Source organism: Gimesia sp., assembly GCF_048260065.1.
Lineage (GTDB): Bacteria > Planctomycetota > Planctomycetia > Planctomycetales > Planctomycetaceae > Gimesia.
This window is the reverse complement of sequence record NZ_JBLXHC010000018.1, coordinates 1-57671: the sequence shown is the minus strand read 5'-3', so window position 1 is coordinate 57671 and position 57671 is coordinate 1. Positions and strand designations below refer to the sequence as shown.

Sequence of the window (57671 nt, the reverse complement as noted above, 5' to 3'; positions counted from 1 at the left end):
ATTCCCGTGACAGTGACCGCCGCCGACATCAAAGCGAAAAACAAAGACCTGGGTTCGATCGAAGTGGCCTGTCGCGTCGGGCCGCGCGTGGGTGAGAGTATGTATGCGTATAAATTCACAGACACCACCGGCGTAGAGCATTCGATCTACGAGATGAAAGGCCGCTATATTCTGATGCATGTCTGGGCCAGCTGGTGTGCTCCCTGCCTGAAGAATATGCCCGACATCCAGGCAACCGCCGATCAACTTTCAGAGAAGCCGCTTACGTTCGTCGGATTGAATGTGGATCAATACCCGGAAGATGCAGAAAGACTTGTCGAGAAAAACAAATGGAACTGGGCTCAGAATTATCTCGGCGATCAATCCGACATGGCGCGTCAACTGGCAATCAGCTCGGTTCCCGTTTATTACCTGATTGGCCCGGACGGGAAACTGACTGCGACTGCCACCGAATGGACTGATATGAAAGCAACTCTCAAAGAGACGTTCCAACAGAATCAGTAGCATTCTCTACCGGGAGAAATTGAACCCGTTCTGAAATCGTTGTGTCAGCTCTTAAACGCCGTCCCTGTCTCAATCAGGACATAATCAAATTCATTGTAGAAAATGACTGGACGCAAGATTACAATCGGGTGATCTGTTTTCGTGCTTCCCATCAGACCACCTGGCGGGGAATATCCCGCACTTTGTATAAGATTTCATTCGTATGACTCCCATTATTGGCATCGATCTGGGTACCTCGAATTCGTTGTGCGCGGTATTCGAAGACGGGCAACCCAAACTCATTCCGAACGCGCATGGCTCTGTGATCACACCTTCCATCATCAGTATTTCCGCCGATGATCGCGTGCTGGTCGGTTCTGCCGCCAAAGAAACCCGCGTGACTCAGCCCGAACGCTGTGCCTGGGTATTCAAGCGTCTGATGGGCACGGATCGCAAAGTCGAAATCGGCGGGCATGTCTTCTCCGCAACGGAAATGTCCAGCCTGGTTCTCCAGTCTTTGAAACAGGATGCGGAAGCGTACCTGGGCGTAGAAGTTCACGATGCCATCATCACAGTCCCCGCGTACTTTAATGATCACCAGCGAAACGCGACCAAGCAGGCAGGCGAACTGGCGGGACTGAATGTCCGCCGCATTATCAACGAACCGACGGCGGCTGCGTTGACATACGGATTTCATGATCGTCAGGCCGAAAAAAAACTGATCGTGATCGACCTCGGAGGGGGCACCTTCGATGTGACGGCGATGGAAGTGTTCGAAGGGACGCTGGAAATCATTTCGACTGCTGGCGAAAGCATGCTGGGGGGCGAAGATTTCACCGACCGTATTCTGTCAAAAGTTCTCACCGCCCAGAATCTGCAGGTCGAGATCGCAGAAGTCAAACATCCCCTGCTCGTTTCCCGGCTCAAGCAGGAATGTGAGGCGGCCAAGTGCACCCTCGCGCGGGAAACGGAGGCCAGAATCCGCATTCCCAATCTGCAGGGAGAGATGGAAGTGAACGCCGCCACTCATACGATCACACGCGAAGAGTTCCTGGAAATTGCCGACCCGCTGGTCAAACGGCTGGCGCGTCCGATTGCCAAAGCGGTACGCGACTCGCGGATCGCACCGCAGGACTTCGACAGTGTGATTCTCGTCGGGGGAGCCACTCGCATGGAAGCCGTCCGCGGATTCATTCGCGAGTTTTTCGGCGTGGAACCATTGTGCACACATAACCCTGACGAAGTGGTCGCGCTGGGCGCTGCGGTGCAGGCCGCCCTGATTCAGGACGACCGGGCTGTCGAAGACATGGTGATGACGGATGTCTGCCCGTTTACGCTGGGCACGGAAGTGATTAAAGAATTCGGGCGACGCCAGGTCAACGGGTATTACCTGCCGATCATCCATCGCAATACGACGATTCCAGTCTCCCGCGAAGAAGTGGTCGGAACGGTCGAACCCAATCAGCGCGAGATGACAATTAACGTCTACCAGGGCGAAGGCCGCAAAGTCGAAGACAATCTGTTCCTCGGGACGATGAAAGTCACAGGCATCCCACCCGGGCCATCGGGTAAACCGGTCCATCTTCGCTTCACGTATGACCTGAACGGTATTCTGGAAGTCGAAGCCTTCGTTCCCGAGACCGGTAAGAAATTTAAAACCGTACTGACGCAGCACGCCAAGCTGACATCGAAAGCGGATATCGACGCGGCCGTCCAGAAACTGCAGAAACTGAAGTTTTATCCGCGGGATGACGTCAAGAACCAGCATCTGGTCCGTTATGCCGAGCGGGTGATTGGCGAAGTCAGTCCGTTTCAGCGCGATGATCTGGAATCTTCGATTGACTACTTTGAGCAGGCAATGGCATCCGGTGATCGCGAATATTTCGAGCAGGCAAAGCAGAACCTGCTGACGGCGCTGGCCGCACTGGGTTTCTGTTATGATGAGGATGACCAGGAATTTCAGGTATGACAGATTCACGTGAAACCGAATATGTCAAACAGCTGCTGCAGATGAATCCGCTGGATCAGCCACTCGAAATTCTCAAGCGTCGACGTGAATTCCTGAAACCGCAGTCGGGCAACGGCCCGGTTGTTGATACATCGCTTTCACTTTATGAACGTAAAGAACAGACGCTGAAGAATATGGAAGCCCTGCGGAAATGCCTCTGGAATCTGGATGACGAAAGCCTGCGCGAGCAGGTGGAAGCCATCGACATTTCCGAGTTTCCGGACCTGGCAATCTCCTATTCCCGGCTCAAAGCGGTCGCCGATCAGCGGGATTCCTTTCGACGACTCAGAAAGCATCGCCACTGTTTCCCGGAGTTTTTCAATCAGTTCTGCGGCCTGGTCTCGGCGTCTCCTCAAAAAACAACCGAGCGTCGTGCCGAATGCATGGAGGCTTCGCGGAAGGGATCGTTTGATACGCGAAATCGCAGCCCGAAAGATTACTATCGCATCGCGCTGGCCATCCGACAGGAAATGCCGGAACTGTATCAGCTGGAAAAGCCGTGGTTGAGCCATATTCTTTCGAAGCGGGATGCGAACAATGTATTCGGTTTCAGTGAAGCGGTGCTGGCAATTATTGCGCTACTGGTGATGATCTGCGCTTATTATGTTTCGAAGATGGTCTTTCAATAAATTCGCATGCGACTGTGGGAGTAGTTCATGAGTGGCCCCATCGAGCCGCAATGGAATCTGTTACCTGACGACCCGGAAGCATTTTTCGGGCTGACAGGCGAGTATGATCTGCGCGACCTGAAACGAAAATATAACTCCTACATCCGCCAGTTCAAACCGGAACGGTTCCCCGAAGAGTTTCAAAGAATTCGAGCGGCGTTTGAACGACTGAATGATGCACTGCGTTATCAGGAACGCCCCCGTCCTTCCACCTCCCTGCCTGATCTGCAGTTTGACTGGAACTTCAGCGAACCGTTGAAGCAGGATTCACAGCCCGAGAGCCTCCCCCCCGAACCGGTAGAACCGCGCGAACTCCCCTGGCCCGATCACTCGCGTCCCGTGGAACGCAGCGACGGGTTGTCGGCACAGTCCGAACCGCAGCGATTGTATGAACGCATCAGCGTCGAATCGCTGCCCGGTATATTCGAGGACCTCAAACAGAAAGAAGAGAAAACTCCTTACGACTTTTATACACTGGCCGTCCTCTCCGATGTCAGGCAGGATGAGACACACGCATTCGCCTACTGGTTGCTGAAAGGACTGCAGGCGCATCCCGACGAACCGGCGCTGTTTGAACTGCTGCGGCAGTACTTCGCCAGTCAGCCCTCGTCTGACGGACTTCCGGAACTGCTGGAAGCAACATCGCGGGCGATTCGCACGGACCGGTTCTATTACCTGACCGAGCGGGCCTGGGACGAACTGCTGCGACACGATTCCTTCAGTGATTTCCGCGAGCATCTTGAAAGTTGTGAAGCAAATCTGCTGGATCACCGCGTTGATCACATGCTGGTGTTTTATCTGCATATATTGAAAACCGCTGTCTGGAAAGCGAGCGACCACTGGTTGCGGGAAAAGTTTGGAGAGATCGAAGCTCACTACGATCGCCTGCCTTACTGGGCGGAAGAGGAAATCGATTTCCTGGAACAGATCAATCAATACCGCAGTCAGCGCAGCCAGTTTTTAGAGGGGGGTCCGGTGCGGGCCATGATCGATCAGGCGATTTTCGACTATTGCACCCAAAGGGAATCCGACGCCGACCGGAGTTTCCTGGAATGCCAGAATCAACTGGTATCCCTGGAAGATGAGGTACTGCGCGAATTTGATGTCCCCGAAAAAGACTTTGGAATCACGCTCTATCTCTGGGAACGGATTTCGTCTGATGTGCTGGAACGCATCGCAGATGACCCGTATTCGGAACACACCGATTCAATCGAAGTCCAGTCGAAAAAGCTGGGGAACAGACTGCTGACCGAGGGAGTGGGTATCCGTTATCAGTTTTTACACTCTCTCGCCTTGATCCTGGGGCTGGGAGTCCTTGGTTCGTTTGGTCTGATCATCTACTTCCTGATCCATATTCTGGATTCATTCTGGATGAACTCCCTGAAAATATTTGGCGTCGTGATTGCGGATTTTGCATCCCTGGTGATTTATTCCATGCTGCAGGACCGGATCCTTCTGGGACATTATCGCAGCTGGTGGCGTTTTGAACTCATGCGGTTTTATCAGACGAAATGGTTTCCCCTGGAGGCACTGGCTGACGAACTGGAGCAGATCAAATCCATCAAAGTGGGAGATGAAGAGCGCGAAGGACTCGATAAAATTGCGGAAGCCATGCGAAAAGATGTCGGCCTGTTCCTGTATGTCAACGCGCAACGCCTGTTGACGGCCTGCCAGTAATTTTGATCGGAAGGATCTCCCATGTCTGATTCACCTAAGCAGGAATATCTCAGCCAGGTGCTGCAGATGAACCCACTGGAACAGCCGGCAGAAATTCTAAACCGCCGCAAACAGTTTCTGCAGCCACAGTCGGTCAGTCGTTCGAGTCTCTCATCGAATGCCAGCGATCGTCACAACCGGGCAGACGCGTCGGGACAGATCAATTCCCTGCGAAAGCATTTCTGGTCGATCAAGACTGAAATGATTGAGCAACAGTTAAACGAAATTAGCATTTCGGATTATCCCGAGCTGACATTTGCCATCGGACGTCTGAGAAAAATTGCCGCCTTACGCGAATCCTTTACCAGGCTGCAGCATCGCTGTGAGGGTCATGAAAGATTCTATGAGCAGTTCTGCAAGCTGGTGATCTCCTCTCCGGCTGAAGCCGAACGACTGCGTTCAACCTCGTATGCCCAACCCGAAGCGACCCTGTTCGATGTGGAACTGGTCAGCCCGGAAGAGGAGCGAAAGCTGGCCCGCATCGTGCAACAGGAGTTTCCGGAACTGTATGCGCTGGAAAAGGACTGGCTCAATCAACTCGCGGCGACCTCAAAAAAATCAAATGCCATCGCTTTGATGGTGAAGACTTTATACGTGTTGATTGCAGTCACTATTGCAATTTCCGTGATATTGACCCTGTATTTATACCTGTGAAACATGAGAACGATGTGGCCGACCAATTTGACGGGAGACATTCATGAGTGATCCCAGCGATCCACAATGGGATTTGTTGCCGGATCACCCGGAACCGTTTTTCGGTCTGTCGGGCGAATACGACGTGCGCGATCTGAAGCGCAGCTATAACGCGTTCATTCGCAAGTTCAAGCCTGAAAAGTTTCCTGCTGAATTTCAAAAGATCCGCGCCGCTTACGAACGCCTGGACGATGCACTCCGGTATGGAGAAACATCTTCACCGAATACGAATACGGCTGACTGGCATTTCAACTGGTCGGAAGTCTTACAGGGGCAACCGGAACCGGACTCCCTCACGGCTCCACATCAGCCACCAGTGAATGATCACTTGAGCCAAGCAGATGCAGAACCTGTTTTCTCCCCGGAGGGCCAGCCTTTACATGAGCGTGTCAGAAATGAACCGCTGGCCGAACTTTATCAGGAACTGAAAACACAGGACGATAAATCACCCTATGACTTCTACGCGCTGGCGTTTCTGTCTGACCTGCTCGAGCGTCATTCACAGTCGTTTCCGATGTGGCTGCTGCAGGGACTGCAGGCACATCCGGGTGACCCGGCGCTGTTTGAACTGCTGCATCAGTATTTTGTTACCTGTGAATCGCTGGAAGGGCTCGAAGAACTGCTGGTGAATACTTCGCGTGTGGTGCGTTCAGACCGGTTTTATTACCTGACGGAAAATGCCTGGGACCGACTGTTGAGGCACACCCCGTTTCAATCGTTCCAGCATACTCTGGAATCCTGCGAATCGAACCTGCTGGATTACCAGGTCGCTCACCTGCTCGTGTTTTATATCCACATTCTGAAGGCAGCGATCTGGAAAGCCGACAAAGCCTGGATGAATTCGAAGTTCTCACTGATCGAAACCAACCTGGTCAGACTGCCTCCCTGGCTGGAATATGAATTTCACTTCCTGGACCTGATGCGCGTGTATCAACGCGAACGAAGCAGTTTTCTGACGGGAGGCCCACTACGAAGCACTATCGACCAGACGATTCAGGATTATTGCATTCAAAGTGAGCAGCAGGCCGATCAGAGTTTTCTGGAATGCCAGCAGTTACTGGTCTCACAACGGAATGAACTGCTGGATGAGTTCGGCGTCAATGACCGGGAATGCGAAACCGTCCAGATACTCTGGGAGAAAATCGCAGACGATGTCTTCGAGCGCATCAGCACCCGTCCGCCTATCCCAGCCACGGAGTCACTGCAGCAGAGAACGCGCCGGCTCGTCGCACAATTATCGGAAAAAGAAAGTGGAGCCGACTATCGACGGTCCCTGCTGATCCCCCGGCTGGGCTTTGTGTTGTTTCTGACAAGCTCCATTATGATATTTCTGCTCGGAATGTTATTCGAAGGGGAATCCATCAATGCCCCCTATTTGATCATTGGCTGTCTGCTCATGTTTAATGGGGTGGCCTTTGTCCTTTCCAGTGTGATCTCCGAACACATCATGCGCGCTTTTTACATCAGCTGGTGGCGAAAGAACCTGATGCAGTTCTATCAGTCAGACTGGGTACCTTTGATGGCGCTTGCAGTTCAATTGAATCAGTTAAAAGAAAAACATTTCAAGAAGAACAAGGCTTACAATCTGGACCAGGTCGCCCGCTACATGGTGCACGACGTCAGCCTCTATTTTTACACCACCGCCCAGCGCCTGCTGACGGCCTGTGAGTGAACTTCACTGCCTCGGTCCTGGCGGCTTGATCTTTTAATTAATTAAAAGATTTCTTGACGGATTGATTCTCCCTCTGTAACATCATCTAAATAATTAGATGATTATTCTTCAAATCTGCATGAACTGCATTTTGTTACAGGAATTGTTCAATGGCGCGACCCGGATCAGAACACCCGACGGAGCTGGAACTGGAAATTCTGAAGATCCTCTGGGATGAGTCCCCCCTGCCTGTGCGCGACGTGCGGGCGCGACTCGAAGCGCAGGCCGCACGACCGCTGGCACACAGTTCTGTGATCACGACTCTTAACATCATGTTTAACAAGGGGTTTGTGAAACGAAAGAAGGACGGTAAGTCGTTCCTGTTCTCGCCGAAGCTGCAGAAAAAAGCGGTGACCGGCGGCATTGTCGGCGATCTGTTATCGCGGGTGTTTGACGGCTCTTCGTCGGCTCTGGTCATGAATCTGATTGAGACCGCCGACCTGGATTCTGAAGAACTCGCGGCACTTCGCAAGCTCATTGCCCGCAAAGCAAAGGAGCAGCAGCAATGATCTGGAATACTCTACTCGATCCCGCTTTGAGCGGCCGCCTCTGTCTGACGCTCCTGCATTCCATCTGGCAGGTCTCCCTGCTGATCGGCGTGCTCTGGCTCGTAGAACGCTGCTGGCAGAAAAATAACGTAGAACGACATTATGTGCTCTACGTTACAGCTCTGCTGTCAGCCGTGCTGGCGCTCCCCGTAACATTTGCTCTCGTTGATCAGACTCCAACCGAACCTGTGGCAGCCCGCCCGAGTCCTGTGAGAACAGAGGCGCTGCCTTCTCTCGCAGACATGCGCCCTGCCGCGCCGGTTCAAAGCAGTCCCGTTAATTCAGAACCACTGCCTGTAAAGGACTCTCTGGTATCTGAGAAGCAGACCACACGTTCCACCGTGGATCTTTCCCCAGTGGTATCCAAGGCGTCTCCCGCAAGACGATCACAGGTTTGGCTTTGGCTGGCTCCCTGGATCGTCGCCTGCTACGTCGCGGGAGTCGCCTTTATGTTATTCCGTCTGATTATCTCCAGTATCCGCGTGCAGAGACTCGGCGCGACAGCCGAACGGATCTCCGCGGGTCCGCTCGTCAATTCATTAAGACATCTTGCAGAGACATGGTCGTTGAAAGTGGTTCCCGTGCTGGCCCGCAGCGAACAGATTCTAGTGCCTCGCGTGACAGGTATTCTGCGACCGATGATCCTGCTGCCCGCTTCTGCCATCAGTGGACTCACTACTGACGAACTGGAACTGATCCTCGCGCACGAACTGGCTCACATCCGCCGCTTCGATTTATGGATCAACCTGCTGCAGCGGTTTACGGAAGCGATTCTGTTCTTCAATCCCGCGCTCTGGTATCTGAGCCACCGCGTCAACATGCTGCGGGAATACTGTTGTGACGAAATGACATGCCAGCTGAAACTCGATTCCACTTCCACCTTCGAATCGCGCGTGAATTATGCCACAGCGCTGCTGCATGTCGCAGAACTGGTCAGGCACGGCAAAACCAGCGGTGATCTGACCACGCTGGCAGCCAGTGGCAAATCCCCTTCAGAAATCCGTCGTCGCGTGGCCCGGCTGTTTGGTGAATCCCTGCAGGAGCCCCTGCCGGTCTCGCGCGGCGGCTTATGCGGTCTGTTGATTCTGGGAGCAACGCTGGTCATCGTTGGACTGATTTCACCCTCGTCCGCACAGACAAATCAACCAGAAAAAGAACCGAAACAACAGGCAGAATCGAAGCAGGAAAAGAAACCGGTTCCTGAGAAAAATACGGTCTTATCTGGTCGCATCACCGATACCGAAGGAAAGCCGATCCCTGATGTAGAGATCCAACTCTACAGTGGTGTGGCGACACGTTTTCGAGGTCAGAAATCAACTACGGATGCCGAAGGTAAATACCGGTTCGATCCGCTTGAGACAGGTTCGGGAATCTTTTCCCTGGAGTCGCTAAATGACAAAACCCGCAATTACTATTTTGGAGTGCAATTTGGTCATCCCGAGTTCGTACCCGCCGATGGCCAATCGTGGCGAGATCTTTCTCTCCAACTGAAAGAACCGTACCAGGAAGAGCTCAATCTGAAAATGACGCGGGGCGGTTTCATCCAGGGAACCGTTGTCGATCCCCAGACCGGCAAACCGATGCCTGACCTGGATCTGAGAATTGGCAATTCATTCTTTCTGAAGGACAAAAGCAATACGTTCCTGGTTTATGCCACAACTGACAAGTCTGGTCAGTTTACGACAGCGCCCCTGTTCCCGGGGAAATACCTGATCGAAATTAATGACTCTAATTTTTCAAGCGAATATCGCTACCCGAAAATCGGCAGTGCTCAGGTGGAAGCCGGGAAAACGACAACACTTCAGCTGACCACGAATGCAGAAAAGATATATCAGGACCCGTTTCAAATCACAGGCACCGCAAAAGGCGATGACGGCAAATCGATGGTCTATGGTGGCGTCGGCATTCGTCTTTCGAACAACGACAAGCACCTCCGCACCCGCGGGGGTGGCATCGACGGAACAAACGGCTTCGGTATTCGCTTTGGTCCCATCGACCGCGACGCGGCATCCGAGACTGCTCCCTATGGTGTGGGGACACACGATGTCGAACTGTTCGGCGAAAATCGACGCTTTGGTTACAAGCTCATCAGCCGCACACCCTCCGAACCGTTGCGGATTACCGATGATCCGAACCAGCCGGAACTGAAAGATGGCATTCGCTACATTCACCCCGACAAACCGGTCCATTTTGAGCTGGTCTTCGCCCGAGATCGGGAAATGACACGACAGTTTCAACTCAACATCGTCGATCCGGAAGGCAAACCGATTCCCGATACGACCATCGAAATCCGCAGCGATCCGGCTCCCACTGCCGATCAGATTATTAGCGGTGAGTACCTGCGCAATGCGACATATGGACCGTTTGTGAAAACCGATGACAAAGGCGTACTTCGCTTCCGCATGACGCACCACCTGAAACGCTTCAACCTCAGTATCAAAAAGCCCGGCTATGCACCTTACTGGGCCACCTGGAGTTCCAGCAAAATTCCGGAAAAATTCACCGCGATTCTGGATGCCGGCTGGAAGGTGGGAGGCGTAATTGTAGACAAAGCGGGAAAACCGATCACAGGTGCCAAAGTTTCTCCCAGCGTCGAATACAAAAAACGGCCCGGCGATAACAGTCAGTTAGGTGTCGGCACAAATATCGTCACCGATGACAACGGTCGATGGCACTTCGACTATGTCCCCGCTTCCAAAGCGGAAGTGCATATCGATATCAATCACCCCGACTATCGTCCCTGGCGAAAGCGTGTGGCCCGCAGTGAATTTGAAGTGATAGACAATGCCAGCCCTTCTGCCAGAATCGCATTGGAAGAGGGCCTGAACATCACTGGCAGCGTCACCGATGAAAACGGAAAACCGATCGCCGGTGCGCTGGTTCGCACCAGGTTTCTGAATGACATTCGTAAAGCGACCACAGACGAGTTTGGCGTCTATCTGCTTACCGGCTGCGAACCTAAGCTGACGCGCGTCGTCGTGACAGCGAAAGGCCGGGCTCCTGAAGTTCAGGAAGTAGAAGTGGCACCGCAGATGGAACCGGTCGATTTCTCTTTGAAGCCTGGTGGAAAAATCCGGGTGCGCGTTGTCGATGAAAACGGAAAGGGAATTCCCAGGGCACGTATCTTTTTCCAGCGCTGGCGCAGTGCGTGGTACAACCTCTTCGAATTTGACAATGTCAACCAGTACGCCGACAAAAACGGAGTCTGGGAATGGGATGAAGCGCCGCTGGACGAATTCCAGGCTGACATCTGCCGCCCGGGAGGCATGCAGCTCTCGAATCAAAAGCTGCTGGCCCGCGACGAAGAATATGTCTTCAAGCCACCCAAAGCGTTAATCATTTCGGGTAGTGTGATCGATGCGAAGACGAAGCAGCCCATCAAAAAATTCCGCGTCACTCCCGGCGTTCAAAGAGACGCTTCCCGGTCACGCTTGTTCTGGGACTCGAATGACAGTTTTACCGTCTCAGACGGCAAGTATCAGCTTCGTATCACGGATGACGACCCGGCCCACTTTGTGCGAATTGAAGCAGACGGTTATGAAGTCGCTACGTCCCGCGGTTTTAAACCCGATGAAGAGGATGTGTCTTACGATTTTGCCTTAAAACCTGCCAGAGATGTTGCTGCCACGATTCTGACTGCGGAGGGCAAACCGGCAACTGCGGCAGAGATCGCTGTCGGGATTGCAGGTTCGCAGATCAGTATCCGACAGGGGCGACTGGGGACCCGGCAGACATATGCCACCGTATTGAAAAGCGATGAGGCAGGCCACTTCGGTATACCCCCTCGCAATGAAGCATTTCAACTGATCATTCTTCATCCTGCCGGCTTCGCACATCTCAAGTCGGAAACAGGCCCCATTCCCGATCCGATTCAACTCACACCCTGGGCGCGGATTGAAGGTACGTTCTCGATTGGAAAGCAACCGGCGGCAGACGTGGAACTCGCATTAGGGTTGAATAACGGTATCAATGCCTCTCGTGACGAGGGTCCCAGTATTTTTACACAGAATGAAATCAAAACCGATCAGAATGGTCGTTACGTGTTTGACCGGGTCTTTCCCGGACAGACCCGCGTTGGTCGCAACATCACTTATATGGTCAGACAGGGCGCGACCGAAGCAACTTCGTCAATTCAGATCCCCATAGAATTAAAAGCCGGCGAAACAAAGTTACTCAATCTGGGAGGTACGGGACGTCCCGTCATCGGAAAACTCAAACCGGCTGAGACACACACGGGCAATGTGGTCTGGCCATTGGCGCATCTTTCTGCCCACGAATATTTCAGGCCTCCGGCCGGCATGTTACCGCTGGAAGCCATCAGCAATGATCCCCGTGGCTTCCAGGCCTGGTACACCGCCTGGCAAAAGTCCGCAGATTATCCGGCTGAAAAAGTGATTTATGAACGATATGAAGCAGCCCGCAGCAAACGGCTTGATGAAACGCCACGCATCAATGCCAGTATTGCCCGCGACGGTACCTTCCGGATCGACGATGTTCCGCCGGGAGAGTATGTCCTCAGCGTCAACTTCTACGAACGGGAAAATAACCCCGGCCATGTGGGCGATCTGCAATTCACCGTACCCCCTGTGGAAAACGGATTTAGTTCTGAAGCCGTTGATCTGGGCACACTGACGCTCAAGAAATAACACCGCCTGCCGGTTCTCCGTTTTCTTTTTGTCTGTCGAATGATAACATTTTCTTGACCTTGTCTACGTGATCGAATACGGTGCAGTAATGTATGTTTCCGATCGCGCTTAGCGAAATCAGGGCGACCGTCTTTTCGAACGTCTGATTTCATCCCGCCTGCTGAAAGCGCCTGAATCATTTTGAAACCAGGCTTGCTTCACGTTGAACGCTTCCAACGAGGTGAATTCATGACTTTTTTTGACTCCCATCCCTCCTGTCAAACAGCGCAACAAGTTTCAAATGTGTCTCAAAATGGAATTCCTCATCGAGCCTTTCGAATTCAGACAGTGCTGATCATCCTCTTGAGTCTGTTGTCGGGAATTACACCCTTCCATCTGGCGAGCGCGCAAGACAAGAAGAACACGAAAGACGCTGCAGACAAGTACTGGACTGTGGGAGGGGTCGTCGTTGACGAAGCGGGGCAACCCGTCGCCGATGCGAAAATCTCGGTAGATGTGCGCATTTATCGACGAAACGAAGATGTCAAACGACCGGCCGTCAGTACGAGAATCAAGACGAATGCGAAGGGGGAATGGCAGTTCGATTCTGTTCCCGCTTCTGAATCGGAAGTATTTATCGCCATCAATCACCCCGAGTATGGTCCCTGGCGAAAACGGATCAACCGCAGTGTCTTCGAAGTGAAAGCCAATGCGCGTCCTTCCGCAAAGATCACACTGGGGCAGGGTTTGAATATCACGGGCAGTGTGACGGATGAAAACGGCAAACCTGTCGCCGGCGCGCTGATTCGCACCAAGTTCCTGAATGAAATTCGCGAAGCAGAAACGGACGAGTTTGGCGTCTACCTGCTCAGTGGATGCGAACCTCGCGTGACGCGTGTTGTCGCATCCGCAAAAGGTCGCGCACTGGAAGTAAAAGAAGTCCGCGTGGCCCCGGAGATGGAACCGGTCGACTTTATTCTCAAGCCCGGCGGTAAGATCCGGGTGCGCGTCGTCGATGAAGACGGGAAAGGGATTCCCAAGGCACGCATTTTTTTCCAGCGCTGGCGTGGCAGAATCGATTACTTCGAGTTCGACAATGTCAGCCAGTACGCCGACGAACATGGCGTCTGGGAATGGAATGAAGCCCCCCTGGATGAATTTCAGGCCGACATCTGTCGTCCCGGCGGGATGCAGCTCTCCAAGGAACCGCTTATTGCCAGAGAGAAGGAATATGTCTTCACTCCGCCTCCAGCCCTGGTGGTCTCGGGTCGTGTGATTGATGCGAAGACAAAACAACCGATCAAAAAGTTTCATGTCACGCCCGGACTGCGCAACAGTGATCCACGCCTCGGCATGAACTGGATTCCCCGCGACAGTTTCGATGCCACCGATGGAACGTATCGCGTTCGCCTGAAACACGACTATCCGGCACATCTGGTGCGCATCGAAGCCGCCGGTTATCTGTTAGCCATCTCGCGTGATATCAAAACGGATGAAGGAGAAATCGAAATTGATTTTGCGCTGAAACCGGCACAAGACATCGCTGCGACTCTGATGACAGCAGCGGGGAAACCGGCGTCAGGCGCGAAGATTGCCCTTGGTGTCGCCGACTCGCAGATCAGCGTTGAGAATGGTGAAATTGATGACGGTTCGACCATCGCCACACAGCTCAAGTCGGATGCAAAAGGGCATTTCAGCATCCCGGCACGGACAGAACCATTCCAGCTGATGATCACGCATCCGGCCGGTTTTGCCTACCTCAAATCGGAAAAAGGGGCGATCCCGGAAACCGTCACTCTCACTCCCTGGGCGCGTATTGAAGGAACGTTCCGTGTCGGTACGAAGCCGGTTGCGCGGGTTCCGCTCACCATCTTCAGTAATGTGATCCCGTCTTACGGCGAAGGCGTTCCGAATATCTTCACCCACCACGACACGACCACGGGGAAAGACGGTTCTTATGTGTTTGAACGTGTCTTTCCGGGACACGGACGCATTAACCGCCGCATCATGTTGACCGTCAATGCAGGCTCCGCTGAACCCACTTCGTCGGTCCGAGTACCCGTCGATTTTGTCGCAGGAGAAACGATCTCGCTGGACCTGGGAGGCACCGGTCGCCCGGTGACAGGTCAACTCGCAGCACCCGTCGATCATGAGGCCGAAGTCCTCTGGGCTTTCGCCCTGCTTGACGCCCATCGCTATTTAAAACCACCGGCGGGAATGTTATCGGTTGAGGCAATGCGGAAAGACTTCCAGCACTATCGCAACTGGCTGAATGACTGGAAAAAATCGCCCACTTATGAAGTGGAAAAAGCAGCCTATCAGAAATATCGACAGGCCCGCAATAAACTGCTATCAGAATCTGCCAGCCTGACCGCCAGCATTGCCCGCGATGGCACCTTTCGAATCGACGATGTGCCGCCGGGAGAGTATGCCCTCAAAGTTACCTTCAGTCGGCGAAAGCACGCTGCGGGCAGTCTATACGACGTCCACTTTACCGTGCCCCCCGTGGAACACGGTTACAACCCTGACCCTGTCGATCTGGGTACTTTGACACTGGAGAAATAGAACTGCCAGAGAGCTTTTCTAATTTCAACTGCTGCAAAACATGATTTTCTTGATTCTGACTACACGATTGCATACAGTGGCCAGAACAACAGCACCTGCTACCATCCCATACTATAGTGAAACCATGGCGGCTCTCTCTGCATCATCTGATGTAAATCATCTGTTTGAGTTGCTTTCATCAACTTGATCACTTGATATGTTTGCACAGAGTACAGCTAGAGAGGTGAATTCATGGCCATTTTTATCTGCAAGCAATGTTCCCACACTGAAACCACTCCAGATGAATATATCGGCAGGAAAGCCCGATGTCTGAATTGTCAGTCACTCGGGACGATCGAAGCGGAACCTGCTCCTACAGAGCCTGATACGAAATCCAAACCTGTGCCGACAATGCCACTCCCTCCTGCTGCTCCTGCTCCACCAGTGGCAGTCAGCACACCCGACGCAGCAGAGAAATCGATGCCGGCAGAAAGTTCCACCAAAGACTCGCAGCGTCTGATGATACTGGTCATCCTGGTCTGTCTGCTGTTAGGCGTTCAGATAATCAACCTGTTCTTAGGCAGCCCCACATTACAGCGATGGGAATATGATATTATTTCTCCCAGTGATTCTGTTGTCGTTGAAAAATTGAATCTGCTGGGAGCTGAAGGCTGGGAAGTCGTGAGTGCCAGACGTGCCACCGGCTATGATAATGAAGCGTCCTATGAGATGCTGATCCGCCGCGCCAAATAATTTATGATTAATCATTCGTACTCTTTCTGGCAGCATCAGGAAAACAGCAAACATGTTCTCGCGTCTGAGTCCATTTTTGTATTTTATCTCGCATCGGGGCACTGCCTTTTGTTACAGTATCCCGGTCGAATGAACTCGAACGGGGCTCCATTCAGTAAGGGACGACAGGGTGCGAATTTTAATTGTCGGCGCTGGCATTGGTGGGATGACGCTGGCCGCGTTACTCAAACAGCGGGGTCTGCAGCCGACGTTGATTGAACGGGCTGCCAACTTCGATCACGCGGGTTACATGCTCGGTCTCTGGCCGCTCGGTTATCGCGTGCTGCATGGACTGGGGCTCTACGACCGCTTCGCCGCCGACTGTATCGAATGCAATGACTACGAAGTTCGCGACAATCACGGCGAACTCGTCAAGCACTGGTCGATGGCACCCATCGCCGATCGATTCGGCCCCAATTTAAGCTGCACACGTCCGCAACTGGTGAAGCTGCTGCATTCTGCACTCGACGGAACGGACCTGCGGTTCAACACTTCATTTAATACACTCAGTCAGTCTGGAAACGAAGTCGCCGTCCAGTTCAGTGATGGTAAAATTGAAACCTTTGATCTGGTCGTCGGTGCGGACGGCCTGCATTCGAAAGTCCGCCAGCAGGTGTTTGGCGAACAGCCTTATTATCACACGCACTGGGGAGGCTGGGTCTGGTGGGTCGACCCCGCGAAATTGCCGGAGGAAACATTTATCGAACACTGGGGCGCGGGCCGCTTCTTCGGTATCTACCCGACCAGAGACGGCGCCGGCGTGTATGCCGGCGCACCGGTGGCTGGTGAGTTCGGCGAACAGGGACCTGGGCGCAGCGACCGCATCCGTACTCAGTTTGCCGGCATGGGTGAACTGGTTGACGTCTGCCTGGAGGCCCTGCCCGACGACAGCGAAGACCTGTTCTTCTGGAAGCTTTCCGACGTCCGCGCACACGAATGGGCGCGCGGCCGCGTGGTGCTGCTGGGCGATGCCGCCGCCGGTTTCCTGCCGACCGCGGGCATCGGCGCGTCGATGGCAATGGAGTCCGCCGCCGTGCTCGCTGATGAACTCTCCCGGACGAACAACGAGTTTGTAGAACACGCACTGTCGCTTTATGTCAAACGCCGTAAACACCGTGTAGAGAGCACGCAGAACGACTCGCGTCATCTGGCCAAAATGATGTTCATCAAATCCGCCACCGTCGCTCACATTCGCGATGTCGCCACGAAATTCTATTCCCTCGAACAGCTGGCCAGTTCCATTGCAAAGGCCTTCGATGAACCGATTTGACAGAGCGCCACAGCATGCACCACCGCGGCCAGTTGCTCTACATACTGCGCTTTTCGGGTGTAGAAGAACTACCGGAAGGGGATGTTTTCAGCTGGGAAAACTGGACTGTGTAAGAAGAAGAAGTTTGACCATTTCTACCACGAATTTCTCAATTCAACCGATTTTTCTTTACTTTTGTACACATGTGTTATGATGGAGCTTCGCTTCCTTGCGCGGTTCGTTGTGTGCGCACTTCAGAGAAACTGCGCAGCACATGATTCTATGTTTGCCTGTTACACAATAAATTTACATTGAGGTATCGATATGAAACGACGATCTGTTTTTATGACGTTTATCATGTCCGTCAGCCTGCTGTCGTTTAACTTGATACATTCGGCTGAACCGGTTTCCATATCGATCGAACAGTTCACACAACTTGATAAAGCAATGCAAAAAACGCTGTTGCTCAGTGTATTCCAGAGACGGCTGGAGCATTCGAAAAATCTTGCTTACGAAGTCGATCTGGATTTATTCATTCATGAGAACCAGAATGAACAGCCTGGTAAACTACGAACCTCGGGGCCGTTCCGGCGCTGCCGCGAATGGCGACTGGGAAATTCCTATCGTATGGATTCGGATATGTTCCGTTCCGAGGACAAAGAGGCCTCGCAATGGATCTCAGATGGGTTTGATGGAAATAAAGGAGTATCACGCAGTACGTTTACGGATAAGACTCACAAGTATGGGCGAATCGATACGATTCATGACTTTCTGCTCAGAGACAACCACTTTTTATCCTGGTTGAGTGGCGAATACCCCTCTCATGAAATCTATCTGTTTCAGGATATTATAAAGCACAAAGATGATTTCGATATCCAGGCTCCAGTAGCGAACAAGTTCGTTCAACTCACGATTGATTATCAACCAGACTGGACAAGAAAACCGGGCGGGAAACGAGTCTTCCTGCTTGATCCGAGCAAAGGTTTTCTACCAGTGAGTGGAACTTCACATTGGGAAGCGATGCCTGCAAACGGTGGACAGCGACAGTGGAGGATCGAACGTTTTGTCGTTTCGGAAAGCAAACTGACAGGCGATGTCTGGATGCCCATTCAACTGAGAGAAGAAATCCTTGCTTCTTCAGCGCCAAAAACGATTGCAGTACATGAGATCAAAGTGACCCGCATCGAACACGGAAAAGTCAAACCAGCTGACTTGGTCGTTCCGTTTACCGAAGACATGACCATCGTAGACGCCATCAAAGGTGTAACCTATGTCACCGACAAAGCAGGCAAACCCGTCGGTCCTGTCAAAACAATCAGTAATGGTTCCCCCGCGAATGCATCAAAATGAATGCAGGCTGACGAGATTCGCTTTTCGTAAAACGATTTGGTTTATTCATTCCATTTGTATAGACGATCCCCCCATGAAAAAACCTTCAGCACCACCGTGCTCAGCTGCTTTACCTGCTGCGCCTTACGGGTATGGAAATACTATCGGAAGGAGATGTTTTCAGCTGGGAAAATCGAATCAACTGATCGATCCCTTCAGAGTCAGAAACACAGATACCAGGAGTGATTGATAAAAATGAGTACTTCTGTCTGGAGTGCAGGCTGGCCAGATCGTCTGCGGTCGATCATTGGGAAACAGGGTGAGAACGATGTGTTTCAGTTCGTCATGCTGCGGAAAGGGGAATCGTTCGGAAAACTTCTGGGCACAATTCGAAAAACAGCGGAGGGTGATGCAGCCAAAGAAATCTGTCTGCAGCATCTTATTCAAACGTTTTACCTCGATGCGGACACAGCAGGTCAATTGCGTGAAGCGGTTTGCGAGTCGCTGGCCCGCAGTTTCTGCCAATACATGCCTTCCGGCTGGAATACCGGGAAGAAAATTCGCGAGCGCCGCATCGATGTTCAATCCCATTGGGAATTTCCGAGCGTCGTGACCCATCAGAATTGGGAATATGAAGACTGGCAGCAGTTCAGAACACAAGTTTGGAGTGATCTGGAAGAAATGAATCCGCCAGCAGACTGGTGCCCGGCGGATCATGAGGACCCCCTGCTGCAACAACTGTTCGAGAAACACTGTCCGATATCCTGACAGCCAATTTCCTGTTCCAGCTACATTCCATTTGAAAACCAGCCCCGGCTCTGTCAGACTGGAAGGCACCGTTTCATATAGGGAGCGCTGATTCTGTTCGATTGATTTTTCTGAGGAGTCTGTGATGCAAAGTTGTCTGAGGTTGTGGTGCCTGGTCTTGTGCTGTCTGTTCTCTGCAGTTCCAGTCGTTGCGGAAGAGCCCGCGCATATCGGGGCGCGGCGGGAACTGTTTGTGGATGACTGGATGATTCACAGCCTGGACAACGCCCGACAGGAACTGCATCATCCGCAGCCTCAGGAAATCGCTATTACCTACGACGGGCCCGCAGAAGGCAATACCAGCTATTACGTGCGCATCCTCAAAGACGGGGACAAGTATCGCATGTACTATCGCGGTTCGCATTATGACTGGGAACAACGCAAGCGCGGACATGCCGAAGTCGTCTGTTACGCCGAGAGTGATGATGCGATTCACTGGACCAAACCGGATCTCGGGCTGTTTGAATTCAACGGTTCCAAACAGAATAACATCGTCTGGACGGGAACCGGAGCCCATAATTTTTCACCATTCCTGGATACGAACCCGGCCTGCAAAGCAGACGAAAAGTTCAAAGCCCTGGGTCGTGGCAAAGGGGGGCTGTATGCGTTCTCATCCGCTGATGGCATTCACTGGAAGCTGATGCACGACAAACCGGTGATCACCAAAGGGGCCTTCGATTCACAGAACCTGGCGTTCTGGGACGAGCATCGCGGCCGCTACGTTGATTTTCATCGTGCGTTTTCGAATAAAGTGCGGGCCATCATGACGTGTACTTCGGAAGATTTTCTCAAATGGACGCCGCCTACACTGATCGACATCAAAGATTCGCCACCTCAACATCTTTATACGAATGCGACGATCGCTTATCCGCGGGCACCGCATCTGTTTCTGGCGTTTCCCAAACGTTTCGTTCCCAGCCGAAAAGCGGCCTGGCATCCGGATCCGGAAAACAATCATCCGGGCGTCAGTGATGGCGTGCTGATGACGAGCCGCGACGGGAACACCTGGAAACGCTGGGATGAAGCCTTCCTGCGGCCGGGGCAGAACCGCGAACGCTGGTGGCAGCGAAACAATCACATCGCCTGGGGTATCACCACTACACCGAGTCCCCTGCCCGGCCATGTGCCCGAACTTTCATTGTATGCGATTGAGAACTACTACGTCGGCCCCTGTCGATTAAGACGGTTCACCCTGCGACAGGACGGTTTTGTTTCGATCAACGCCCCGTATACCGGCGGCGAAATGACAACGCGGTTGATTACATTCGACAAGTCCAAAGGGGAATCGCCGGTCGAGCTGGAACTCAACCTGGCAACGTCCGCAGCAGGCAGTGTGCAGTACGAACTGCTGGATAAAAATGGCGAACCGATCCCCGGTTTCACGTTGAAAGAGAGCGAAGAATTCTACGGCGACGAACTGGCGCATACGGCGACCTGGAAAGGGAACAGCGATCTGAGCACACTGGCGGGCAAGCCGGTACGGGTCCGTTTTGTGCTGAAAGACGCCGACCTGTATTCGCTAAGGTTTCGCAATGAATGATCCGGAACGATACAGGTATTAAACACTGTGAAAATCGGAATTCTGTCAGACTCACACAACCATCGGGAGCGGGCCGTGGCGCTGTTGCGTGAGGCGGGCGTCCAGGCGCTGTTTCACTGTGGCGATCTGGCGAGTGAAGAAATTGTTGCGGCCTGCGCGGTGTTGCCTTTTTATTTCTCACTGGGGAATCATGATGCGGACATGGTACGCATTCTGGAACGGGCGGCGGACCAGCATGGTGCGCACTGCCTGGGCTGGGGAGGCGAAGTGACTCTGGCCGGGAAACGGATTGCTGTCGTGCATGGTCATATTAGCCGTGATCTGAAGCCGCTGCTGGAAGCAGAGCCGGACTACCTGCTGACCGGTCATTCGCATCAGAGCCACGATTTTCGTGCAGGCGTCACCCGCCGCATCAATCCGGGGGCACTGTTCCGGGCGAAGGTATTTACCGTCGCAGTACTCGATCTGGCATCCGATGAACTGGAACTGCGGGAGGTGGCGAGATGAAACCCATGCCTCACTTTATCATCTCACCATTATATTCATGCGTGAAATGATAAAGTGAAGTCATTTCGGTTTTCACCTGCGGGGCACTCCCAGGCAGATGCGAAAGCCGTCGCGGGAATCGGAGTAGGCGGGCCCCTTCAGACCCAGGCGGACGGCACAGCGGGCGTTGCCGGGAACGTCGTAGTAGTTGCCGCCACGACAGACGGGACGCGGGTTCTGTTCGACGACATAGAGTTCTTCATGTCCTCCCGTCGGATCGAAGTCGTCGAGGACGATCTCCCAGACGCCGCCACACATGTCGGCCAGTCCAAATCCGTTGCGGCCTTTTTCGCCGTAAAAATCGACAGGGGAGACAAAGGCGAACCCATCGCTCCAGTTGGCATTTGCCAGCGGCCAGATTTTGTTGCGGCCGGGCAGAAAGTCGACGGCGGAAATATTCAGGCGACCTTCACCATCGCGAAGATCGTTGCCCCACCAGAAGTAGTGGCTCTCTTTGCTGCCCCCCCGACAGGCGTAGGCCCATTCGGCTTCGGTGGGCAGACGGTATTCCAGACCTTCCGGCAGACGACCGGCTTTACGTTCGCGTTCCGTGAGCCATTTGCAGAAGGCGCGGCCGTCGTACCAGCTGACGCAGACGACGGGATAACTGTCTCGCAGCGGAAACCCGAAGTTCGGATCTTTCCAGCTCTTGTCTTTGACCGAGATCCAGGGGTGTGGTGGTCCCTCGGCGGGCATCTTCCATTCGGGATCGAATACCTGTGTTTCCCCGCCTGGTTTTTCGGCATCGGTGACGTAGCCGGTCTCAGCTACAAAACGTTTGAACTGCCCCACGCTGACTTCGGTGCGGCCCATCCAGAAACCGTCTTTCACCTGCATCGGTCGCGGCATTTTGCCTTCATACGATTCCCGCTCCGTGCCCGGCGTCGCGCCCCCTTCTCTGCCGGTCGCCCAGGCTTTCTCTTCGGGGGTGCTGCCCATCATGAATTTGCCCGGCGGAATATACAGGACCTCCAGCGAGACATCGTCTCCCAGATCAAGTTTTTTCACCGTCCCCTGCGTGGGTGCATCCGCCGCGCGGGACGGCACGCTCATGACCAGGGCCACAACCAGAGACAGACAGGAAAGCAGCAGACGACAGACAGAAGAGATTCTCATCGGGTGGGTTCCTTGTTAAAGTAATATACGCTGGTGGGACGTCTCAGGCAGGATCGAACTCTGAAGCATTTCATCTGTCAGAGTCGGCGGTGTTCCTGAATTCACAACTAAAGGAAGTTAAGAAAATCCTACCAGACTGAACCAGCGTGTCAACAGGCGAGTTGAAATGTCTGCGTTTTGATTCTTTTTTGTGTGATCAACAGATGGCGGGAAGGTGAAACTGAATGACAGTGCAGAAAAAAGCGGATGGTTACTGGTACGGCGAGAATCACGCAGACCTGCGTCAGGAAATGACCCGATACAGCGAGTTGAACGGCTACCCCATTGACAGTTTTGTCGACGTCGTTTGTACCTGCGGGAATGATTCGTTTCTCTTTCGGACCGATCAGAATGAAGGGGTCGCACTGCGGTTCTGCCCTCAATGCGAAACGGAACACCTGATGGGTGACAGCGAAGATTACGCTGATGAAGCGGAAGTCGAAAAGCATTTCTGTGTCTGTGATGCCGAGGTCTTCCAGATCACAGCGGGCATTCATCGTTATCGGAACGAGGATGATTCCCTGTCAGCGGATGTCAGATGGCTTTATCTGGGTTGCCGCTGTGTCGATTGCGGTCTCGTCGGCTGTTATGCAGACTGGAAAAATGAATTCAACGGCTATGAAGAACTCCTGTCCCGAATGTGAGACAGGACCAGCAATCCGGATTTCGTTTTTATCTCAGATGTAGTGAACTTATCCCTTCTCAGACTGTCTGGTATTCAGAACTTGTATCTCCCGCTGCAGGGCGGGATACTCAATACATCCGTTCGTGGGACTTGGGAGTGACTTCCGCGTAAGCCTCTAGAGCTTTTTAGCACGTCGCTGCTGCTATTCCCCGAACGGATCGTTTTTACTTTGGAGGGAACGTTGTGTCAGATCGGAATGATTCATCAGGTGCCACGGATCGCCAAATACTGCGCGAGCGGTGCGAGCGGGAAGACCTGTTGATGTTTATCAATTCCGGTTTCGCTGCGACCCGTCAGAACGAATTTTATACGGATCTGTACCGCCCCTCTGTTTCGATTGAATTTCTGCACCGTTATGTGCTGATCAACTATCGGCTGCTTTATGCGCGAACGCTGGCGGCGGGCATTAATCATTTCAATCAGCAGCAGATCATTTTCAACCTGCTGCAGGCGGGTGCACCTGCGAATCGTGAACAACGGGCGGAAGAAGGTGAATTGATTTCAGTCGCGCTGCGCAGACTGCCGGCGAACCGTGTCTACTCTTTGTTTGCGAGACTGCAACAGCATCGCGTGAACAATCGGCGTACGCGGGCTGTGATCAAGGCGTATCTGGGCTGGCGACGCGAACCTGAATTTGACGCCGTCAAGTATCGGAACAAATATCGGGCAGCCGCTGCGCACGTGCATAGCCGACTGGAGGCAGAGCTGGGTCGGTTTCTGTTCGACCATGCCAACCAGAAAGCATATCAGACGCCGCTGCTGAATCAGTTTCGCCAGGCACAATACAGTGAGGCTGCGCTATACGAGCTGCCATTCACTGTGGCGGAATCGCTGGCACAGAAACACCAGGTTCCCCGTGATGTCTTCCTGAAAAAAATCGAACCCAAAATGACCGCCGCCGAGAAACTGCGGAATCAGTCTGCTGTCGCGCGGACAAAAGGTGTGGAACTGGAATTCGACCTGACGCAGGCCGGCATTACCAAACTGGCGCTGTATGTACTTTCCCTGTCACAGAATGAACGCACACAGCGGGCAGAAGAACTGGAAGCTGCTTTCACAGGTGCTGCAGAACGACAGCGGAACCGCGTCCCTTTGAAACTGGGACGCGTGGCAGCGGTACTGGACCGCAGTCATTCGACGGTTGGAAGTCGTGAACGACGGAACCGACCGCTGGGTGTCGCGCTGGCGGCCAGTTATCTGCTGCGCGGCGCGGCGGAGGAATACCGGGCGTTCTGGACACCTGCGATGAAAGACGAGGCACATGAGTTCCTCACATACCCGGCGGGACAGACAGCGTTGGCGGAACCATTGCTCGATGCAATGAACTGGCAGCCGGACCTGATTGTGATTGTTTCGGATGGGTACGAGAACGATCCTCCGCAGCTGGTCGACCAGGTCGCGCGTGTGTACCGGGACTGCATTGGAAAAACAGCGACGCCGGAAATCGTGCATATGAATCCGGTGTTCGATGCCGACCATTTTGCGCCCCGTCGCCTGGGAACGACAATTCCGACCGTGGGGCTCCGCGATGCGGAAGACATTCCCACCATGCTCGGCTTTGCCCGGTTCACCGCCGGGGCAGTGAGTCTGAAAGACCTGGAAACATATCTGGCGCTGCGTGTGAAGAGGATGCTGAAATCGGATGAAACATAAAACGACTCGTAAACAGGTTCCCCTGGATCATATTTCGCTTAAAGGTCTGACGCTCGCTCCGTCGCAGGTTCTGGGCGGTGTGCGACTGGTGCCGGTGTTGCGAAACGAGGTGCGCGCCGATCTGCGACTGACCCGACGCCCCTATGATGAAAACATCGCCGCCGTACAGATCGATAACAAGACGGCGTATTATTCGTATATTCCGCATGCCTTTGTTGCTGACTGGTCGTTTGATGGTGCGCCGGTCGCCGCCTATGGTACACAGATCCGGGCGGAAAAATCGCAGCGCACCACCGACGGCAAAGTTCACGACCTCGGTTTCATGAAGGCCCGGGTGATGCAGAAAATGCGGGCGCGCGAAGATCGAAACCGACTGCGGTTTCTGCCCCTCGATGTCAGCCTGGAAGGTTTCCTGTCATTGCATTTCGGGGGCCCGGATGTGATCTGGGAAGAATATTCCCGCGCTGCCATCAAGAATGGATTGAGTCCCCGTTCGGAGCGAACCATTCCCGGTCGTCTGATTAAAGGTCTGGAAGATGCGCTGCGCGTCTTCGAAATTCATACGGACCAGGTAGGCTCGCTGGTGTTCGTCGGCGATGCACTGGCGTCGGCGTTCATCGTGCCTCACCCGGACGATTATCGGGCCATGCATTCCACCCTGCTGACCGACGATTATGGTGAGCTGCTCTACTACTACGGCTTATACGCAGAGGAAAACCGTCTGCATCCGCACGAGATCGACGCGGAACGTGTGCAGTCGCTGGACGATTTGCGGACTGAAGTGGCCCGTGTTCGAACGGACTGGGCGGACCTGCATCAGCTGATGTCACACAATCTGCTGGGCTGTCCGGTTCGGCCGGAAATGGTTTATGACATGGGTCCGTTTCAACTGCAGCGGTTCATGACAGAATTGGATCCCAAAGCAGAAAACCATATTGGCGAGGCCATCATTCGCAAGAATGGAACGCTGGAATATCTGAAGTCGTATCGTCTCTCTGCAGCGCAGTGCCGACGTGCGTTTTTACTGATGCAGCTGGCGGAATGTAACTGGTCGCTGGATGTCTGTGCCGCGCATCTGAAGTGTACCCGCAATGAGCTGATTTTTCGTCTGGAAAATGCCGGCTTCGGTTATCTGCTGCATCAGCACGTGCTGGAAAAAGCACACAGTGCGATTCGAGAAGATTCGTAATCAGGAAGCAACCTGTCTATTGGTGATGCCAGGCACTTCATATCACTGATTGACAGATCGTTTCACTCCGGTAGGATAAACACTCAGTACCATTGCTTTGATATCGTGCCAAAACCTTAGAACAGGAATCCAAATCGAAAACATGGTATATCAAACTTTTTATTGCTGTTACCGGACCGGTGAAGAGATCTGGATGGAAATTCCCGTTCCAGGTGAACGAGGCAGTTATGAGAAACACATTTCGCTCGCGGAAGTGAGCCCCCTGATTGGCGCTTTGCCTCCTTCGATTGATCTGCATGACTTTTCTGGAATGCAGTTTCAACCCTGGTAGCAGTGAAAACTGAAATACTATTACGTTAAACACTCCGAGGAGACTACCGTGATAAAATTGATCCGCAACCTACTCGTTGCATTGCTAGCTGGAATGGCGGGTTGCTCTTCGGAAACATCGTCGCCGTCTCCGCCAGCTGATTTGCATGGCGATTCCACAATCAATCCCATTATTCTAGAGCTCATGAAACAGCATGAGATTGAAGCACAGATTGATGATGGTTGGGTCGTCGTCGCAGATCGTCCTTCCATTTGTGGTGCGGTCGTAACTAAGACACGTCCTACACCCGATGTGATAAGTATCCAGATCGACATTTATTTCAAAATTGCCCCTGATCGAATCCTCGTGGAATCGTTTGGTGGGCTTGGGACAACGCTGGAAGAAGCGGTCGCCGATGGCATTAATAATTTTGCCGTAAATTCGCTTCACGTTCTGCTGTCGGCATTCTACGAGAAAAATGATCGTCAGGCAGTCATAGAGCAATGGACTATCAATGGCATTCCCCGTCGTGTAACTATCGGCCATATTGGAATGCGTGGAAATGTACCTGATTCAGGAGAAGGGTCTCCAGAGTGGTTTCTGGACCTAGAAAAAAATATCAAAAAGTCATCATTACAGGCAGGAACGCATTGGGTTCGGTGTTATTACGCGCAAATGGAGAATCAATCCGTTTCACTCGAAATTCTTCGAGATAATCAACATTGGAAGGCGATCCAAACCGAAATGGAAAAAACCAATTGGCCAAAAGCCGATGATTTTTTCAGCGTCCGTGTGTTTCTTGTCATCCAGGATCATGACAAGTAATAAATGATTTCGCTCGTAGCTACACTAATACATTTATAGAAGGAAATACATCTTAAATCCAGGAATCGACTGTTTGTTGTAAGAGCATCAAGTTATTTGACGTTGCGAGGTTGTCTGCCTATATTCAGTCAGTTCAATATGACTTTCTTTTTGACTGAAATTCAGGTAATTCTTATGAAAATCTCCCCCCTCATTCTGGCTGGTCTGTTGGTTCTCAATATGACTTGCCGGTGCCAAGCGGATCTGAATCTGTATGTCAACGGGAGTGGGCCACAGGGCTTTCTCGGGACCAAAGAAAAACCTTTTTATACGATCGATCAGGCACGGAATATCATTAGACTGGCGCGGCATCAGGGCAAGTTGAAAACCGAAGACCGGGTCACTGTGCACATTGAGCCGGGCGTGTATGAATATTCTTCGTCGCTGAAATTCGACAAAACCGATGGCGGCACGCAAGAGAATCCAGTGGTTTATCGGGCGACGAAACCGGGAACCGTGCGAATCCAGGGGGGAGTGAGTCTCGACGCCGGCACGTTTCAACCGGTTACTGATGCGGCGATTCTGAAACGGTTGCCTGAAGGAGCCCGCGGGAAAGTCCTGGTTTGTGATCTGTCGACCGTGGTCAAAGAACCTTTTGCCGAATTCAAACCCTCCTATCGGGGGGTGCCTGTCGGGCCGTGGCTGTATGTGAATCATCGACCGATGACACTGGCCCGCTGGCCGAACGCAGACGCTCAGGATGCAGGCTGGGCCTCGTTTACCAAAGTCATTGACAAAGGATTGCCTGACCCCAAAGCGAAAGATCCGGCGAAGCAGAAATCGCATCCGGGTGCGTTTGTATTTGATGATCCCCGCCCTGCCCGCTGGAAGCTGGATGAGGGTGTGTGGCTGCTGGGATACTGGACGCACGACTGGAGTGATGAAGTCATTCGCATCGCCGACTACGATCCGCAGCAGAAAATCATCAGGCTGGCAGCTCCGCACAGTTACGGCATCATGGGGGGAACCTGGGGTGCGAAAGCACGCCGCTTCTTTGCGCTCAACGTGCTGGAAGAACTCGATACGCCGGGGGAATGGTATCTGGATCGTGCCAGGAAGCAGTTGTATCTGTATCCCCAGGGAAAGCTGGATTACGCTGAGATTGTGCTGGCGACATTGACACAGCCTCTGATGCAGGTTCAAGGTACACAACATATCCGGTTCGAAAATCTGAATTTTGAATACAGTCATTCCGAAGGGGTCTCGCTGCAGTCGACCGAAGGAGTGGAACTGGCGGGCTGTGTGGTCGCGAACCTGGCGAGTGGCGGCATCTCGGTTTCGGGCACGCAGAATACGATTCGCAGCTGCGATCTGTACCACCTGGGAACGCGGGGCATCACGCTGAATGGAGGCGATCGGAAACAACTGCAACGTGCTGAGAACCGGGCGATTAATAATCATATCCACGATTATGGTCTGTTCCAGCGGACGTATGCTCCGGGCATTTACGCGGGGGGCTGCGGACAGATTGTGCAGAACAACTGCATTCACGACGCACCACATAATGCGATTCTGTATGGCGGGAATGAAAATCTGTTTGAGCGTAATGAGATTTACCGCGTGGTGATGGAGACCGGGGATTCGGGCGCGTTCTACACCGGTCGCGACTGGACGACCCAGGGAAACATACTGCGGCACAATTTCATCCACAACCTGGGAGGCGGCGATGCAGAGCATGTCAATACGATGGGCGTTTACCTGGATGACTGCGACAGCGGCGACACCGTGGAAGGGAATGTCTTCTATCGCACGGGGCGGGCCATCATGATCGGGGGCGGACGCGATAACCCGATTCTGAACAACCTGGTGATTGACTGTCCGATCGGGCTGCACGTCGATTCGCGGGGCATGACCTGGAAGCAGTGGAATGATCCGAAATCGGCAGGCTGGAATCTGGAAGAGAAAGCCGAAAAGATGAACTACAGACAGCCACCGTGGAGTACCAGGTATCCGCATCTGGCGAAAATCATGACCGACTCGCCGCAGGAGCCTCTGTATAACCCGATCCAACGGAATGTGTTTGTGAACTGCAGCAAAGAGGTTTTTCACATGGATGGCAACGTGAAGAAGCTGCTCGATAAATTCGAAATCGAACACAATCTCGCCGTGAATACGACAGGCGCGACAAGCGGCATTGCGATGACGAAGGACCTTAAAGGTTTCACGAATCTGAGCGGCTCTCAAAGCAAACCGATCCCGGTGGGCATGACTGTCGACATGAGCGGACAGCTGACATTGCAGCAGGACCCCAGTCTGCTGAAGAAGGAAGCATCATTCGAACCGATTCCCTTTAATGAGATCGGCCTGTATCGCGATGAATATCGTCGGGAACTACCTGAGAGAAGACCTATCGACTGAAGATATTGCTTCAAGAGAGGCCATTGATGTCATATTACCCTGATCTATCGCCGTGTGAATACTTCGGATTTAAGCACGAAGGACACCTGTTATCCGTTGGCTGGTTAGATGGTGCTCACGAATTTTCATCCGGACCAATGGCTGAGGAAGACTACAGGCACCTTGAAAGATTGATCGAGATGGCTTTTCAGCCTGTTGTCTTGATGGGCAGCCATGACTGTAATCTTTGTCAATTTGAGGGAGCGCGGGGAAACCGGAACCTGTTCATACCGGATAAGGGAAAGATTCTCGTTGTGCCAGAACTCGTCCTCCATTACATCAATTGCCATCATTACCTTCCACCGGACCGATTTCTAAATGCCATGAGAAGTATCAAGAACTCCAGCGATATGGAGTACAAGCAGAGACTGCTGAAGAATCATGGCCGGTTTCTTCTGGCTGGTAATCAATCATAAACCCAAACTATATTTTCATATTCGCCGGATTTCACTAAAATCGATACTGATTTCGTGAACGAGCCATGATGGCTCTCTGGTAGAATGAGGCACTAAGTGGCGCTGGATGATGTTGCTGTACTTTCACTGACGATTGCAGACGCCGCGGATTCGCTGGGTGTTTCGACAGCGTCGGTGCGAAACTGGATCAAGGCCGGCTATCTGATCCCGACCGATCGAGGCAGCATTACGCGCAATTCGTTTGATGAGTTTCGAAAACATGTCGCCGGTCAGGAGAAACTGATCGCACGGGCCAACAAATCACAAAAAGACAGCCACGATCACGGTGCGCTGTCCAGCCGCTATCGACAACTGTTGCAGGGGGAGGATATTGATGGCGAACTGATTGGCAATCAGTATCAGGAATCGCTGTCCAACGCCTATCGCAATCAGGAAGGCATCTATTATACACCCGACTGGATTATCGAACGCTTCTTCGCGCATCTGCCTGAGGACCGGGAGGGGTTGACGTTTTGTGATCCCTGTTGCGGTTCCGGCAACTTTATTCTGGCAGCACTCGAACAGGGTTTTGCAGCCGAAAATATTTATGGCTTTGACATCGATCCGGTGGCGGTCGCGATCACCAGGCGTCGCCTGTTTGAACGGACCGGCTTTGATTCACCCCATATTCAGTGTGCTGATTTTCTGGAAACCAGTCTGCAGGCCAGACAACCTCAGTTTGATGTCATTTTCACGAATCCACCCTGGGGCAAGAAGCTGAGTAAAGCACAGAAGCAGTCGTATGCAGTTGCATTCGCTGCCGGGAACAGTCGTGATACCTGTTCGCTGTTTTTCTATGCAGCGCTGTCCCGATTACAGCCGACAGGATTTCTGGGGTTTCTGCTGCCCGATGCATTCTTTAACGTCGCCGCGTTTACCGACGTGCGTGATCGGGCACTAACGCTGGATATCAAAGCGCTCATGGACTTTGGCAAACCGTTCCCTGGCCTGGTGACCAAGGCGAAAGGGATTGTGCTGCAGAACCAGGCGAACCGGAATGTACCGATCTGCTGCGAGGGTTTGACGGAAACCAATGTGCGTACGCCCACTTCGTTTCAACAGAACCCGAAATCGATTCTGAATTTCTCCTGTGCACCGGAAGAAGCAGAGGTGATCGCGCACCTGTATGCACGGGATCATCTGAAACTGTCCGACCACGCGCAGTTCGGGCTGGGAATCGTTACCGGGAATAATAAAAAGTACTGTGTCGCTGCGGCTCAAGCCGGGTATCTGCCCGTGTATAAAGGCGCCGATCTGCAACCGGGGTCTCTGCGGAAACCCTCGACTTTCATTCCCGCTGATTTCTCGCTCTATCAGCAGGTGGCTCCCCGGGAGCTGTATCAGGCGCCGGAAAAACTGATCTATCGCTTTATCTCGTCGCGTCTGGTTTTTCATCATGACAGATCGCAGTCTTATTTTCTGAACAGTGTGAATATGCTGGTGCCGGAACCGGATTTTCCCATCACCGGCGAGCAGTTGTGCCAGCTGTTGAACAGCCGCGTGATGAACTGGCTGTTTCAATCCATCTTCGAGACGCATAAAGTTCTCCGCGCCGATCTGGGTGCGTTACCGATTCACACCCGGTATTTTGAACGGTATGATGAATTTGACGAAGACCGCTATTTGAACTTCCTGGGAATAGAAGAAACAGAGTCTGGCGGATATCGCATCAAAGAGAGTGGAGAGTCAGCATCATGAAAACCGAACTGCTGCATGCGAATTTTGGCTGGTTACACGCACCCCCGTTTCCGCCGGCCTGCTGTCACTGTCTGATCATACGCAGTGAATCGGGGCTGATCCTGGTTGATACGGGGATCGGCATGCAGGATATCGCCTCGCCGGAAGAGCGGGTCGGCTTAGAAGCAATCCAGGCTGCCGGCTTTCAGTTTATTGAATCAGTAACGGCGCTCGCGCAGATTCAGGAGCTGGGTTATACCGCTGATGATGTGACCGACATCATTCTCACGCATGGGGACCCGGACCATGTGGGAGGCCTGGCTGATTTTCCGGACGCGCGCGTGCATCTGTCTGCCGAGGAGAAACAGCAGCTGGAAACCGACGACCCCCGTTATCGCAGTGCCCAGTTTTCGCATCGCCCGCAATGGGTGACTTACGACATCAACGACGCCGACTGGTTCGGCATGCCGTCCCGCTGTGTCGATACCGCCGTGAACATCGACGTGCGGCTGATTCCCCTGTTCGGTCATACCAGTGGCCACTGTGGCGTGGCGGTAGAGACGGAGGGCGACTGGTTCCTGCATGTGGGGGACGCCTATTATCTGCGGGGGGAACTGACTGATCCACAGCATCCGATAGGCGAACTGGCTGCGTTCCGCGCCACCGATAATGCAGAACGACTTACATCACTGGCACGGCTCAGAACGTGCATCGACGAGCACGGCGACTCTTTCGCATACTGCGGCTATCACGATACGAGTGAACTGCCCGCTTCCGTGCCTGCCTTCGAAGAGATTCGCTGATTTGAAAATTTCCTGTTGACATACCTACAATGCGTAGGTATTAATTACCTACATAACGTAGGCACAACGGAGACAGGAGTTTGACATGGCGAAAGCAGATACCACGCCGCTGACCGAAATTCAGCGCGAGATGATGGAAATCGTGTGGCAACGCGAAGAGGTGACGGTGAGCGAAGTGCGGGACGCGTTGTCGGCCCATCGCCCCCTGGCCCGCAACACGGTGCAGACGATGCTCGTGCGGCTGGAGGAAAAGGGCTGGCTCAAGCACCGCGAGCAGGGCCGGACGTTCGTCTATTCAGCGAACCGTCCCCGCACGCTCTCGCTGGGGGCCAAAGTCTCCCAGATGGTGGATCGTCTGTTTGCCGGTTCTCCCGAAGAAATGGTGACCGCGTTGCTGGAATACCGGGGCCTGTCCGCCGACGAAGCCGAACGGATCCGTGCGATGATTGAAGCTGCGGAAACGGAGCCAAAGCAAAAACCCAAACGACAGAGGTAAGCTCGATGAACGCGTTTGATTTCTGGAAACCCGGTGATCTGCTCCTGATGGGGAGCGTGAATGTACTGCTGCAGGTCACGTTTGTGACGGCCCTGTTTCTGGTACTGGCTGCCTTTCTGCGCCGCAACCCAACCGTTCGCTACGGTCTGCTGTGTACGGCGCTCATGCTGATCATGCTGAGTCCGGTGATCACACTCGTCATACAGTCTTCCGGAAACAGCCTGTTGACCTTTTCGCTCGAAACAGAGGATACAGCGAGCCGCCCGGGGTCCGAAGTCAGATATGTTCCAGTCGAAGTCGATGCGCTGCCTTTGCTGTCCTCCGCCGGGAATCCGGAACGAGAACACTTTGCCCGGCCTGCATTACCTGATCCGACAGAACCGGGGATGCTCAAGCGGAAACTGCATTCCGGCTCGGTGCTGGAATTATCAAGGGGATCGAAACAATATACACTCCTCGCAAGTGAGGTTCCCACGAATGAAACAGGCACAGTTCAGACACTCCGGCTGACATTACAGATCTTTCTGTTAGTCTGGCTGGCCGGTACTCTCATTTCGCTGATCAGACAACTCACAGGCTGGTATCGGCTCATGCGCATTTTGCGTGCCGCAAAACCGAATTGTGATCATGCACTGGCTGAGTCGTTCGCGGAAGCGGGACGTCACTTTCCACAGCATCGACTGCCGGAACTGGTCGTCTCTCCCCAACTGTCCGGACCGGTTTCCGCGGGTCTGTTTCAGTCACGGGTAGTCTTCCCGGAACAGCTGGCCCGTCAGATTGATGCGGAATCGTTACGGGATATCTTCATTCATGAAATTGCACACAGCGTCCGCCGCGATCTGGTGATTCTGCTGATTCAAAATCTGTCGTCGGCGCTGTTCTGGTTTCATCCCCTGGTCATGAAGCTGAACCATCAACTGGCACAGGCGCGGGAAGAAGTCTGCGACAATTACGTGCTGGAAGAAACGGACGCGAAATCTTACAGCCAGACACTGTTAAGTCTCGCAGAACGCATTTCAACAAAACCGTTTCTGCCCGGTGCGATTGGTCTGTTTACGTCGCGCTGGAAACTGGAGCAGCGAATCGCCGGCCTGCTCGATCAACGCCGCAGTCGCTTGACCCGACTCTCCAGCTCGAAACTGGTCTTCCTGGTGACACTGTCGGTCTGCATGGCTGCTGGTATCGCGGCGGGAACTTTTACTTCAGCGGTCGCGCAAACCGAAGATTCAAAACAGACCGAACCGGTTGTGAACGGCATCATCATTCGTGGCACGATCACCACTCACGAAGGGAAACCGGCGGCAGGGGCACACGTCGAAGTCACCGGGACGCACTCGGAGGATAAGACAAAACGAAAACTGCTGGCAGAAGGTAAGACGGACAAGGCAGGTCAGTACAAACTGTCGCTGCCTGCTGATGCGCCGAAATTATACGATCAGTATGAGTTCACCGCCTGGACCGAGCATTCGGGTTTTATATCACGGAACAAAAAATGGGACGGTGATGCCATGACCATCGATCAAAAACTTCCCCAACCATTGAATGGCATCATCCAGTTTGTTGATGCGGAAGGACGGCCTGCGAAAAATTTATCGCTGGACATGGAACTGCTCAACATCAAAGTCTCCGCGCTTCCCAATGCTGTCATTCAACCTTTGCAGACCAGTGATAAACCGACCAAACGCCCTCAGAATATCACTAACATGGCCCCTGATTCCATGCTGCACTTCAGTCCCCGTAAAACCGATGACCAGGGCAGACTGAGGCTGAATATGTTTGATTTGCGCAGAGGAGTCACCCTGAAAGTTATCGGCTCGGAAGAATTCGCACCACAGTGGGTAATTCTCAATTCGGGTCTGCCTGAAGAACGTGGCAAACATGACGGAACGTATCGTGAGCTCTTTAGAAACATCAAACCGGGAGAGACGTTGACGATTCCCCTCGCGCCGGCAAAATGGTTTTCAGGTCGTGTGCTGCTGGGTGATACAGGGAAGCCGGCGGCTGACACGCGGATCAAAATCTGGGCCAGCCAGCAGGAAAGGCATGGGTCGATGGTTTCCGTTGAGGGTAAGACTGACGCTGCGGGAAATTTTCGTTTGAACCCCCGACCAGGGGTCCGGTTCGGAATCATCGCCTATCCGCCACAAGGGACTCCCTATCTGACACGGGAAGTGAAAGACCTGCGCTGGACTCCTGAAACTTCAAAAAATATTGAGATCAAACTCGACAAGGTTGTACTGGCAGAAGGCTTTGTCCGCGATGCAAAGACCGGTCAGCCGTTAGAAGGGGCCTCGGTTCAGTACTACCCCGAGATGACCAACGACAGAAGACTGCTGGATGACATCGTCTCTGGCTGGCAAAGCATTCAGAAAACAGACACGTCAGGGAAGTTTCAGATTCCCGTCTTACCCGGCCCGGGAACGTTACTCGTACATGCGGCGGAGAAAAACTACATCCTGCAGGAACGGGACTCGGAAGTTCTTAACAGTGGGAAACCAGGTGGCACGCGAATGTACGCGCACGCCTTCCAGAAGGTCAATCCGGCTAAAGATGATACTCTGAAACCGATGAAAATAGAGCTGCAGTCGGGTGCAACCGTCGCCGGGACGCTCGTCGACGAACAAGGCCAGCCGATCAAACACGCGATCATGATTTCAAGGCTGAAACCAGACCCATTGTCGCCCGACTGGCGCGGTCTACCCGTCGAATTAAACAACGGCACGTTCGAACTTCATGGACTACGTCAAGGCGTCGAATACCCGGTCTATTTTCTCGACTCAAAGAACCGTCTGGGTACCGTCGTAAAGATCAGTGCCAGGACCAAAGAACCCAAAATTGTGCTCAAGCCCTGCGGCTCTGCAAATGTGAGATACGTGGATTCCGACGGAAAACCCATCGCAGAGAAAATTATTGGCGGCTTGTACCTGGTCGTTACGCCTGGTACTCCAAAGTACGATTTGCCGGCATTACAAAGTGGCAAATTATGGGCGGATGAAGAACTCGTATTTAATATTGACCGAGTCAATTTCAGTTTGCCATCCGCATGCTCCACCGATGCCGAGGGAAAACTGACATTTCCTGCTCTGATTCCCGGTGCAACATACCGTCACGTCAAGATCGTCAACGGGCATCCCCAGATCACTCATGAATTTGTCCTGGAACCAGGCGAGCAGAAAGACCTTGGTGAGATCGAGCTTCACCTGAAAGAGTGAGGGATGCTCTACTCGCTTTAGTGCTTGTAAATTTTGTGACGGGGGCGGTCAGAGAGGATTTCTTCTTTGCCCCAGTTGGTTACGGCGTGGAAGGCTTCACTCTGGATGAAGTCTTTGAATGCCTGCTCATCGGACCATTCGCTGGTGATCATGTACGAGGCATCATCGGCAACATCTTTCCACAGATGGGAATTGTCGTGGCCTTCCGCGGTGTTCAACGCGGCGAGCACACTGGCAAACTTTTCCTCAAATAATTCCTGCTTACCAGAGATAACGTGGTAATTCATGCCGACGGTAATCATAGAGTAACCTCCTCCTCAATGGATTTTAATGTTCAAAATCATGACGATCAACTTAGTCCCGGCACAGCGATGTCTGCAATTTGTATTTTGCTGATTAATCTGTATTATGAAAGTGATTCCGTTTTTTTTTGTGTCATTACTGGTCTATTTGTTTTTATAATCATTTTGCGGGCTTGAGTTGAAATCATTATTTCCAGAGGAGAAACTCTGTCCGGATCATCTCAAATTCCTGTTTCAACAGACTTTCATTGAACGGGGAATCTCTCAAATGGGACAACATAATGCCGACTGGTATGCAGCAGCATTACAGAACTTGACTGACAAATTGATTGCGCTCAATCTCCAGAAACAGATCATGTTCATGAACCCTGCCGCTGAGCAACTGATCGGCAGGAGACAGAGCGATGTACAGGGTAAATCTGTTTCTGAGGTTTTGGAATTTTCTAATCAGTCACAGATGTTCGACCACAGTCATTTACTGGATTCGGTTCTGCAGTCCGGCCGGACAGTAAATATCCCAGACGGGACCTTTCTGAAAGAAAGCCACGCTGCAGAGCATTTAATTGCGGGGCGAATTTTACCGGTGAGGGAGGAAACCGGGGAAATCATCGGAGCACTGTATCAACTGCATACAAAATCTGTTGATCAGAACACTCATCCCAAACTCGGTCTCAATGAGCATGTCTTACACACGTTTATTGAAAACGCACCTATCGCGATCGCTTTATTTGATCGGCAACTGCGGTATCTGGCAACGAGCCAGCGCTGGCTGGAGGACTACGGTCTGGACGGTGAGAATTTACTCGGTCGCTACCATTATGAAGTCTTCCCTGAAATCCCGGAACACTGGAAAACAGCGCATCAGCAGGCACTGGCCGGTTCGGTCTTACGTAACGAAGAATGTTTTATTCGTGCGGATGGTTCGCTGCAATGGCTGCGCTGGGTGATTCAGCCCTGGCATGAATCGCCGGATACCATTGGTGGTATAGTAATGCTGACCGAAGATATCTCTGAGAGAAAGTTACTGGAAGTCGAAAACCGGAAACTGCTGGAGCAGTTTGCTGCCTCTCAGAAAATGGAATCCATAGGTCGGCTCGCCGGTGGTGTGGCACATGATTTCAACAATATGTTGAATGTCATCTTAGGGCATGTCGGACTGGGATTACTGGACATCGATGCGAAACACCCCCTGTACGACCATCTCGTAGAAATTCGCAGTGCCGCCGAACGTTCTGCGGAATTGACTGAACAATTACTGGCCTTCGCCAGTCGTCAGGTGATAGAGCCCAGGCTGCTTGATCTGAACGAGACCATTGAAGACATGATCAAAATGCTGAGGCGGCTGATTGGTGAGGATATCGAATTTATCTGGTTGCCGGGATCATCCCTGGGACTGGTTAAAATGGATCCCTCACAAATCGATCAGATCCTGGCCAATCTGTGTGTGAATGCCAGCGATGCAATCTCCGGCATTGGAAAAATTACACTGGAAACACGGAATATTGAATTTGATGAAGCATTCTGTCAGGAACATCCGGGTTATATTCCTGGCAAGTATGTGCAACTGGCAGTGAGCGATACTGGTAGTGGCATGGATCAGGATACATTGAATAGTATTTTCGAGCCTTTTTTCACTACGAAAAGAGCGGGAAAAGGAACCGGCCTGGGACTGGCTACCGTTTATGGAATTGTCAAACAGAATAAAGGCTTGATTCAAGTCAGCAGTGAAGTCGGAAGTGGTTCGCGATTTGAAATCTCTCTGCCTCGGCAGGCAACAGGGGAGAAAACTAAAATCACGAAGGAAACATATGAAACACCTGAAGGCAATAATGAAGTCATACTGCTGATTGACGATGAAGTAATGCTGGCGCGTACCAGTCGTGATATTTTGGCATCTCTGGGTTATCAGGTCCTGACGGCCACAAACCCCCGTGAAGCGATTCAGACCGCACAGAATTTTCAGGGTAAGATCGACCTGTTGATCTCAGATGTGGTGATGCCGGAAATGAATGGGAAAGATTTATTTAACACTCTGAAGATCATTCGCCCCTCACTGAAAGTTTTATACATCTCGGGCTATACAGTGAATATCATCGCCGATCATGGGGTACTGAAAGACGGCATTATCTTTCTGCAAAAACCATTCAGTCGTCATCAACTGGCCGTCAAAGTGCGACAGGTGATCGATGAAGAGCAGCCTAACCATTCTGAAAGTTAAATCAATTCGTTAAATGAAGGTTCGTCCCCAATAACCAGAAACGCGTGCCGCTGGTCTGTCAAGGTGGCAGTAAAATTGAAAGATCATGCCGTCGGGCAGAACCGGTTGCCGGAACAAGCCCGTCTCAGGTTCCTCATTCTGACGGGATCCTTTTTGTCTCACCGAATTATTTAGGTATATTCTTGACAGCTCCGCGCGTGGCTGATATAACTAATTTATTAGGTATTCTTTTTATCTGATCAAACCTGCAACATTCGGGTATCTCTATCCACTGAAAAGAGAACAGACTGGCGATGGAAACTGCTCCTACCGAACGTGAAATGGAAATCCTGAAAGTACTCTGGGCGATTGAAGAAGGTTCGGTCCGTGATGTGCATGCGCGACTTGAACCCTCCTCGGGCCTGCATTTCAACACGATTCAAACGCAGCTGCGCATCATGGATGACAAAGGGCTCGTTGCCCATCGACGCCAGGGGCGTTCTTTTCTGTATCGACCGCTGCGCACGCGCGAAGAAGTTTCATCGCGATTTCTGCATAAGGTTTATGACGGCTCTGTGAACGAACTGATGTTGAACATGTTAAGTTCAGAAAAACTCAGCGACAAAGAATTAAGTGAGCTGGAAGCGCTCATCGTGGAAGCACGTCAGAAAAAGGGACGCACTCGCAAAGGGAGAAAGTGATATGTGGTGGCTCAATGAAACAGGCGCGTGGCTGGTCCATTCAACGGTATTCGGTGCGATCATTCTCTTCCTGGGAGCCGTCGCAATCTGGCTGTGTCGCGAGCCTGTTTACCGCATTCGCCTGATTCACTGGACCTTCGTCGCCTGCCTGCTGGTGCCTCTGCTGCAACAGCGAAACATCATTCCCCGATACTCGCTGAATCTCTGGCAGGAGGCCGGCAGCATTACTGAAACACAAGTTGATCACCCGCCATCTCAGAATCATCAGATTCCCTCCGCCGCAACGGAGGTCGCACTTCAGGAACCACGGCCTCGCTTCGAGACGGCAACCAGCACGAACACAGTCTCCCCGCCGCCAAGCCGTTCCGCAAACGCAGCACAGAAGGAAACACGGGCCGCGAATGAGATCGACCTGTTTTCAATCCTGTTTCGCACGTTACAGATAATCTATCTGACGATCGTCGGCTTTTTCCTGTTACGAACCGCCGTGGGATTCACCCGCCTGTGGTTCATTACCAGGGCGGCACAGTCGGCTCCGGTTGAACTATGCGATCTGTTTGCTGCCGTCACCGGGACTCCAGCTCCAGCCGTCAGACTGCTGGTCAGTTCCCAGGTACGAACTCCCGTCATGTGGGGACTGTGGCGGCCGACCATTGTGATCCCCGCTGAACTCTTAACAAAGTCGAACCAGGCAGAACTTCGCTGGTGTCTGGCGCATGAATGGTCGCATGTGCTGCGACGTGATTTCGGCACACTGCTGCTGGCCAATCTTGTGAAGCTGCTCTGTTTTTATCAGCCCGCTTACTGGTGGTTGCGGCGTCGGTTAATCCTCAACCAGGACTTTCTTGCCGACGCATTCGCTGCCCAACAGGGGGAATCGACCGAGGATTATGCCGCCTTTCTCGTCTCGCTGGCGCGGGCAAAACATCAACCGAAACTGGCAGGGACGCTCGGCATTCGCGATCGGCGTTCCCAGCTGCTGCAGCGGGTCAGTATGCTGGTGAAATCAACGCAGCCGCTCCTGCTGAACTACCGGCGATTGCCGGCATTTGCCATCATCGTCTCTGTATTGCTGATCGCTGGTGGATTGAGTGTCCTGCGCCTGGGTGCTGCACCCCCTGATGAGAAAAATACTGTCTCGGAAACGAACACAGCTGCACAGACAGAAAAGCAACCCGAAGCGACTCCCACCAGAGACAACTCCAATTCAAAACCTCAGGACAAAAAGCAGAAGACGCTTCCCGATCCCGTGACGTATACCGGCATCGTCGTTGACCGGTTCACGGGTGAGCCAATCCCCGACGCGACTGTGGAAATCTCTCGTCAACTAAGTCAGGACCCTGCGACAGGTGGCTGGAGTACAATACGAACGACAACGCACAAAACCGACCAGAATGGAAATTATCGTTTCACGCTGCCTCCGGAAGAAGTCGCTGAACACTATCTCTATATCGAAGTGGATGCCCATCACCCGCAGTATCAGTCTCTGGGCCGCCAGGGTTACGGATATATCATGATTCTGAAAAACCTGAAAAACGGAGCTCCTCCTTTTTTCAGTAAGCTCAAACTGATCCCCGGGAAAGAGATCTCGGCAGTGGTCCAACAACCGGATGGAACACCGGCGGCCAACATTCGAGTCTTAGTTTATTCCAAGCGTCCTCCACCGGACGAAAAAAAACTCCATTATGAATTTGGCGCGTTTCAAACGACCTGGACCGATCAGGACGGGCGTTTCCGAATGACAGTCGCGACTCCTGGAGACGGGGTCGTATGGGCTTTCTCAAAAAAGTTCAGCCCTTTAGCGCATCGGCTGGGAGATCAGCGAGGTGATCTGGGAATATTAAAACTTGAGGCAGGTACGCGATTGCGCGGGCAGGTACTGGATCTGGATGGAAAACCGGTCCCCGATGTTGCCGTCAATCTACGTCGTAACGGAGATGGAAAAGAGGCCGATGAATTCTTACAAGCCAACGCGGTAGCGAACGCGATCACAGCCGGTACAAAAACAGACAAGAAGGGGCGTTTCGAACTGAATCCACTACCCCCGGGAAAATACAAGGCGGTTGTGGATGAGCAGGTGGAAGATTACACCGAAGATCCCGAACGGGCAGCAACGCTGAAGCTGGATCACACTTTCATTCCTTTAGAAGTGACCATCGCTGAAGGTCAGCCGCATGAACCGATCCTGTTTAAGGAAGTTCCTTCTGTGATCGTCCGTGGTCGCTTTTTCAACAGTAAGGGGGAACCAAGGGCAAGTCATAAACAGCATATTACCGGCAGAATCAACGGTCAGTTTATTTTCCGAACGAGTACACTTCCGAAGAACGATGGCTGGTTTGAATTCAAAGTCCCCCGTGGACTCGAACAAACAGACATCCAGTTTATGACCAACGAACACGGGGCTTTACTCTGGCGATTGAAACCGGAAGACCCTCTGCACTTTGGTTATATTGCCGAACTGGGGACGCTGAATGAGGACCTGACCACGCTGGAAATCGTCCGCTTTACCGCACCGATTCTGCTGCTGAAAGCCGTCGATGAACAGGGGAATCTGATTCGCGAGTTCAAAATCAGCAGTAAGTACACATCCCTTCCCAAACCAGAGAAACGTTTACTATATGCAAATGGGGGTGACGTCGATTTTGAAGCGCAGGAGGATGGTCGCTGGAGATCCAGTCAATTGCTGCCGGATCGGGAACTCTCCATTTCGATTGAGAAGCAGGGGTTCACAACAGAGCCACAGACGGTCAAATTGAAAGAAGGGGAAGTACGAAACATCGAATTCGTGCTCAAGAAAACAGAGTGAGAAACTCACTCTGATTTTTCTGCCTGAGAATCCAACGCGTCAGCTTCAATCGTCGGGTGTCCGTCTTTGAGCTGATAACGCAGCGGTTTTCCGGTCTGCGGGTCGACAGGAATTTCTGCGAAATAAGTGGGAACCAGTTCCTGCAGTGATTTTGGAAACCGGCCATGGTCCCGGCGATACATCTCAGCTGCCAGTATCGTCAATGCTGCCGCACGATGGGTTACCGAATTCTTGTGGAAATTCATATAAGTGTAGGACTCGAATGGAGACATCAACAATAAGGCCGGCAGATATTTGAGACGCAACTCAGGGGAATCCATCAGGCGGTGATATTCTTTATTGTAAGCATCTTCTGCCTCTGGAGTTGCCTGGGTAATCGCCTCAATCAGGAGCTGGTTTAAATACAACAACTCACGACGCATCTCTTTGCGATCCGCTATCTGCATCGCCAGGAAACCTGACTGGACCTGAAACGGGATCCAACTGTTTCGATCTGGTTCTTTTGGATCCTGCCTGACCAGAGACGGAATCGTCGAGAGCAACAGATTACGATCATGAATTGAACTCTCTGCCAGTGTCTGCAAGCTCTGGAAGCCACGTATTGTAAATCGGCCATCATCATTACCATCGTCTGTGTAGGCATGCTGTAGAAGATTCTGAACATCCTGTTCTCGGGTCTCACTGATATTGAGTGGCGGCATCGGCATTTGTTGTACTTTTTGAAAAAGGACCTTCAACTGTTGATCATTAAACAGATTTGGATATGTCTCTACGATCTCTGCAGCCAGTCGTGCGCTACGACCTGCCTCTCCGTTTGCGCTACTCTGGATGATGGCCCAGGGACCCGTCTGACGGTAATGTTCAACGACATTGATGCGCGCCAATAACAGTTCCAGACAGCGTTCCGCGTTACCCTCTTCTGCTGCCAGATGAATCGCACCGGTTAACAGGGAGATAACACTGCCACTCAGTGCCTCAGCTTGCGGCAGGTAAATGTTGAAGTCTGTATTACCTGCAGGATTCATCTCATAAGGTCTGTTCAATTCCCGAAATTGATTCAGATCATTCGGCAAAGGTCGATTGATAAATCCGAGTGCAGGTCGGCTTGCCGCCTGAAGATACGTATCGATCTGCTGGGAATGTGATTTCAAATACTTTTTCACATCAGGCCAGTCCTTGCTGGCAGGTCCATCAGACATCTCGGCAAGATTGAGTTTTGCCGATTTGATTCGGTCAACTTTTGTTAACATTGAGAGCCCCTGCAGGTAAAGAGGCCATGCGCGCTCTTCCCTGGAAATCTTGCGGCTCTCGTCATCCATCTGCTGGATTACATCGAACCGGATTGTGGGCCGCGCGACCATTAAGCGAACAGTCACTACAGACCAGGGAATCAGGATGAGTATCGACGCGACAATCAGTGTCTGCCAGACCCGACGGCGGGCGCGCCAGTGGAAAGGACGATTACGCAGACGTGCGCGGCGGATAAGCTTCGCAGCGGTCTGCGGAGAGCCGAACGACTCGATCAGCGCTGCTTCGCTTTCCCCTCGCTCAAGACCATCGGCAAAGTGGGCACAGAGTTCGCGAGCCACGTCCTGTTTTTCTGCCGGCCAGAGTCGGGTTCGCTGCACCACATTCAGCACGACCGCCAATACAGGCTCCGACAGACGATACTCGAGCAGTTCTCCCAGCGAATCCGTTTCGTAAACCAGACCGCTCAACGCCGCCGCTTCGCCACATTGACTGTTAATTGCTTCCGGCGAACAACCGCCGTCCAACTGCCACTGCAGCGTCTGACAGACCTGCTTCAGCATCCTGCGGGCAGCACGTCGTTTTACACCTTCGTGAATCACAATCCGTTCCACCGTCGGCCATAAACGGGCGGGTAGCGGGGCATTCAAAATCCAGTCGGTGCGGCGCGTAATGCGAATTAAAGCGGCGATGCTGGTCGGCTCACTCAGCTGTTCCACCAGTTGCGTCGCCGCACAGCCTTCGCGCAACAGACTACTGCAGGATTTCGTCAGTCGAATCGCAACCTTCCAGCGCAGCCGACTATCCAGATGGTCTGTGATCTGCCGAATCGCTTCGATCAGATTTTCAGGCAAGGCACTTGTATCGAGTTGTTCCAGTGGTTCCGGGGGACCGGTGATCTGTCCACGGAGCAGATGCGAAATCGGCGTCTGCAGAATCTGTTTCCATTTGGGGAGTGAGGCGGAGGCGGCGTTCATGCTTCCCCTCCCTGTAATCTGGGGGGCGTATCGGCGAGAATGCCCAGGCTCTGCATCGCGCTGGCGACGGCGATCCACTGGGCCGTGTCATTCGCCAGGCGTTTTTTCCCTTTCGCGGTGAGCGAATAATATTTCCGTTTGCGGCCGCTGTCCGCTTCCTGCCAGCTGGGACGAATCAGCCCCTGCGACTGCAGGTTATATAAAAGTGGATAAAGCGTGGACTGCCCCATGTCGAGTATGCCGGCCGTCTGTTCGGACAGCGCTTCCACGAGTTCGTAACCATATTTCGGGCCCTCTTCCAGCAGCTTCAAAACCGCTACCGGACCGGCACCCCGCATCAGTTCTCGTTCGATGCGCATGATTGATTCCTTCCACAAAAGGGTAAGACAACTCACTTAATTACATACTATGTGTAACATAGTATGTCTGTCAAGGATTATTTTTTCGCTGAGTTGAATCGCTGCAAACACCGTGTTTTTTCTGCCACGAAAAACACGAAATGACACGAAAGAATCTGTTTGGTAAGAGGTAACGACATCGGGTGGCCTCGGATGTAATCCGAGGTTGTCGCAGACAACAGGAGGTTGTGGGTGAATCTGCTTCGTCTGTGTTGAAATTGAGTTTATGATTGATACTCGTGAATGGATTCCTGCTTGGTAGGAAATCTCTTCTGAATTGATTGAGTGAGCTGCGACCTCCCGCTCGCTGCGCTCGGCCCGGATGTGCATCCGGGCCTACCCATTGCTTTTTACTTTCGTGCGGTTTCGTGATTTTCGTGGTAGTAAATCCATTTTTCTGAACAACGCCGGGTGGTCCCGAATGTAATTCGGGATTGTCGCAGACAACAGGAAACTGACAGGGAATATTTTCGAACCCTTAATGAGTTTCCAATTCTAGTTTCTGTAGAGTCAAATTATCTGTTCGCCTTTATCTGATTGATTTCAGTTTACTGAATTCATCGATTCCACTATCACTTTCCTGCTCGCTGCGCTCGGCCCGGATGTGCATCCAGGCCCACCTAATGTTTTTTAATTTCGTGTGGTTTCGTGTTTTTCGTGGTAGTAAATCCATTTCGTGAGCCACGGCTCACAGCGGGCGGGCTGTAAGTCTTACAGGCCGTTTTTGCAAATCGGACCGATTCGGATCGCAAATTTTCATCGCTCTTTTGGACAGATTGCGCAGTTTTACAGATCGCAGGACTGGCACAGTTCTTGCAGAATGGGGATCCGGTTGGGATTTAGATTCTTAATTCAAGGAGGATTGAAGAATGGTTGTGTTACTCGCGCTCGCTCTGTGTGCAGCGACATCCAAGGCCCCGCAGGTTGTGAATGCGGACTTTGAAACCGTTGACCCGCGTTCCACGCTGCCCAGTGGCTGGTATTTTACTTCGCTGCCTGGTCAGTCCCAACTGGTCAGCTACCAGTCTCAAATGGAGCCCCAGGCAAATGGTTCGCGTGTGCTGGCGATCAAGGTGGCGGCAGACCATCCCCGGCAACAGGTGGTTTACAATGCCCACCAGGATCTGCAGGGATTTCAGGCGGGAAAAACGTATCGTGTTTCTGCGCGCGTTAAGACACAACGTCTGCAGTCGCTGCCAATGGTGGTGGTACAGTGCCTGGATCAATCTGCAAAGAAACCGCTGGGGTTTGCCCGTTCGGAACAGCGGGAACTGAAACAGGACCTGGCGGAATGGGAGACCATTCAAACCGAGATCAAAGTACCGGAAGGGACCGGCACACTCCGGCTGAGAATTGGTATTCCCTCGCAAGGTAACGCCGGGGGTACGGCGCTGATCGATAATGTGCAGGTCGCAGAAGTCCCATAAACGTTTTCACTGGTGAAGCACTTAATTGAGACTGTTTTCCCGGCCTGAAGCACTTTTAACTGTATCCAGTTTTATTGTCACGTCTCCAGGTCCATTTGGACCGAGTATATTATGCTGAGAAACGCTATGGTGAAATGGGATGCGCCCTAAAACAGGCCGGGGATCAGTCTGCCTGCAGTCGCGACCTGGACCACTTCATTGGGAACGCCGCGGGTGATACGAAGTTCGCCCAGGTCGAACAGCGTGTGCATGATACTGGTCACAAGGTCCTTGCGTTCAACAGGCTCGGTCTGCGGACCGCCGGCATGTCGGTCTGACTGACCAATCACCTGCCCCATGTTGAGACCGCCCCCGCTTAACATCAGCGGCGATAAATTACCCCAGTGATCGCGACCGCCGCGGCTGTTGAGTTTGGGAGTGCGTCCCATTTCGCCCGTGCAGACCAGGAGAATGTCATCGCTCAAACCCCGCTCGCGCACATCTTCCAGAAACGCAGAGACCGCGTGATCGAAGGGGACGCCCATGTAATCCATCCCCTCGGCCACGCCCGCGTTATTACTGTCGGCGTGCATGTCCCAGACAAAATTTGTGGTGATCGTCACAAACCCGCAACCCGCTTCACACAGACGACGGGCCATCAACAGCAGCTTACCCAGCGATTGCGCGTTGTCGATGTAGCGTTGATAATTCTTCCAGCGCCTGCTGATTGTTTCGGGCCGGACCAGCGGAGCGGTATCGTAGCGGGCCACGACCCGAGGGTCTTCTTCCGATAAATCAAAGGCTTTGGAAACACCACCCAGAATCACGTCAAACGCCTGTCGCTGCAGATCCGAGGAGGCAGCGAACGTCTCGCTTTTCTCAGCTGCCCAGCGGGCGCGATCCAGTTTGGCGAGTAACAGTCGGCGATCATCAAGACGGTTCGGGGAGATCGACAGTGACATATTCGACTGCAGATCACCGCCGGCACCAGGAACGAACGGCGCGTAGGCACTTCCCATCTGCCCCGGTGAATCGAATTTGCCAAACTTCGTAATGGCCGGCATCATCTTTTCATCAATGGCCCGCGGAAACAGCACCGCATTCGTAGGCATTCCGTTCCTGGGATGATTCGAACCCACCACACGCGAATACAGCGATCCCAGGTTGGCATCGAGCGTATCCTTGTGGACAATCGGTTTGATATCATGGCGACTGTCACCAGAACGATACGAACGGATAATCGAAATGCGATCGGCCTGTTGCGCCAACTTCGGAAATGTCCCTCCGTATGTCACGCCGGGAATTTTCGTTGAGACTTCGCCCGTCACACTGTGAATTCCCGACGGTGCCGTCATCTTAGGATCGAACGTCTCAATCTGACTCGGTCCCCCATGCATAAACAGGAAGATGACCGATTTATTCTTCAACAGCGTCCCCGAACCCGCCGCTTGCGATTTCAGTGACATGAGGCCAGGCAGAGTCAACCCGCCGAGCGCAAGACCGCCCGCGCGCAGGAATTCACGTCGACCCTGTTTGCCGTGATGATTGCAGAATGAAAGCATGATTTTTTCCTGAGCCAATGAAAATCGTCTGCTTACAGGTATCGTCAAATATATCAACTATTGTTTATGCTTTCCAGCTCTATCTCATCAGAAAGTCTATCGCGTTCTCCGGGGTTGGCAGGTTTTTGTGTCGATTGAAAAACGGCGTGCCGCTTTATTACCAGAACTTCCACCACGCGTGTCGTGACGAGAGCCTGCGAATTGCTCTGCTGGTCGATTTACTGAGAATTTCATCGACCAGTTCTCCAATCGAGCGCAAATGTCCGCGACTGCGAAACCCGCTGGCATCATATTGAACGGGTCTGTTCGTCTCCTGCAGCATCTTCTTTGCAACAGGAATCACCCGTTCGTCGCCCAGTTGACTCAGCCCTTCGACTGATTCCATCCGTTCGAAATCGTCTCCCTTCTCTGCCCATGCGAGCAACACCTCGCGAGACGGACCGTAGTCCAGCTCTGCCAGCAGCTTCAGCATGCTGCCTCTCGTCAAGGGATCGATCTCGTGATCCAGAAGTGCGATGACTGGTTCTACGGCTTCCCGCGCAGAGATCTGACGCAAACCCAGGGTTGTATAAAACCGGATCATATCCTGACTGTGACCCAGCAGCCTGAGCAGCAGATCCACATCTTCCGGCTTCCACTTGATGGTGTAGACGGCTCGATACTGGATGTCTTCATTGGGCGGATCGTTGATCAGCGCCAGCAGTTGAGCCCGCGACAGTGCACCTGCTTTATCGAGGGTTCGAAAAGCCGCCTCGGTCACACTCTGAACGGGATCGCGCAAGCGCGCAAATACCCGGTCGCGCCAGCGCGGCGCATCGAATTCCATCAGCGTCAGGATCGCTTCCTGCCTGGGTTCGGGAGCCACATCAGAGAGTAATTTACCGACCGCCTCTTCTGCATAATGCAGATCGAAATTACGAATCATTCGACAGGCGCTGGCGCGGACTTCCGAATGAGAGTCGAACAGGAAGCTCGGAATCAAAGCCTGCGATTCGGTGGAGAGTTTCGAAAATCTCCAGAGCGCGCTCAACGCGTCTGCTTTGTCCAGATCGCTTGACTCCGGATCCTTGAGCAGCGTCAGCAACTCTGCTTCCGTGCCCCCCATGTCCATCCCGAACCAGAAAATTTTATAACCGCCCAGCAGTTCATCCAGCCAGCGTTCATACCAGGTCAGGAAATCGGGTTCATACGTGACGAATGGCGTCTGACCATCCGCATCGGCATAGACGACACGCCCCCGGAAGGCGCCCGTCACAATCAGCAGCATTTCATAAGCGCAACCTTGCGAGCCGATGGAGAGGGTGCCCTGAAACGGCGTTTTCGTGTCGAACTGATCCGCCCAGTCGTCAGTACGTTCCATCCGAAAATAGAGCGGACAGGGGCGCGACAGATAATCGGGACTCAGTTCATCGCCGATCCAGTCACTGAAGTCATTCCATTTTTCTAATGGATAAATACCATAATACGGACCGGCGCCCCCATTGCCGGCGTACAGTAGAAAGGCCCGAAATTCTTCAGGCAGGCGGATCTGATGTTCGGCTTCGAAATCGAGCAACGCCTGTTCTTTGATGGGGGGATTGAGTTCATAGCGATGGGTCTCGGCACCAAGATCGTCCGGAAACTGTTGGCGTACTCGCTTCAGCTTTTCCAGGATTCGTTCGATTTGCTCTCGGTGTGCCGGGTTCATTGATTCACGATTCTGATTTACTGGCATGTTTCCTTTTGTTAATGAAGTTCATTTTATGAGGCTGTGATTGCACATTGTTATCACAGTCTTAACAGGACAGTTGATTCCCGAAAAGGTTCTGTCGCCGCGACTGACATTCTAGAGGGTATCACAATTAACCATAGCGTCTCTCGATCTAAGATACTCGGTCCAAATGGCCCTGGAGACGCTACAGTAAAACTGGACACAGTCTATTATACGCAGTCCAGATCCCCCTGAACGCCGACAAATTGTCTCGGAAGCGTTTTCCTGTCACGAGAATTCGTCGTCAGGTCTTTTCTTTCCCTTAAACCAGTTGGTATGATAAATCATTGCTTCATTTCTTCATGCTTTCAGGATTCATTGAAAGGAACTTCGGATGCGCTTGCTGATGATGCTGGTTTTATTCTGCGCTGTTTATACCCCCCTGCAGGCGGCCCAGAAGCCGAATATCCTGTTCATCGCCATTGATGACCAGAACGACTGGATCGGCTGTCTGAAAGGGCATCCTCAGATCAAGACCCCGAACATCGACAAAGTGGCCGCGAAGGGAACCCTGTTCGCGAATGCCCACTGTCAGTCGCCGCTTTGTAATCCATCGCGAACCAGCCTGATGACGGGCCTGCGACCTTCGACCACCGGCGTGTACGGTCTGGCCCCCTGGTTCCGTACGATCGATCGTTTCAAAGACCGGGTCTCGCTGCCGCAGTACCTGGAACAGAACGGTTACAAAACTTATACAACCGGCAAAATTTATCATGGCGGCTACGGTCGTAAAAAAACCGATCAGGAATTCTCGGTCATCGGACCACCGGCGGGAGTGGGAGTAAAGCCGCCGAAAAAACTGGTGCAGACCCCCAATCCGCATCCGCTGGTCGACTGGGGTACGTTTCCACATAAAGACGAAGAGAAAGGGGACTGGCAGGTCGCCAGCTGGGCCGTCGATCAGTTGAACAAAAAACCGCAGGAACCGTTTTTCCTGTCGGTCGGATTTTTCCTGCCTCACGTTCCCTGTTACGCGACACAGCAGTGGTTCGACCTGTATCCGGAAGAGACGTTGCAGCTCCCTGCGTTTCTGGCAACCGACCGGGACGACACGCCCCGCTTTTCCTGGTACCTGCATTGGAAACTGCCCGAGCCCCGCTTCAAGTTTCTGCAGGAAGCGAATCAGTGGAAGAACCTGGTCCGTTCGTACCTGGCGTGCACCAGCTTCGTCGACAGTCAGATCGGCCGCGTGACCGATGCACTTGAGAAAAACAATCTGGACGAAAACACGATCATCGTGATCTGGTCGGATCATGGCTGGCATCTGGGTGAAAAACTGATCACGGGGAAAAATACACTGTGGGAACGTTCGACGCGGGTCCCGCTGATTTTCGCCGGCCCCGGGATTACGGAAAATGCAGTCTGCGAAAAACCGGCCGAACTGCTGGACATTTATCCCACGCTGATCGAGTTGTGTGACCTGCCGGCCCGCACGGACCTGGAAGGACACTCACTGGTGCCTCAACTGAAGGATGCCAACACGCCTCGCAAATGGCCTGCCATTACATCTCATAACCGCAATAACACTTCAGTGCGGACCGAGAACTATCGGTACATTCATTACGCCGACGGATCGGAAGAATTTTATGACATGAAACAGGATCCGGCAGAATGGAAAAACCTGAGCGGTGATCCCAATTATGCCAAGCTGATTGAAGAGCATCGCGCGTGGCTGCCTACTGTGAATGAGAAGCCCGCGCCGGGCAGCAAGCATCGAATTCTGCGTTATGAAAACGGTCAGGCAAACTGGGAAGAAGAAGACATCAAGCCCGACGATCCGATTCCTGAACTGTAAAAAATCGTCGCGTATTCGCAGCCGATATACATCGGAAAATCTGCAAGCGAATGCCCGCAGATAAAACCAGTTTTACCATTCAGTAAAATCGTGACGGCTGTTTTTCTGGCACACGATTTCTGCCGAAAATTTTGTGATGCGCGTTCAAGATTCGTCACTCGCGCTGCCGAACTAAGCGTGTATAACAATTAAAACTGGGAGCAAGTCTCTGCTGATGAACCCAAGACAGACGCTCGCGTCTGAGTAGTCAGTTGTGGATCTTGTAACCCAATTGTAAGTGTTACACAAACAGGAGTACTACGTACTTTAAGGGTTGGGAGCTTGGGCTTCCAGCCCTTTTTTATTGCGCGTGTTCTTAACGCGACTGCGTGGCCCAGTAGAGCTGTTTGTGCCCATGCGATTCGAATTCCGCAACCTTCTGTTTCGCGACTGCTTCCGAGAGCCCCGCTTCAATCAGAAAGCGATTCCCGTCATCCCCCTGCCGCCAGACCGACCAGTTTTCCGCCGGTGCAAGTTGGTCATCTGTACTATTTTTGTGTGTCGTGTCGTCGTTCATTTTGGTCCCAGTGTATGTGATTGCTTTTCCGCTGGATACAAAGTGAAGACCGGTCTTTTCTCTAACGTCACAGGTGCATTCAGTCGTCTCTGTTTGCTGAACCGCCCTTCTAACCGGATAAATTCCTCAGCCGTCATTGTCTTCGTGCGAACATAGCTTCCCTGGTTCAGCGAATAGATGGCGAACTCTTTGGGGCCAGGTACATTCTCCTGTGCCACCCATTCAAATCCGGCGTTGGCAAGTTCGTATATTCCGTCATTGTCGATATCAATGATCCGCAGAGAGAAGCGGCTTCCATCCTTGTAGATCTGCCTGACCCCCGCAGATGTGACTTTGAAGATTGTCAGAAACGCATTATCAGCGACTCCACCTGTTGACGTCAGCAGCACTTCATCAGACCCATCTCCATCTAAATCAATGCGATGAAAAAAGGAATTTCGCGGGTAAGTCGAGCCGAAATACAGCAGACGTGGATCATCGGCTTTCATGTTCTGTGTCAGTAGTTGTTGAAATGTATTTTCCACTAATACCTTTTCACTGGTCACAGCCAGAAATCGTCCTTCTCCTTCCCTGTTGTTACCAATCCAGAAAATGACTCCCTCTTCCGGGGGATCAAGACCGTCGGTCTTTCGAAACACCCACATCTGCTCCGGGATAATGGGTACCTTGAACTGCAATTGAATTTTCTCTGCAGGGCCCCCTTCAACCTGACCCCGGGAATCATTCACCCACAGACACGCCATCAGCAATAGCACCACCAGCACGAAACGGCCGGCGCTGGAATTAATAAAACCTGATATGATCTGCATCGTTTCCCCTCGATTCATCTTGAACTCCTTACTATCTAAGAGAGTATAATCGAGCGCGTCCTCAGTAACACACGATTTTCGGGAGAAGATTCCATGCGGCTGCCTGCCACTACCGGAAACTCAATTCAGAACAGACTGAAGCTGGCCCTGATCCTCGGCTTGCTGATCTCTTTACCCGACTGTCTAACAGCCGACGAAACCCGGGACCTGATCTGCGAAGTGAAAAGTCTCGCTCTGACCGACAGCGCGGATCAGACTGCTGCTGGTCTGCCGCCCCTCAAGCTTGACAATCGTGCGATCGCTGCACATTCACCCTGCCCCAAAACATTGTTTTCCATTTCCAGTGAGACACGTGACCTGGTACTGAGTATTACAGGTCCGAATGGTACAGACTGGCGTGAGATTTCGCTCAAAAAAGAAGATGGTTCTCGCTGGGCAATTGGCTACATTAATTCCATCTCCCTGTCTCCGGACGGCACAACTCTGCTGGTGATGCAGGCGACAGGCCGGCTTGCAGTCATCCGCGAACAGTCAGCAGGTTATATCGCACGCAGCTTTCAGTCATCCAACTATCGCCAGATGGACATCGGAATCGAATCTGAAAATAAACAGGACATTTTTAGACTTTTTGAGTTTCCAGGATCAATCCGGATTTTAATAAATCCCGAGCAGCCCTACATTGCGATGCGCGGCCTGGAAATAAAAACTTTCTGCTGGCTGGATGAGAATCGATTTCTGGCGATTTCATATGAGGATGGGCGAATCATTCAATTCGATACCCACACCATGCGCGTTCAGCGAACGCTGCGGCCCAGTCAATGGAAATGGAGTCGACACACTGGCAACTTGCAGTTTTTTATTGAAGAACATGGGAAATCCATACCCGGTGCCAAAATCAATCTGGCAGAAACGGGAACATCGATCTACCTGAAGCTCGTCGGCGTGTATGCAGATCAGTATTTGCTCTACCAGGATCTCTCTCAAAAGAAACACCTGCTGGAACTCAAAACAGGCAAAGAAATCGACTGGCCTCTCCCATACAAAGATACTCCATAACGGTCTCTCAATCTGAATTTGCCATTCTTGACTGTCACATTTCACCTGACTACCTTAGACTTTCATAACGATTGACAGACAATGAAAAACTCCAGAGGTGATAATATGTTCGAAAACGAAATTGCCATTAACCAGTTGCAGTTGAAGCAGTTGGCCACCATCGTGGCGGATCTGCCTGAGGAATGTCTCTTCACGCGCGGACAGGGGCACGGACATCCGCCGGTCTGGATTCTTGGTCACCTGGCGATTGTCGGCGAATTGGGACAGACGTTTCTGGGCGGCAGCCTGACGCATCCAAACTGGGCGCCACTGTTTGGACCCGGTTCCAGTGATGACGTTCAGCCAGAGGAATCTCTGACGCGAGACACGTTGATCACGTCGCTCAATCAGGCTTATGAAACTCTGCAGTCAATGGCGGCGGAAGCGAAGCCGGAAGAAGTATCCGGGCCGCATGGGATTGAGTTTTTTGAAGGGACCCCCGTGCAAACAGTGGGGCATGCAATCTCGCTGCTGCTGACGAATCACTTTGCCTTTCATCTGGCGCAACTTTCCAGCTGCCGCCGCGATCGGGGGCTGGGGCATATTTTTTAAGCCGCCGATTTGCTGTGAAAACAATTGCAACCAGAGGCTACTTTGTTTAGTCTGAATAGACTCACTGAGACTGCATAGCGCCGCTTTTGTTTTTTCACAGACAGGCTGAATTCATGATGCATCGTACTGCGCGTTTCCTGTTTTGTTTCTCACTGCTGACGGGTTGCCTGGTTGGTTCGGCTCTGCTGGCAGCGGAGAAAGAGCCGGCGAATTCGGACCAGACCACCATCGTCACCTTTGGCGATTCGACCACCGCGACGCGCGGGCCGCTGGTCGTGTATTCGATGATTCTGCAGAAAGAGCTGCCCACAGAAGACAAGCCCGTGAAAGTGGTGAACTCCGGGATTGGAGGACACACGACGCAGAACGCCATCGCCCGGTTTAAAAAAGATGTGCTGCAGCATGATCCCGATCTGGTGGTGATTCAGTATGGCATCAACGATTCCGCCGTCGATGTCTGGCGCGATCCGCCGGAAACGAAGTCGCGGGTTTCGGTGGAACAGTATGACGCCAACCTGCGGAAGATGATCAGACAGCTCAAAGAAAAACAGATCGCGGTGATCCTGATGACGCCGAACTCGCTACGGTGGATTCCCCGCATGAAACAGCTGTATGGCAAACCCCCGTATGATCCCGATGATCCACAGGGGTTCAACGTGCTGCTGAAATCGTATGCGGCTGCGGCGCGGAAGATCGCGAAAGAAGAAAACGTGCCGCTCATCGATGTGTATGCGGCGTTTGAAAACTATGACAAACAGGACAATCAGGCCGCCGATGATCTGCTGCTGGACGGCATGCATCCCAACACAAAGGGGCAGCGAATGGTGGCGGATCTGCTGCTGCCTCAAATCAAAGCGGTACTGGCGAAGCAGGACAAATGAACGCCTGCGATGCGGTCTCACCTGAATTCCTGCGGTAACGGTCGATTTTTGCGCGGGATCGCTGTATCGTAGGAATCACTTCAGCGGGTCGCTCACTCCATCTGATTTCGAAAGTCATTCAGGGTTCTTTCCTCATGCAGTCACTGTCGTTCCTCGATTTTGCCGTCATCGCCGCATATCTGATCGGAACACTGGGCCTGGGTCTGTATATCGGTTCCAAAATCAAAACCGGTTCCGATTACTTCCTGGCCGGCCGCAAGCTGCCGTGGTGGGCGATTGGCATGTCGCTGGTGGCAACCGATATTGGTGCTGTCGATATTGTCGGAACGGGGGGAGCCGCGCATCAGCATGGTCTGGCGGTCGCGAATTTCGAATGGATCGGCTGTGTGCCAGCGATGATCATCGCCGCGTTTGTGTTCATCCCCTTTTTCTGGCGGAGCGGCGTGACCACGATTCCCGAATACATGGAACGGCGGTTCAATGTCGCGGTCCGCTCGGCGCTGGCGATCTGCTGGATCATTTTTATGGCGTGCAACCTGGGCATCATGCTGCTGGCTTCTGCGAAAATGATGCACGTGCACCTGGGTATGACCGTCAATACCTGCATCTATCTGACCGCGTTCCTGGTCGGCATCTACACGATTTCCGGTGGTCTGGCGGCGGTCGTCTACACCGACATGATTCAATGCGTGATCATGATCGGAGGCTGTCTGCTGGTGCTTGTACTGGGAATCATCGACCTGGGCGGCATCGACAATTTTCAGGCTGAGATCAAAAAACAGGAACAAATACAGATCGAGAAGCAGGCAGCTGCCAGCGAACAACAGGAAGCAGAAGCAGAGCCGAAGGCAGGCGTTCCCGATGTCTCGCATACGTCACTCATTCTGCCTGCCGACGCCGACACGCCGTTCCCCTGGACGGGGATCTTCTTTGGTCTGGCATTGATTCTGAGCCCGGCTTACTGGATTGGTAACCAGGCGATTGTGCAGCGTTCACTGGGCGCCAAGAGTGAATTCGATGCGAAAGCCGCTTATGTGTGGGGCGCGCTGTTGAAAAATCTGGTGCCGGTCGTGGTCGCAGTGCCCGGCCTGATCGCGTTTGTGAAATTTCCCGAACTGACCGACGGCGACCAGGCGTTTCCCGAACTGATTTCGCATCTGCTGCCAACCGGATTAAAAGGGTTGTTCCTGGCGGCCTTCCTGGCGGCGCTGATGTCGAGTATCGACTCCTACCTCAACTCCGCATCGACAATTGTGACCAACGATTTCTATAAACGCTTTTATCGCAGAGACGCCAGTGATGAATCGCTGTTGAACATCGGCCGCGTGGTGACGTTTCTGCTGGTACTCTGGGCGATCGGTTTCTCCTTCTTTCTGATGACCCGCAGCGAAGGTATCTACACGATCTTCCAGACACTGATGGCGTTCTTCCAGGGACCCGCGTTTGCGATCCTGCTCACCGGCCTGCTCTGGAAGCGGGCAACCGGCGTGGCTGCCTTCATCGGGTTCATTGTCGGTGTCTGTTTTTCAATCACGCTGTTCGCGTTGAACCAGGCGGACGTCTACACGGCTTTGGGGATCGAGCCTTTGTTCCAGATTTCCGAACCGTTTCTCTACTTTTCGATCTGGGCGTTTGTGGTTTCGTTTTCACTGATTGTGATCATCAGCCTGCTGACAAAACCAGAGCCGGAAGAAAAAATCGCGGGGCTGGTATTCAGTCTTAAATCACGAAAGGAGACCGCATGACGCCGCTGCATCACATTGGTAATTTCGTGCGTGACCTGGTGGTACAGATTCCGATGTCCGCCGTCCGACTGCTGTTTGTCGGGACCCTGGTCGCCGTCCTGATCTGGGTCTTGCGGCTCCCCCGCGAAACAACGACTGCAGAGAACGCGACGCACTGGTATCAGAACCTGAAAATCTGGGCCTGCCTGGCACTGGCGATTCAGATTGTGATCTACAGCATTTTCTGAATCGGGGCAGCTGTTTTTTTCTACCACGAAAAGCACGAAATGACACGAAAGCATTTGGTTGGTGAGCGGTCAGAACCTGGGTGGTCCCGAATGTAATTCGGGATTGTTGCAGACAACAGGAAACTGTCAGTGAAAGACTTCAAACTGGGGACGAGTTTCCCATTTGATTTTGTAGGGTGCGGACCCATGTGTCCGCCCGCCTGGAGAAAATCTACTGGTTTCTGCCTCGGAACGGGACCATTAAAAACATTCGTAGCACGACAATGTAAAGCTCATCGATATTGCGGGCGAACACATGGGTTCGCCCCTACCTGAAATGATCACTTGCTCTGACAGTTTCCTGCTCGCTGCGCTCGGCCCGAATGATATTCGGGCCCATCTATGAAGAACGTCTTGTCAAGTGATTTTATTCTTTGCGCATGGATCCCTTTCTGAGACACAATCAAGCGGTACGCTCAACCATCTATTCGGGATCGACCACTGTTGCAGGCCGTCGCCATTAAACATCC

General features: G+C 52.6%; 43 protein-coding genes (1 of these 43 running past the window's edge). 35 read left to right on the top strand and 8 right to left on the bottom strand.

The window, feature by feature from the left end; all coding sequences use genetic code 11:
- From ACN0YN_RS25810 to ACN0YN_RS25740, 15 genes are all read left to right on the top strand, one after another.
- Nucleotides 1-504 carry the 3' portion of a TlpA family protein disulfide reductase gene (locus ACN0YN_RS25810; protein ID WP_417387913.1) on the top strand. Its footprint begins 243 nt before the window's first position, so 504 of the gene's 747 nt are visible here — the last part of the coding sequence; its start codon lies beyond the left edge, outside the window; it ends in the stop codon at nucleotides 502-504.
- 202 nt (nucleotides 505-706) lie between these two features.
- Nucleotides 707-2452: an Hsp70 family protein gene (locus ACN0YN_RS25805; RefSeq protein ID WP_417387912.1), complete on the top strand. Its 1746-nt coding sequence runs from the start codon at nucleotides 707-709 to the stop codon at nucleotides 2450-2452.
- The gene (locus tag ACN0YN_RS25800) at nucleotides 2449-3120 is read left to right on the top strand and encodes a hypothetical protein (RefSeq protein ID WP_417387911.1); all 672 of its coding nucleotides are present in this window, start codon (nucleotides 2449-2451) and stop codon (nucleotides 3118-3120) included. The genes ACN0YN_RS25805 and ACN0YN_RS25800 overlap by 4 nt, the downstream gene beginning before the upstream one ends.
- 27 nt (nucleotides 3121-3147) lie before the next feature.
- On the top strand, nucleotides 3148-4836 hold the full coding sequence (locus tag ACN0YN_RS25795; protein WP_417387910.1) for a hypothetical protein: 1689 nt from the start codon (nucleotides 3148-3150) through the stop codon (nucleotides 4834-4836).
- Nucleotides 4837-4857: 21 nt separating this feature from the next.
- A complete protein-coding gene (locus ACN0YN_RS25790; protein WP_417387909.1) occupies nucleotides 4858-5529 on the top strand; it encodes a hypothetical protein in 672 nt (223 codons plus the stop codon).
- Nucleotides 5530-5572: 43 nt separating this feature from the next.
- A complete protein-coding gene (locus ACN0YN_RS25785; RefSeq protein WP_417387908.1) occupies nucleotides 5573-7240 on the top strand; it encodes a hypothetical protein in 1668 nt (555 codons plus the stop codon).
- 149 nt (nucleotides 7241-7389) lie between these two features.
- Nucleotides 7390-7788 (top strand): BlaI/MecI/CopY family transcriptional regulator, encoded by a 399-nt coding sequence (locus ACN0YN_RS25780; RefSeq protein WP_278465291.1) that lies wholly within the window; start codon nucleotides 7390-7392, stop codon nucleotides 7786-7788.
- Nucleotides 7785-12473 carry a carboxypeptidase regulatory-like domain-containing protein gene (locus tag ACN0YN_RS25775; RefSeq protein ID WP_417387907.1) on the top strand — a complete coding sequence of 1563 codons (4689 nt, stop codon included), beginning with the start codon at nucleotides 7785-7787 and terminating at the stop codon, nucleotides 12471-12473. Before ACN0YN_RS25780 ends, ACN0YN_RS25775 begins: the two co-directional genes overlap by 4 nt.
- Nucleotides 12474-12755: 282 nt before the next feature.
- Nucleotides 12756-15017, top strand: coding sequence for a carboxypeptidase-like regulatory domain-containing protein (locus tag ACN0YN_RS25770; protein ID WP_417387906.1), 2262 nt, complete (start codon nucleotides 12756-12758; stop codon nucleotides 15015-15017).
- 231 nt (nucleotides 15018-15248) lie between these two features.
- Complete coding sequence (locus tag ACN0YN_RS25765) at nucleotides 15249-15749, top strand: hypothetical protein (RefSeq protein ID WP_417387905.1); 501 nt, start codon at nucleotides 15249-15251, stop codon at nucleotides 15747-15749.
- A 169-nt stretch (nucleotides 15750-15918) separates the two neighbouring features.
- Complete coding sequence (locus tag ACN0YN_RS25760; RefSeq protein ID WP_417387904.1) at nucleotides 15919-17058, top strand: FAD-dependent monooxygenase; 1140 nt, start codon at nucleotides 15919-15921, stop codon at nucleotides 17056-17058.
- A 303-nt stretch (nucleotides 17059-17361) separates the two neighbouring features.
- The gene (locus ACN0YN_RS25755) at nucleotides 17362-18387 is read left to right on the top strand and encodes a hypothetical protein (RefSeq protein WP_417387903.1); all 1026 of its coding nucleotides are present in this window, start codon (nucleotides 17362-17364) and stop codon (nucleotides 18385-18387) included.
- A 234-nt stretch (nucleotides 18388-18621) separates the two neighbouring features.
- Entirely contained in the window at nucleotides 18622-19134 is a 513-nt protein-coding gene (locus ACN0YN_RS25750) for a hypothetical protein (RefSeq protein WP_417387902.1), read from the top strand.
- A gap of 124 nt (nucleotides 19135-19258) precedes the next feature.
- A complete protein-coding gene (locus tag ACN0YN_RS25745) occupies nucleotides 19259-20713 on the top strand; it encodes a hypothetical protein (RefSeq protein ID WP_417387901.1) in 1455 nt (484 codons plus the stop codon).
- Between the two features lie 27 nt (nucleotides 20714-20740).
- Nucleotides 20741-21220 carry a metallophosphoesterase family protein gene (locus ACN0YN_RS25740; RefSeq protein WP_417387900.1) on the top strand — a complete coding sequence of 160 codons (480 nt, stop codon included), beginning with the start codon at nucleotides 20741-20743 and terminating at the stop codon, nucleotides 21218-21220.
- Between the two features lie 72 nt (nucleotides 21221-21292).
- Here ACN0YN_RS25740 and ACN0YN_RS25735 read toward each other — a convergent pair whose 3' ends face one another.
- Nucleotides 21293-22375 (bottom strand): formylglycine-generating enzyme family protein, encoded by a 1083-nt coding sequence (locus ACN0YN_RS25735; RefSeq protein ID WP_417387899.1) that lies wholly within the window; start codon nucleotides 22373-22375, stop codon nucleotides 21293-21295.
- Between the two features lie 224 nt (nucleotides 22376-22599).
- Between ACN0YN_RS25735 and ACN0YN_RS25730 the strand changes: the two genes are divergently transcribed.
- From ACN0YN_RS25730 to ACN0YN_RS25685, 10 genes are all read left to right on the top strand, one after another.
- A complete protein-coding gene (locus tag ACN0YN_RS25730) occupies nucleotides 22600-23058 on the top strand; it encodes a hypothetical protein (protein ID WP_417387898.1) in 459 nt (152 codons plus the stop codon).
- A gap of 224 nt (nucleotides 23059-23282) precedes the next feature.
- Nucleotides 23283-24752, top strand: coding sequence for a hypothetical protein (locus tag ACN0YN_RS25725; protein WP_417387897.1), 1470 nt, complete (start codon nucleotides 23283-23285; stop codon nucleotides 24750-24752).
- On the top strand, nucleotides 24742-25941 hold the full coding sequence (locus ACN0YN_RS25720) for an ARPP-2 domain-containing protein (RefSeq protein WP_417387896.1): 1200 nt from the start codon (nucleotides 24742-24744) through the stop codon (nucleotides 25939-25941). The genes ACN0YN_RS25725 and ACN0YN_RS25720 overlap by 11 nt, the downstream gene beginning before the upstream one ends.
- A gap of 142 nt (nucleotides 25942-26083) precedes the next feature.
- A complete protein-coding gene (locus ACN0YN_RS25715; protein ID WP_417387895.1) occupies nucleotides 26084-26272 on the top strand; it encodes a hypothetical protein in 189 nt (62 codons plus the stop codon).
- Nucleotides 26273-26320: 48 nt separating this feature from the next.
- On the top strand, nucleotides 26321-27076 hold the full coding sequence (locus ACN0YN_RS25710) for a DUF6348 family protein (RefSeq protein WP_417387894.1): 756 nt from the start codon (nucleotides 26321-26323) through the stop codon (nucleotides 27074-27076).
- 174 nt (nucleotides 27077-27250) lie between these two features.
- Complete coding sequence (locus ACN0YN_RS25705; RefSeq protein WP_417387893.1) at nucleotides 27251-29473, top strand: right-handed parallel beta-helix repeat-containing protein; 2223 nt, start codon at nucleotides 27251-27253, stop codon at nucleotides 29471-29473.
- Between the two features lie 551 nt (nucleotides 29474-30024).
- Entirely contained in the window at nucleotides 30025-31665 is a 1641-nt protein-coding gene (locus ACN0YN_RS25700) for a TaqI-like C-terminal specificity domain-containing protein (protein WP_417387892.1), read from the top strand.
- The gene (locus ACN0YN_RS25695; protein ID WP_417387891.1) at nucleotides 31662-32447 is read left to right on the top strand and encodes an MBL fold metallo-hydrolase; all 786 of its coding nucleotides are present in this window, start codon (nucleotides 31662-31664) and stop codon (nucleotides 32445-32447) included. The genes ACN0YN_RS25700 and ACN0YN_RS25695 overlap by 4 nt, the downstream gene beginning before the upstream one ends.
- 85 nt (nucleotides 32448-32532) lie before the next feature.
- Nucleotides 32533-32943 (top strand): BlaI/MecI/CopY family transcriptional regulator, encoded by a 411-nt coding sequence (locus ACN0YN_RS25690; protein WP_278465268.1) that lies wholly within the window; start codon nucleotides 32533-32535, stop codon nucleotides 32941-32943.
- Nucleotides 32944-32948: 5 nt separating this feature from the next.
- Nucleotides 32949-36155: a M56 family metallopeptidase gene (locus ACN0YN_RS25685; protein ID WP_417387890.1), complete on the top strand. Its 3207-nt coding sequence runs from the start codon at nucleotides 32949-32951 to the stop codon at nucleotides 36153-36155.
- 17 nt (nucleotides 36156-36172) lie between these two features.
- On the opposite strand, the gene ACN0YN_RS25680 is transcribed toward ACN0YN_RS25685, so the two are convergent.
- Nucleotides 36173-36457, bottom strand: coding sequence for an antibiotic biosynthesis monooxygenase family protein (locus ACN0YN_RS25680; protein WP_417387889.1), 285 nt, complete (start codon nucleotides 36455-36457; stop codon nucleotides 36173-36175).
- A 268-nt stretch (nucleotides 36458-36725) separates the two neighbouring features.
- Here ACN0YN_RS25680 and ACN0YN_RS25675 point away from each other — a divergent pair, with 268 nt between their 5' ends.
- From ACN0YN_RS25675 to ACN0YN_RS25665, 3 genes are all read left to right on the top strand, one after another.
- On the top strand, nucleotides 36726-38675 hold the full coding sequence (locus ACN0YN_RS25675) for a PAS domain S-box protein (protein ID WP_417387888.1): 1950 nt from the start codon (nucleotides 36726-36728) through the stop codon (nucleotides 38673-38675).
- Nucleotides 38676-38968: 293 nt separating this feature from the next.
- On the top strand, nucleotides 38969-39355 hold the full coding sequence (locus tag ACN0YN_RS25670; RefSeq protein WP_417387887.1) for a BlaI/MecI/CopY family transcriptional regulator: 387 nt from the start codon (nucleotides 38969-38971) through the stop codon (nucleotides 39353-39355).
- A 1-nt stretch (nucleotide 39356) separates the two neighbouring features.
- Nucleotides 39357-42161 carry a carboxypeptidase regulatory-like domain-containing protein gene (locus ACN0YN_RS25665; protein WP_417387886.1) on the top strand — a complete coding sequence of 935 codons (2805 nt, stop codon included), beginning with the start codon at nucleotides 39357-39359 and terminating at the stop codon, nucleotides 42159-42161.
- A 5-nt stretch (nucleotides 42162-42166) separates the two neighbouring features.
- Here ACN0YN_RS25665 and ACN0YN_RS25660 read toward each other — a convergent pair whose 3' ends face one another.
- Both ACN0YN_RS25660 and ACN0YN_RS25655 read right to left on the bottom strand, forming a co-directional pair.
- Nucleotides 42167-44386, bottom strand: coding sequence for an HAAS signaling domain-containing protein (locus ACN0YN_RS25660; protein ID WP_417387885.1), 2220 nt, complete (start codon nucleotides 44384-44386; stop codon nucleotides 42167-42169).
- A complete protein-coding gene (locus ACN0YN_RS25655; protein WP_417387884.1) occupies nucleotides 44383-44745 on the bottom strand; it encodes a PadR family transcriptional regulator in 363 nt (120 codons plus the stop codon). Before ACN0YN_RS25655 ends, ACN0YN_RS25660 begins: the two co-directional genes overlap by 4 nt.
- 908 nt (nucleotides 44746-45653) lie before the next feature.
- Between ACN0YN_RS25655 and ACN0YN_RS25650 the strand changes: the two genes are divergently transcribed.
- Complete coding sequence (locus tag ACN0YN_RS25650; RefSeq protein WP_417387883.1) at nucleotides 45654-46211, top strand: hypothetical protein; 558 nt, start codon at nucleotides 45654-45656, stop codon at nucleotides 46209-46211.
- A 146-nt stretch (nucleotides 46212-46357) separates the two neighbouring features.
- On the opposite strand, the gene ACN0YN_RS25645 is transcribed toward ACN0YN_RS25650, so the two are convergent.
- Both ACN0YN_RS25645 and ACN0YN_RS25640 read right to left on the bottom strand, forming a co-directional pair.
- On the bottom strand, nucleotides 46358-47752 hold the full coding sequence (locus ACN0YN_RS25645; protein ID WP_417387882.1) for a DUF1501 domain-containing protein: 1395 nt from the start codon (nucleotides 47750-47752) through the stop codon (nucleotides 46358-46360).
- A 157-nt stretch (nucleotides 47753-47909) separates the two neighbouring features.
- The gene (locus tag ACN0YN_RS25640; protein WP_417387881.1) at nucleotides 47910-49466 is read right to left on the bottom strand and encodes a HEAT repeat domain-containing protein; all 1557 of its coding nucleotides are present in this window, start codon (nucleotides 49464-49466) and stop codon (nucleotides 47910-47912) included.
- 370 nt (nucleotides 49467-49836) lie between these two features.
- On the opposite strand from ACN0YN_RS25640, the gene ACN0YN_RS25635 reads away from it, so the two are divergent.
- Entirely contained in the window at nucleotides 49837-51297 is a 1461-nt protein-coding gene (locus tag ACN0YN_RS25635; RefSeq protein WP_417387880.1) for a sulfatase, read from the top strand.
- Between the two features lie 355 nt (nucleotides 51298-51652).
- On the opposite strand, the gene ACN0YN_RS25630 is transcribed toward ACN0YN_RS25635, so the two are convergent.
- Together ACN0YN_RS25630 and ACN0YN_RS25625 are read right to left on the bottom strand one after the other, a co-directional pair.
- Nucleotides 51653-51853 (bottom strand): hypothetical protein, encoded by a 201-nt coding sequence (locus ACN0YN_RS25630; RefSeq protein WP_417387879.1) that lies wholly within the window; start codon nucleotides 51851-51853, stop codon nucleotides 51653-51655.
- A complete protein-coding gene (locus tag ACN0YN_RS25625) occupies nucleotides 51850-52680 on the bottom strand; it encodes an FG-GAP repeat domain-containing protein (protein WP_417387878.1) in 831 nt (276 codons plus the stop codon). The genes ACN0YN_RS25630 and ACN0YN_RS25625 overlap by 4 nt, the downstream gene beginning before the upstream one ends.
- Nucleotides 52681-52755: 75 nt before the next feature.
- Here ACN0YN_RS25625 and ACN0YN_RS25620 point away from each other — a divergent pair, with 75 nt between their 5' ends.
- The 5 genes from ACN0YN_RS25620 (at nucleotide 52756) to ACN0YN_RS25600 (ending at nucleotide 57162) form a co-directional block, all read left to right on the top strand.
- The gene (locus ACN0YN_RS25620) at nucleotides 52756-53718 is read left to right on the top strand and encodes a hypothetical protein (RefSeq protein ID WP_417387877.1); all 963 of its coding nucleotides are present in this window, start codon (nucleotides 52756-52758) and stop codon (nucleotides 53716-53718) included.
- 105 nt (nucleotides 53719-53823) lie between these two features.
- Nucleotides 53824-54309, top strand: coding sequence for a DinB family protein (locus ACN0YN_RS25615; protein WP_417387876.1), 486 nt, complete (start codon nucleotides 53824-53826; stop codon nucleotides 54307-54309).
- Nucleotides 54310-54422: 113 nt separating this feature from the next.
- The gene (locus tag ACN0YN_RS25610; protein WP_417387875.1) at nucleotides 54423-55190 is read left to right on the top strand and encodes an SGNH/GDSL hydrolase family protein; all 768 of its coding nucleotides are present in this window, start codon (nucleotides 54423-54425) and stop codon (nucleotides 55188-55190) included.
- Between the two features lie 134 nt (nucleotides 55191-55324).
- Entirely contained in the window at nucleotides 55325-56935 is a 1611-nt protein-coding gene (locus ACN0YN_RS25605; protein WP_417387874.1) for a sodium:solute symporter family transporter, read from the top strand.
- Complete coding sequence (locus ACN0YN_RS25600; RefSeq protein WP_002644904.1) at nucleotides 56932-57162, top strand: hypothetical protein; 231 nt, start codon at nucleotides 56932-56934, stop codon at nucleotides 57160-57162. Before ACN0YN_RS25605 ends, ACN0YN_RS25600 begins: the two co-directional genes overlap by 4 nt.
- Nucleotides 57163-57671: the final 509 nt, after the last annotated feature.

Bases quoted from the DNA above. Each gene is read 5' to 3' on its own strand.
- ACN0YN_RS25805 (WP_417387912.1), top strand. From the start codon at position 707: ATGACTCCCATTATTGGCATCGATCTGGGTACCTCGAATTCGTTGTGC.
- ACN0YN_RS25800 (WP_417387911.1), top strand. From the start codon at position 2,449: ATGACAGATTCACGTGAAACCGAATATGTCAAACAGCTGCTGCAGATG.
- ACN0YN_RS25795 (WP_417387910.1), top strand. From the start codon at position 3,148: ATGAGTGGCCCCATCGAGCCGCAATGGAATCTGTTACCTGACGACCCG.
- ACN0YN_RS25790 (WP_417387909.1), top strand. From the start codon at position 4,858: ATGTCTGATTCACCTAAGCAGGAATATCTCAGCCAGGTGCTGCAGATG.
- ACN0YN_RS25785 (WP_417387908.1), top strand. From the start codon at position 5,573: ATGAGTGATCCCAGCGATCCACAATGGGATTTGTTGCCGGATCACCCG.
- ACN0YN_RS25780 (WP_278465291.1), top strand. From the start codon at position 7,390: ATGGCGCGACCCGGATCAGAACACCCGACGGAGCTGGAACTGGAAATT.
- ACN0YN_RS25775 (WP_417387907.1), top strand. From the start codon at position 7,785: ATGATCTGGAATACTCTACTCGATCCCGCTTTGAGCGGCCGCCTCTGT.
- ACN0YN_RS25765 (WP_417387905.1), top strand. From the start codon at position 15,249: ATGGCCATTTTTATCTGCAAGCAATGTTCCCACACTGAAACCACTCCA.
- ACN0YN_RS25755 (WP_417387903.1), top strand. From the start codon at position 17,362: ATGAAACGACGATCTGTTTTTATGACGTTTATCATGTCCGTCAGCCTG.
- ACN0YN_RS25750 (WP_417387902.1), top strand. From the start codon at position 18,622: ATGAGTACTTCTGTCTGGAGTGCAGGCTGGCCAGATCGTCTGCGGTCG.
- ACN0YN_RS25745 (WP_417387901.1), top strand. From the start codon at position 19,259: ATGCAAAGTTGTCTGAGGTTGTGGTGCCTGGTCTTGTGCTGTCTGTTC.
- ACN0YN_RS25735 (WP_417387899.1), bottom strand. From the start codon at position 22,375: ATGAGAATCTCTTCTGTCTGTCGTCTGCTGCTTTCCTGTCTGTCTCTG.
- ACN0YN_RS25730 (WP_417387898.1), top strand. From the start codon at position 22,600: ATGACAGTGCAGAAAAAAGCGGATGGTTACTGGTACGGCGAGAATCAC.
- ACN0YN_RS25720 (WP_417387896.1), top strand. From the start codon at position 24,742: ATGAAACATAAAACGACTCGTAAACAGGTTCCCCTGGATCATATTTCG.
- ACN0YN_RS25715 (WP_417387895.1), top strand. From the start codon at position 26,084: ATGGTATATCAAACTTTTTATTGCTGTTACCGGACCGGTGAAGAGATC.
- ACN0YN_RS25705 (WP_417387893.1), top strand. From the start codon at position 27,251: ATGAAAATCTCCCCCCTCATTCTGGCTGGTCTGTTGGTTCTCAATATG.
- ACN0YN_RS25695 (WP_417387891.1), top strand. From the start codon at position 31,662: ATGAAAACCGAACTGCTGCATGCGAATTTTGGCTGGTTACACGCACCC.
- ACN0YN_RS25690 (WP_278465268.1), top strand. From the start codon at position 32,533: ATGGCGAAAGCAGATACCACGCCGCTGACCGAAATTCAGCGCGAGATG.
- ACN0YN_RS25685 (WP_417387890.1), top strand. From the start codon at position 32,949: ATGAACGCGTTTGATTTCTGGAAACCCGGTGATCTGCTCCTGATGGGG.
- ACN0YN_RS25680 (WP_417387889.1), bottom strand. From the start codon at position 36,457: ATGATTACCGTCGGCATGAATTACCACGTTATCTCTGGTAAGCAGGAA.
- ACN0YN_RS25675 (WP_417387888.1), top strand. From the start codon at position 36,726: ATGGGACAACATAATGCCGACTGGTATGCAGCAGCATTACAGAACTTG.
- ACN0YN_RS25670 (WP_417387887.1), top strand. From the start codon at position 38,969: ATGGAAACTGCTCCTACCGAACGTGAAATGGAAATCCTGAAAGTACTC.
- ACN0YN_RS25665 (WP_417387886.1), top strand. From the start codon at position 39,357: ATGTGGTGGCTCAATGAAACAGGCGCGTGGCTGGTCCATTCAACGGTA.
- ACN0YN_RS25660 (WP_417387885.1), bottom strand. From the start codon at position 44,386: ATGAACGCCGCCTCCGCCTCACTCCCCAAATGGAAACAGATTCTGCAG.
- ACN0YN_RS25655 (WP_417387884.1), bottom strand. From the start codon at position 44,745: ATGCGCATCGAACGAGAACTGATGCGGGGTGCCGGTCCGGTAGCGGTT.
- ACN0YN_RS25650 (WP_417387883.1), top strand. From the start codon at position 45,654: ATGGTTGTGTTACTCGCGCTCGCTCTGTGTGCAGCGACATCCAAGGCC.
- ACN0YN_RS25645 (WP_417387882.1), bottom strand. From the start codon at position 47,752: ATGCTTTCATTCTGCAATCATCACGGCAAACAGGGTCGACGTGAATTC.
- ACN0YN_RS25640 (WP_417387881.1), bottom strand. From the start codon at position 49,466: ATGCCAGTAAATCAGAATCGTGAATCAATGAACCCGGCACACCGAGAG.
- ACN0YN_RS25635 (WP_417387880.1), top strand. From the start codon at position 49,837: ATGCGCTTGCTGATGATGCTGGTTTTATTCTGCGCTGTTTATACCCCC.
- ACN0YN_RS25630 (WP_417387879.1), bottom strand. From the start codon at position 51,853: ATGAACGACGACACGACACACAAAAATAGTACAGATGACCAACTTGCA.
- ACN0YN_RS25625 (WP_417387878.1), bottom strand. From the start codon at position 52,680: ATGAATCGAGGGGAAACGATGCAGATCATATCAGGTTTTATTAATTCC.
- ACN0YN_RS25620 (WP_417387877.1), top strand. From the start codon at position 52,756: ATGCGGCTGCCTGCCACTACCGGAAACTCAATTCAGAACAGACTGAAG.
- ACN0YN_RS25615 (WP_417387876.1), top strand. From the start codon at position 53,824: ATGTTCGAAAACGAAATTGCCATTAACCAGTTGCAGTTGAAGCAGTTG.
- ACN0YN_RS25610 (WP_417387875.1), top strand. From the start codon at position 54,423: ATGATGCATCGTACTGCGCGTTTCCTGTTTTGTTTCTCACTGCTGACG.
- ACN0YN_RS25605 (WP_417387874.1), top strand. From the start codon at position 55,325: ATGCAGTCACTGTCGTTCCTCGATTTTGCCGTCATCGCCGCATATCTG.
- ACN0YN_RS25600 (WP_002644904.1), top strand. From the start codon at position 56,932: ATGACGCCGCTGCATCACATTGGTAATTTCGTGCGTGACCTGGTGGTA.